General features: G+C 43.1%; 56 protein-coding genes, 4 pseudogenes and 1 riboswitch (1 of these 61 cut by a window edge). Of the genes and pseudogenes, 36 read left to right on the plus strand and 24 right to left on the minus strand.

Annotated features, from left to right (window positions below; genetic code table 11):
• Positions 1-118: the 5' end (the start) of a DEAD/DEAH box helicase gene (locus QV280_RS15430; protein WP_039970513.1), read on the minus strand. 1784 nt of this gene lie to the left of the window's left edge; 118 of the gene's 1902 nt are visible here — the first part of the coding sequence; its start codon is at positions 116-118; the stop codon falls past the left edge of the window.
• A gap of 300 nt (positions 119-418) precedes the next feature.
• Entirely contained in the window at positions 419-556 is a 138-nt protein-coding gene (locus tag QV280_RS15435; protein WP_156916965.1) for a hypothetical protein, read from the minus strand.
• A gap of 464 nt (positions 557-1020) precedes the next feature.
• Here QV280_RS15435 and rnb point away from each other — a divergent pair, with 464 nt between their 5' ends.
• From rnb to QV280_RS15465, 6 genes are all read left to right on the plus strand, one after another.
• Entirely contained in the window at positions 1021-3018 is a 1998-nt protein-coding gene (rnb, locus tag QV280_RS15440; protein WP_152822665.1) for an exoribonuclease II, read from the plus strand.
• 164 nt (positions 3019-3182) lie between these two features.
• Entirely contained in the window at positions 3183-4058 is an 876-nt protein-coding gene (locus tag QV280_RS15445; RefSeq protein ID WP_261824477.1) for an AraC family transcriptional regulator, read from the plus strand.
• Positions 4059-4176: 118 nt separating this feature from the next.
• Positions 4177-5325: an iron-containing alcohol dehydrogenase gene (locus QV280_RS15450; protein WP_152822664.1), complete on the plus strand. Its 1149-nt coding sequence runs from the start codon at positions 4177-4179 to the stop codon at positions 5323-5325.
• A gap of 1018 nt (positions 5326-6343) precedes the next feature.
• On the plus strand, positions 6344-7081 hold the full coding sequence (locus tag QV280_RS15455; RefSeq protein WP_023404007.1) for a transporter substrate-binding domain-containing protein: 738 nt from the start codon (positions 6344-6346) through the stop codon (positions 7079-7081).
• 176 nt (positions 7082-7257) lie between these two features.
• The gene (locus tag QV280_RS15460) at positions 7258-7905 is read left to right on the plus strand and encodes an amino acid ABC transporter permease (RefSeq protein ID WP_023404006.1); all 648 of its coding nucleotides are present in this window, start codon (positions 7258-7260) and stop codon (positions 7903-7905) included.
• A complete protein-coding gene (locus tag QV280_RS15465; RefSeq protein ID WP_152822662.1) occupies positions 7898-8623 on the plus strand; it encodes an amino acid ABC transporter ATP-binding protein in 726 nt (241 codons plus the stop codon). The genes QV280_RS15460 and QV280_RS15465 overlap by 8 nt, the downstream gene beginning before the upstream one ends.
• A 401-nt stretch (positions 8624-9024) precedes the next feature.
• On the opposite strand, the pseudogene QV280_RS15470 reads toward QV280_RS15465, so the two are convergent.
• The 3 genes and pseudogenes from QV280_RS15470 to QV280_RS15480 form a co-directional block, all read right to left on the minus strand.
• Positions 9025-9268, minus strand: a pseudogene (locus QV280_RS15470) (RNA-binding S4 domain-containing protein); the annotation flags it as partial.
• Between the two features lie 56 nt (positions 9269-9324).
• Positions 9325-9936, minus strand: coding sequence for a glutathione S-transferase family protein (locus QV280_RS15475; protein WP_152822659.1), 612 nt, complete (start codon positions 9934-9936; stop codon positions 9325-9327).
• 87 nt (positions 9937-10023) lie between these two features.
• Entirely contained in the window at positions 10024-11454 is a 1431-nt protein-coding gene (locus QV280_RS15480) for a coniferyl aldehyde dehydrogenase (protein ID WP_152822657.1), read from the minus strand.
• Between the two features lie 257 nt (positions 11455-11711).
• Here QV280_RS15480 and QV280_RS15485 point away from each other — a divergent pair, with 257 nt between their 5' ends.
• The gene (locus QV280_RS15485; RefSeq protein ID WP_152822655.1) at positions 11712-12431 is read left to right on the plus strand and encodes an SDR family NAD(P)-dependent oxidoreductase; all 720 of its coding nucleotides are present in this window, start codon (positions 11712-11714) and stop codon (positions 12429-12431) included.
• Positions 12432-12502: 71 nt separating this feature from the next.
• Here the strand turns inward: QV280_RS15485 and QV280_RS15490 are convergent, their stop codons facing one another.
• The 4 genes from QV280_RS15490 to QV280_RS15505 form a co-directional block, all read right to left on the minus strand.
• A complete protein-coding gene (locus tag QV280_RS15490) occupies positions 12503-12718 on the minus strand; it encodes a TIGR02450 family Trp-rich protein (protein WP_152822653.1) in 216 nt (71 codons plus the stop codon).
• Between the two features lie 199 nt (positions 12719-12917).
• Complete coding sequence (locus QV280_RS15495; RefSeq protein ID WP_023403999.1) at positions 12918-13196, minus strand: hypothetical protein; 279 nt, start codon at positions 13194-13196, stop codon at positions 12918-12920.
• A gap of 386 nt (positions 13197-13582) precedes the next feature.
• On the minus strand, positions 13583-14155 hold the full coding sequence (locus tag QV280_RS15500; RefSeq protein WP_152822650.1) for a DJ-1/PfpI family protein: 573 nt from the start codon (positions 14153-14155) through the stop codon (positions 13583-13585).
• 77 nt (positions 14156-14232) lie between these two features.
• A protein-coding gene (locus QV280_RS15505; protein WP_152822635.1) for an IS3 family transposase occupies positions 14233-15410 on the minus strand; the annotation gives its coding sequence in 2 pieces (ribosomal slippage) (positions 14233-15143 and positions 15143-15410; 1179 coding nt in all).
• A gap of 253 nt (positions 15411-15663) precedes the next feature.
• On the opposite strand from QV280_RS15505, the gene QV280_RS15510 reads away from it, so the two are divergent.
• From QV280_RS15510 to QV280_RS15550, 9 genes and pseudogenes are all read left to right on the plus strand, one after another.
• Positions 15664-16179, plus strand: a complete 516-nt coding sequence (locus QV280_RS15510) for a TetR/AcrR family transcriptional regulator (RefSeq protein WP_152822632.1) — start codon at positions 15664-15666, stop codon at positions 16177-16179.
• Positions 16180-16190: 11 nt separating this feature from the next.
• Positions 16191-17000, plus strand: a pseudogene (locus QV280_RS15515) (alcohol dehydrogenase catalytic domain-containing protein); the annotation flags it as partial.
• Positions 17001-17055: 55 nt separating this feature from the next.
• Positions 17056-18091 (plus strand): IS630 family transposase gene (locus QV280_RS15520; RefSeq protein WP_447026254.1). Its coding sequence is split into 2 segments (ribosomal slippage): positions 17056-17514 and positions 17516-18091, totalling 1035 coding nucleotides; the frame shifts between segments, so codons are not numbered across the junction.
• 4 nt (positions 18092-18095) lie between these two features.
• A pseudogene (locus QV280_RS15525) lies at positions 18096-18362 on the plus strand (zinc-binding dehydrogenase); the annotation flags it as partial.
• Between the two features lie 626 nt (positions 18363-18988).
• Entirely contained in the window at positions 18989-19894 is a 906-nt protein-coding gene (locus tag QV280_RS15530) for an SDR family oxidoreductase (protein WP_172972789.1), read from the plus strand.
• A gap of 41 nt (positions 19895-19935) precedes the next feature.
• Positions 19936-20679 carry an SDR family oxidoreductase gene (locus QV280_RS15535; RefSeq protein WP_152819973.1) on the plus strand — a complete coding sequence of 248 codons (744 nt, stop codon included), beginning with the start codon at positions 19936-19938 and terminating at the stop codon, positions 20677-20679.
• Positions 20680-21058: 379 nt separating this feature from the next.
• Positions 21059-21490 carry a hypothetical protein gene (locus tag QV280_RS15540; protein ID WP_152819974.1) on the plus strand — a complete coding sequence of 144 codons (432 nt, stop codon included), beginning with the start codon at positions 21059-21061 and terminating at the stop codon, positions 21488-21490.
• 97 nt (positions 21491-21587) lie between these two features.
• Entirely contained in the window at positions 21588-21944 is a 357-nt protein-coding gene (locus tag QV280_RS15545) for a DUF6516 family protein (protein WP_216643768.1), read from the plus strand.
• Position 21945: 1 nt separating this feature from the next.
• Positions 21946-22347: an HVO_A0114 family putative DNA-binding protein gene (locus QV280_RS15550; RefSeq protein WP_152819975.1), complete on the plus strand. Its 402-nt coding sequence runs from the start codon at positions 21946-21948 to the stop codon at positions 22345-22347.
• A 323-nt stretch (positions 22348-22670) separates the two neighbouring features.
• Here QV280_RS15550 and QV280_RS15555 read toward each other — a convergent pair whose 3' ends face one another.
• On the minus strand, positions 22671-23222 hold the full coding sequence (locus QV280_RS15555) for a TetR/AcrR family transcriptional regulator (RefSeq protein WP_216643769.1): 552 nt from the start codon (positions 23220-23222) through the stop codon (positions 22671-22673).
• A 183-nt stretch (positions 23223-23405) separates the two neighbouring features.
• Here QV280_RS15555 and QV280_RS15560 point away from each other — a divergent pair, with 183 nt between their 5' ends.
• A complete protein-coding gene (locus tag QV280_RS15560) occupies positions 23406-23594 on the plus strand; it encodes a hypothetical protein (RefSeq protein WP_152819977.1) in 189 nt (62 codons plus the stop codon).
• 110 nt (positions 23595-23704) lie between these two features.
• Here QV280_RS15560 and QV280_RS15565 read toward each other — a convergent pair whose 3' ends face one another.
• The gene (locus QV280_RS15565; RefSeq protein WP_023403996.1) at positions 23705-25303 is read right to left on the minus strand and encodes an isocitrate lyase; all 1599 of its coding nucleotides are present in this window, start codon (positions 25301-25303) and stop codon (positions 23705-23707) included.
• A 39-nt stretch (positions 25304-25342) separates the two neighbouring features.
• Entirely contained in the window at positions 25343-27511 is a 2169-nt protein-coding gene (locus QV280_RS15570) for a malate synthase G (protein WP_152819978.1), read from the minus strand.
• Positions 27512-27721: 210 nt separating this feature from the next.
• On the opposite strand from QV280_RS15570, the gene QV280_RS15575 reads away from it, so the two are divergent.
• Positions 27722-29272 carry a DUF3612 domain-containing protein gene (locus tag QV280_RS15575; RefSeq protein WP_152819979.1) on the plus strand — a complete coding sequence of 517 codons (1551 nt, stop codon included), beginning with the start codon at positions 27722-27724 and terminating at the stop codon, positions 29270-29272.
• A 106-nt stretch (positions 29273-29378) separates the two neighbouring features.
• Here QV280_RS15575 and thiE read toward each other — a convergent pair whose 3' ends face one another.
• From thiE to QV280_RS15620, 9 genes and pseudogenes are all read right to left on the minus strand, one after another.
• Complete coding sequence (thiE, locus tag QV280_RS15580; protein ID WP_152819980.1) at positions 29379-30002, minus strand: thiamine phosphate synthase; 624 nt, start codon at positions 30000-30002, stop codon at positions 29379-29381.
• A gap of 9 nt (positions 30003-30011) precedes the next feature.
• Entirely contained in the window at positions 30012-30803 is a 792-nt protein-coding gene (thiM, locus tag QV280_RS15585) for a hydroxyethylthiazole kinase (protein WP_152819981.1), read from the minus strand.
• Between the two features lie 33 nt (positions 30804-30836).
• Entirely contained in the window at positions 30837-31502 is a 666-nt protein-coding gene (gene tenA / locus QV280_RS15590) for a thiaminase II (RefSeq protein ID WP_152819982.1), read from the minus strand.
• A gap of 9 nt (positions 31503-31511) precedes the next feature.
• On the minus strand, positions 31512-32483 hold the full coding sequence (locus QV280_RS15595) for an ABC transporter substrate-binding protein (protein WP_152819983.1): 972 nt from the start codon (positions 32481-32483) through the stop codon (positions 31512-31514).
• Positions 32484-32534: 51 nt separating this feature from the next.
• Positions 32535-33488, minus strand: a complete 954-nt coding sequence (locus QV280_RS15600; RefSeq protein ID WP_152819984.1) for an ABC transporter substrate-binding protein — start codon at positions 33486-33488, stop codon at positions 32535-32537.
• Positions 33489-33519: 31 nt separating this feature from the next.
• A pseudogene (locus tag QV280_RS15605) lies at positions 33520-34245 on the minus strand (ABC transporter permease); the annotation flags it as partial.
• 61 nt (positions 34246-34306) lie between these two features.
• Positions 34307-35110, minus strand: a complete 804-nt coding sequence (locus tag QV280_RS15610; protein WP_152819985.1) for an ABC transporter ATP-binding protein — start codon at positions 35108-35110, stop codon at positions 34307-34309.
• Positions 35111-35117: 7 nt separating this feature from the next.
• The gene (gene thiD / locus QV280_RS15615; protein ID WP_367869544.1) at positions 35118-35939 is read right to left on the minus strand and encodes a bifunctional hydroxymethylpyrimidine kinase/phosphomethylpyrimidine kinase; all 822 of its coding nucleotides are present in this window, start codon (positions 35937-35939) and stop codon (positions 35118-35120) included.
• 69 nt (positions 35940-36008) lie between these two features.
• A riboswitch (TPP riboswitch) is annotated at positions 36009-36106 on the minus strand.
• A gap of 53 nt (positions 36107-36159) precedes the next feature.
• A complete protein-coding gene (locus tag QV280_RS15620; protein WP_023403985.1) occupies positions 36160-36816 on the minus strand; it encodes a cupin domain-containing protein in 657 nt (218 codons plus the stop codon).
• Between the two features lie 254 nt (positions 36817-37070).
• On the opposite strand from QV280_RS15620, the gene hypE reads away from it, so the two are divergent.
• The 14 genes from hypE to hypD all read left to right on the plus strand — a co-directional run bounded on the left by hypE (position 37071) and on the right by hypD (position 50660).
• A complete protein-coding gene (gene hypE, locus QV280_RS15625) occupies positions 37071-38087 on the plus strand; it encodes a hydrogenase expression/formation protein HypE (protein WP_152819986.1) in 1017 nt (338 codons plus the stop codon).
• Positions 38088-38117: 30 nt separating this feature from the next.
• Complete coding sequence (locus QV280_RS15630; RefSeq protein WP_023403983.1) at positions 38118-38270, plus strand: hypothetical protein; 153 nt, start codon at positions 38118-38120, stop codon at positions 38268-38270.
• A 16-nt stretch (positions 38271-38286) separates the two neighbouring features.
• Positions 38287-39432 carry a hydrogenase small subunit gene (locus tag QV280_RS15635; RefSeq protein ID WP_023403982.1) on the plus strand — a complete coding sequence of 382 codons (1146 nt, stop codon included), beginning with the start codon at positions 38287-38289 and terminating at the stop codon, positions 39430-39432.
• Positions 39432-41135 (plus strand): nickel-dependent hydrogenase large subunit, encoded by a 1704-nt coding sequence (locus tag QV280_RS15640; protein ID WP_023403981.1) that lies wholly within the window; start codon positions 39432-39434, stop codon positions 41133-41135. The genes QV280_RS15635 and QV280_RS15640 overlap by 1 nt, the downstream gene beginning before the upstream one ends.
• Before the next feature lie 13 nt (positions 41136-41148).
• Positions 41149-41853, plus strand: coding sequence for a Ni/Fe-hydrogenase, b-type cytochrome subunit (gene cybH, locus QV280_RS15645; protein WP_023403980.1), 705 nt, complete (start codon positions 41149-41151; stop codon positions 41851-41853).
• A complete protein-coding gene (locus tag QV280_RS15650; RefSeq protein ID WP_367869545.1) occupies positions 41850-42374 on the plus strand; it encodes a HyaD/HybD family hydrogenase maturation endopeptidase in 525 nt (174 codons plus the stop codon). Before cybH ends, QV280_RS15650 begins: the two co-directional genes overlap by 4 nt.
• A gap of 66 nt (positions 42375-42440) precedes the next feature.
• Positions 42441-44183, plus strand: a complete 1743-nt coding sequence (locus QV280_RS15655; RefSeq protein ID WP_152819987.1) for a Kae1-like domain-containing protein — start codon at positions 42441-42443, stop codon at positions 44181-44183.
• Positions 44184-44195: 12 nt separating this feature from the next.
• Positions 44196-44438 (plus strand): HypC/HybG/HupF family hydrogenase formation chaperone, encoded by a 243-nt coding sequence (locus QV280_RS15660; protein WP_023403977.1) that lies wholly within the window; start codon positions 44196-44198, stop codon positions 44436-44438.
• Between the two features lie 3 nt (positions 44439-44441).
• Entirely contained in the window at positions 44442-46814 is a 2373-nt protein-coding gene (gene hypF / locus QV280_RS15665; RefSeq protein ID WP_152819988.1) for a carbamoyltransferase HypF, read from the plus strand.
• Entirely contained in the window at positions 46814-47845 is a 1032-nt protein-coding gene (locus tag QV280_RS15670) for a hypothetical protein (protein ID WP_152819989.1), read from the plus strand. The genes hypF and QV280_RS15670 overlap by 1 nt, the downstream gene beginning before the upstream one ends.
• Entirely contained in the window at positions 47835-48185 is a 351-nt protein-coding gene (hypA, locus tag QV280_RS15675) for a hydrogenase maturation nickel metallochaperone HypA (RefSeq protein ID WP_205530089.1), read from the plus strand. Before QV280_RS15670 ends, hypA begins: the two co-directional genes overlap by 11 nt.
• A gap of 1 nt (position 48186) precedes the next feature.
• Positions 48187-49296 (plus strand): hydrogenase nickel incorporation protein HypB, encoded by a 1110-nt coding sequence (hypB, locus tag QV280_RS15680; RefSeq protein WP_152819990.1) that lies wholly within the window; start codon positions 48187-48189, stop codon positions 49294-49296.
• Position 49297: 1 nt separating this feature from the next.
• Positions 49298-49546, plus strand: a complete 249-nt coding sequence (gene hypC, locus QV280_RS15685; protein WP_023403972.1) for a HypC/HybG/HupF family hydrogenase formation chaperone — start codon at positions 49298-49300, stop codon at positions 49544-49546.
• Positions 49533-50660, plus strand: coding sequence for a hydrogenase formation protein HypD (gene hypD, locus QV280_RS15690; RefSeq protein WP_152819991.1), 1128 nt, complete (start codon positions 49533-49535; stop codon positions 50658-50660). The genes hypC and hypD overlap by 14 nt, the downstream gene beginning before the upstream one ends.
• A gap of 252 nt (positions 50661-50912) precedes the next feature.
• Here the strand turns inward: hypD and QV280_RS15695 are convergent, their stop codons facing one another.
• Complete coding sequence (locus QV280_RS15695) at positions 50913-51479, minus strand: HupE/UreJ family protein (RefSeq protein WP_152819992.1); 567 nt, start codon at positions 51477-51479, stop codon at positions 50913-50915.
• A gap of 411 nt (positions 51480-51890) precedes the next feature.
• On the opposite strand from QV280_RS15695, the gene QV280_RS15700 reads away from it, so the two are divergent.
• From QV280_RS15700 to QV280_RS15715, 4 genes are all read left to right on the plus strand, one after another.
• Positions 51891-52388, plus strand: coding sequence for a TadE/TadG family type IV pilus assembly protein (locus tag QV280_RS15700; protein ID WP_240432772.1), 498 nt, complete (start codon positions 51891-51893; stop codon positions 52386-52388).
• 3 nt (positions 52389-52391) lie between these two features.
• On the plus strand, positions 52392-53009 hold the full coding sequence (locus QV280_RS15705) for a TadE/TadG family type IV pilus assembly protein (protein ID WP_152819993.1): 618 nt from the start codon (positions 52392-52394) through the stop codon (positions 53007-53009).
• Between the two features lie 14 nt (positions 53010-53023).
• Positions 53024-54436, plus strand: a complete 1413-nt coding sequence (locus tag QV280_RS15710) for a TadE/TadG family type IV pilus assembly protein (protein ID WP_172972790.1) — start codon at positions 53024-53026, stop codon at positions 54434-54436.
• Between the two features lie 126 nt (positions 54437-54562).
• Positions 54563-55375 carry a LysR family transcriptional regulator gene (locus tag QV280_RS15715; protein ID WP_152819995.1) on the plus strand — a complete coding sequence of 271 codons (813 nt, stop codon included), beginning with the start codon at positions 54563-54565 and terminating at the stop codon, positions 55373-55375.
• A gap of 285 nt (positions 55376-55660) precedes the next feature.
• On the opposite strand, the gene QV280_RS15720 is transcribed toward QV280_RS15715, so the two are convergent.
• Entirely contained in the window at positions 55661-56668 is a 1008-nt protein-coding gene (locus QV280_RS15720) for a hypothetical protein (protein ID WP_152819996.1), read from the minus strand.
• A gap of 388 nt (positions 56669-57056) precedes the next feature.
• Positions 57057-57509, minus strand: a complete 453-nt coding sequence (locus QV280_RS15725) for a GNAT family N-acetyltransferase (RefSeq protein WP_023403964.1) — start codon at positions 57507-57509, stop codon at positions 57057-57059.
• Positions 57510-57671: the final 162 nt, after the last annotated feature.

Here is a 57671-nt window from a genome sequence, read left to right on the forward strand (position 1 = left end):
GGAAAGGAATTGACGCTGATTGGATTGGTGTTGGAGAAACAAAACCCATTTCATCAAGGGCAGAAAGGATTTGTTGGTTTAGTTCTAAATCGCTGAATTTAATTTCAGATTCTTGCATCGGGATCCCACTATAAGTCAGTGTGTTCATTAATACGGTCCCAGGTGCTCTCTAAATTCATACACCGATCCAGCAATACACACTAAATCCATTCGGAAGGAAAAGTATATAAAACGCATCAAGCCGCTAGGGACAAAATAAGGTGGCGAATTCTGCCCTAAAAATCAGACAATTACAAGAAAATATTGAAATAGATCACAAATTCAAGCAAATCCGCCCCTCAAAGGTCTTCCAAAGCACGCTTTAATCCCCTATTCTGGGCTGTGCATTTTCTCATCAGCACACTATTTAAAACACTGATTACCCTTTACGTCCCTGCATATCTGAGTGGGTGTATTTGACTAAATTTTGTCGGTCCTCTTGCGACATATTATCAGACCCAGAATGAGCACAACCTGCAACAAAACCCACGCACAGCATAATGATTACGTATTTCATGACGTTTCCTCTTCATCTGTTTCCACACAACTTTTGTTATGTTGAATACGTTTACGAGCAAACTCAGAATATGGATCGAATATCGTCGATTTTATATACAATTTTCTCGCTGAATTTCGATGAAATAAAAAATTCACATCCCCCGTTTTTATAAACGACTCTACCTATCATAGCCATTGAATGATCAGTAATAGCTTAGCGGAAACGTCTGAAAACAAGGCTTAATTCTAAAATTAATCATGTAATTAGGTCAGTATTTTACAATCAAAAATAATCAGGCGCTTATCAAACATTTTGACAAGCTAGCCTGACCCGAAAATTGCCACGATTGATATTATACATTTGTAGTAAGAGTCGGTAAGATGGCGCGTAAATCACTGCCTTTCGTGTCTGTCTTGCCCAAGGATTACGACAATAAAGGCATAAATTAGCCCCCACAATTGTCAAAGATTATAAAGTATTCAATGTTTGCAGATAACCCGTTGCTTGCTCAACTAAAACAGCAAATTAAAGAAAAGATCCCTACTAAAGAAGGGACAATTAAAGCGACAGATAAAAAGTTTGGTTTTCTAGAAGTAGACAACAAAACCAGTTACTTCATTCCGCCTCCTTATATGAAAAAGTGTATGCACGGCGACCGAGTTGTAGCATTGATTCGCACTGAAAACGACAAAGAACTGGCCGAGCCAGATCAACTTGTCGAACAAGCCGTGACCCGTTTTATTGGCCGAATCAAACTGTTTAAAGGACGCTTAAATGTTGTTCCAGATCAGCCACAGTTGCGCAATCTTTCTCTGAAAGCCAAAACGGCGAAAGGCCTCAAACACGATATGTTCGCTGAAGGCGATTGGGTTGTTGCGCAGGTTATTCAACACCCTCTAAAAGGTGATGCAGGCTTCATGGTCGAAATCACCGAGAAAATCACCGACGCCAATGACAAAATTGCACCTTGGTGGGTAACACTGGCAGAAAACGACCTGCCAAAAACCGAACCTGCTGGCATTGACCATTGGCAGTTGCATGACGATGCCGATCTTATCCGAGAAGATCTTACCCATATTCCTTTTGTCACCATTGATGGTGAATCAACAAAAGATATGGACGATGCGCTGTACGCTCGTAAAACAGAAAATGGCCAGTTTGAACTGACTATCGCTATTGCTGATCCTACCGCGTACATCACGCCGGATGATGAGATGGACAAAGTGGCTCGTGAACGTGGATTTACTATCTACTTGCCGGGTCGCAACATCCCAATGTTGCCTAGAGATTTAGCTGACAATCTTTGTTCGTTAATTCAAGACCAACAGCGACCTGCACTGTGCTGTACGGTAACCATAGATAGCGATGGCACCATACAAGATGATATTCGCTTCTTTGCCGCTAATATCCAATCTCACGCACGTCTTGCGTACAATCATGTTTCAGACTATTTAGAAACGGGCTCTTGCGAACACTGGACACCGAGCAGTGAAATCGCCACCGTCGTCAATGCGCTGGCGGATATGGCAAAAGCACGCAGTGAGTGGAGAGAAAGCAACGCGGTTATCTTCCCTGATCGCCCAGACTACCGTTTTGAACTAAGCGAAGATAACGACGTGATTGCGATTCATGCCGATATGCGCAGAACAGCAAATAAATTGGTTGAAGAAGCCATGATTACCGCCAACATCTGTGCCGGTCGTGTTCTTAGCCATAAATTAGGCATGGGCATCTTTAATACCCATTCGGGTTTAAAAGAAGACAAAGTCAATAACGTTATCGACTTAGTGACTGAATACGGCGCACAAGACTTTGATGCACAAAACGTCACCACTCTTGAAGGCTTCACCGCGCTACGTCGTTGGTTGAACAATCAACCGACCCAGTATTTAGACAATCGCATCCGCAAACACCAAAGCTATGGCGAAATGGGTAACACCCCTGCTCCACACTTTGCAATGGGATTAGATATCTACGCTACTTGGACATCACCGATTCGTAAATACAGCGATATGGTCAACCATCGCCTGCTTAAAGCGATCATTCTAGATAAAGCGTCAGTACAAACCCCTGATGACGAAGTGGGTGACGAATTGGCTTTGCATCGTAAACATCACCGAATGGCGGAACGTAAAGTCAGTGATTGGCTGTACGCTCGTACTCTGAAGAAAGACGTTGCAGCGCAAACTAAATTTAAAGCCGAGATTTTTGATATTGGCCGTGGCGGTATGCGCGTACGTTTAATTGAAAACGGCGCGGCGGCATTTGTGCCAAACTCTTTGATTATGGATAACAAAGAGCGCATCGAATCGAGCACTGAGCAAGGCACAATTTCTATCGATAAAGAGCAAGTGTATAAACTCAGCGATACCGTTGAAATAGTCCTAACGGATGTTGATATCGAGAAACGTAATATAGTGGGTAAACCTACTGACGTTTTTGCAGATCTTCCTGCTGAAGAAGATCAAAAGCAAGATTAGACACAAACGTTAAGCTTTAAAATGACCACCCTGCAGAATGCTGATAAAGCTCTGCAGGGTTTTTTATTCTTTTTAGAATGTACATAGCAAAATCTACACAATCATTGCTTCACTTAACTGAGCAGTTAGATAAGATAATAACACTCACTTAAAAAGGCTTTCTTGTGTCGCCGTTAGTATACTTATCGCTGTCTCACCTACCTTCTGCACAGCAGCATGACTCGTTGGCAATGCCACTGGCATTTGTGCGTGTGCACAACGGCACGACAACGCCTCATATCAAAGACGCACCACCAGCGGCAAACTCTATTCAACTACACTGTTGCCTAACTAAAGATCTCAGTCACTTTTTATCCTCAAATAGGCAAAAGGATGTAGCAATAGACGCTGTGCTATTGGAATTTGCCAGCTTAGAAGCATTTCTTGAGTCTCCTTATTTACTAGAGCACGATTCATCTCAATATCTGCAATTAGAAGATAATGAAAAACAGGGCCCTGACATAAAGCCCAGTGCACTTGCTAGGATGGAAACATCAATTGAATGTGATGTACTGGAACAACAATTGTTTGATGCTTTAGTGACTTGCGCACAAAGCTCTGATTATCTAGCACAAGTGCAATGTGGGTTATTAAACAGTTTTTTGCTGCAAGTTGCGCACCGCAATCCCAGAGTTATCGACACTATAAAAGAGGCAACAGGGACTTACCTTTCAGAAAGTGCCCGTTTTTCCGAAAAAGTGTCCTTCTTTCTTGATATGAGATTGGATAAAGAGATAAGCCTGCCTATGCTTGCACAACACTTGAAGCTTTCTATTTCAAGCGTGAAACGAAAACTGGCCGATGAAGGACTCTCTTTTTCACAAATGCTTAAACAGAAAAGAACTTACAAAGGTGCCACTATTTTACGCGCTGGGCGTACTAATATAAATGCTATAGCAAGCCTGTGCGGCTTCAATAGCGCCACCCAATTTACTAATGCCTTTAAAAGTGTTTATGGCTGTACGCCAAAAGTATTTCGTAAAGAGCGCAGAACACCATAACGATACGATCTCGACCCAGTACCTAAGCAACTAAGTAACTAAGTAACTAAGCAAATTCAAACATGGACGCTACCGACACCTTGCGCACATGACGACAGCAACGAAAAGGAACGATGACATGCAGTTTAGCTATTCAAATCCAACCAATATCTATTTTGGACAGTCTCAAATCGCCGCCATTACTCGCGCTATCCCAAGTGATAGCAAAGTATTGGTGATTTACGGTGGTGGCTCTATTAAAAAGAACGGCGTGTACGATCAAGTTGCCAACGCCCTATCTGATCACCAGTGGCAAGAATTTTCTGGCGTAGAGCCAAATCCTTCCGTCGAAACCTTAAACAAAGCCGTCGAAATTGCCAAAAAAGACAACATTACCTATTTACTGGCCGTGGGCGGCGGTTCGGTAATTGACGGCACTAAATACGTGGCCGCCGCTTCACATTATGAGGGTGACGGTTGGGATATTCTCACCGGCAAGCACAAAGTTAAAAGTGCTATTCCACTTGGCGCTGTATTAACACTTCCTGCAACCGGTTCTGAATCGAACAAAGGTGCAGTCGTCACCAGAAAATCCACTCAGGATAAATTGAGCTTCTTATCTCCTCATGTACAACCCAAATTTGCTGTCCTTGATCCTGATGCAATGAAAACACTGCCGCAACGTCAAATGATCAACGGTCTTGTGGATGCATGGGTACACGTGTGTGAGCAGTACATTACTAAACCGGCTGAAGGTATGGTGCAAGATGGATTTGCGGAAGCGATTCTTAAAAACCTCAAAGCACTGGGTGAAGACTTTGCCAATCACGACAGCAATGCGTGGCGCGCCAATTTAATGTGGAATGCTAACCAAGCATTAAATGGTCTTATTGGCGCAGGTGTACCACAAGATTGGGCAACGCATATGATTGGGCATGAGCTTACCGCCTTGTACGGCGTTGATCATGCTCGCTCATTAGCTATCATCCAACCTTCATTGCTGCGCAATCAAATAGAGTTTAAACGTGCTAAGTTGGAGCAAATGGGACAAAACGTGTTTGGTCTAGCGCAAGGGGCCGATCTTGCTGAGCGCACTATCGACCAAATCGAGAGCTTTTATCTCAGCTTGCAGGTTGCCACGCAACTTACCGAACATGGCACAGATAAACCAGCGGCAGTGCAAGCCATCCTAAATCAATTGCAAGCCCATAACATGGTGACGTTAGGAGAAAATCAGTCCATTACGCTAAAAGAGGTTGAACAAATCTTACAAGGAGCGATTGCGTAAACTGAGCGCTTTCTTCTTTCATTAAGCACTCTGTTATTAAGAACGTTTTCATTCAGTGCTTTTTCATCAAGTGCTTTCGATGAGAACCGAGATACTGAGGAGACAAACACGTCTCCTCAGATTAATGATTTAAGAGAAACTAACGCCTTTAAAGACGTCATTTAAAAGCGATAATAAGAAAACGCCCCCTGTCAAGGCTATATACCTAACAGTAAATGCCGCCAAAAGTTATGAAGCACGTCACAGTTTCAAATAAAACCTTTAAGCTAACTGCACATAATTATCTTTTAGTTACTTAACCATTAGACATAAAAGTTAATAAATCACAGTAATAACACCAAACACAAAACATACACACAACATTCCAATCAAAGCAAATAACAATAAAATACAAAATAACACAATAAATGTATTTTAATTAATATAATGCCTTGTTAGATAAATAGTGATACTAGAAATAAATATGTAATTCATATGTAGATTAAACTCAACCTAAACGAAAGAAAAATACGCATTTAACTGAAATAATTAATCATAATAGAAAATATTTTACCTTACGAACCGAATAATATTCATAAGCTGAATTTGTCACTTAAAAAAGCGTTCAATATTTACTCAACTAACAAGAAAAGTGACAGCTCACACAGAAAAACAACTGCAAGCCTTTGTTTTTAAAGAACTTAAAAAGCCAGCCTTCACCTATGCTGAGGCTATTTTTCTGCGAGCAATAAATTGAAGTACTGTAAATCAATGATATAAGAGTGTAGATTAATTAATTAATAGAAAATTAATGCTTAAATATTAATCCATAATAGCATTTTGCACATACGCCACAGCGTGCATAAAAATCGGTTAACTTTTGTAAAATTTTGGATTAATAAACATAAATTATCGGCATAAATGCATATATAAATAGCGCCATTTTTCCGCATTACTTGATCTTTTGGTCTATTGCCTTTATTTTCGAACCTTGCTTTCGTCTCTTCATTGAGACTTAAAAATAAGGAAACTCGCAAACATGAAAAAGATTTCAATTACATTTGCAATGCTTTTGGCTGCTCTGACAACCACTACAGCATTTGCAAAAGACAAAGTTTATAAGATCGCGACTGATGCAGCTTACGCTCCTTTCTCGTTCAAAATAGATGGTGCATATACTGGTATCGATGTTGAAGTACTAGACGCTATCGCAAAAATCGAAGGCTTCGAATACCAACTAAGCCCAATGAACTTCAATGGCATTATCCCAGGCGTAGTATCTGGTCAACTTGATGGTGCTATCGCTGGTATGACAATCACAGAGAAGCGCGCAAACGTTTTAGACTTCTCTAACGGTTACTACGAATCTGGTGTTATCCCTGTTGTGACTGTTGATAGCAAAATTGCATCAATCGCTGACTTCAAAAACAAACGTTTTGCAGTTAAGAAAGGTACAACTTCTGCGGATTGGGCAAGTGCTAACCGTAAAGACCTAAATTCTAGCATCCGTTACTTTGACGATTCTGCATCTATGTTCCAAGAAGTGATGAACGGCAACGCTGATATCGCTTTCGAAGACTACCCTGTTATTGCATACAAAATTTCTCTAGATAAAGCACCAACTCTAAAACTTGTTGGCGATAAATTGAATACTGCTGAATTCGGTTTTGGTGTTAAGAAAGGTCAAAATGCTGAGCTTCTTCAGAAGTTCAACGAAGGTCTAGCAAAAATCAAAGCAAACGGTACTTACGAGAAGATTCTTAACAAATACCAGTAAAACCTAACGTCAAAACTTGGTTTTAGAAACATTGCTTTAAAATAAAAATATTTACTCAGGAAGGAGTTTATTGCATAAGCTCCTTCTTTCTTTTCTAAATAGCCTCTTAGATGAGCGCCTTATTTTGAGGTTAACATCTTCGCGACGAGGTTAAGTAGTTTTAAAAGGAAATTCGTATGTTTGAGCTATTCATGGATAGCCTACCTGCCTTTATCGAAGGGATGAGAATCACCCTGATCATAACGGTATGTTCGCTGTTCTTGGCAACTGGCATTGGTCTAGTATTAGGCCTTATTAATATTGGCAAAAACAAGATTTTACGCGCGATTGCCAAAATTTATATCGATATAGTCCGTGGTACACCTCTTATCGTTCAAGCCTTCTTCTTATACTTTGGCATGACAGGTTACCTTGGCTTTCATATGACAGCTGAAGTTGCAGGTACCATTGTTATCAGTATTAACGCTGGTGCTTACATGGCTGAAATCTTCCGTGGCGGTATTCAAGCCATTGATAAAGGTCAAATGGAAGCGGCACGTAGCCTTGGTTTATCATCGACTCAAGCAATGCTGAAAGTGGTACTTCCACAAGCTTTCCGTCATATGATTCCTGCCATTTTGAACCAGTTTATTATTTCATTGAAAGATACATCAATCCTTACCGTTATTGGTGTTAGTGAATTGACACAATCAGGTCAAATCATCATTTCTTCAACGTATCGTTCGTTTGAAGTGTGGACAATGGTCGGCATTTTGTATTTTGTTCTTATCTATATTTTGAGCACTATCTTTAGACAAATTGAGGCGCGTTTGAACAATGATTAAAGTATCAAAACTAGTAAAAGCTTATGGCGATAACGTTGTTCTAAATGGTATCGACTTCAATGTTGGCGAAAATGAAGTAGTTTCTCTTATCGGCCCTTCAGGCTCAGGTAAATCTACCCTACTCCGCTGCCTAAATGGTTTGGAAGAACTTAATGGTGGTCACGTCATTATTGATGGTGATGACCTAGCGAATAAAGATTTGGACATCAACAAGTTCCGTGAACATGTTGGCATGGTATTCCAATCTTTCAACTTGTTCCCGCACCTAACGGTAATGGAAAATATTACGCTTGCGCCATTAACGCTGAAAAAAGCCAACAAAGCAGAAGCACAAGCGACTGCCTTTGAATTGTTGGATAAAGTAGGCCTACGTGATAAAGCGGATGCGTACCCGAAAAGCTTATCCGGCGGTCAAAAGCAGCGTATTGCAATTGCCCGCGCACTGGCAATGAACCCAGATATCTTGCTTTTTGATGAGCCAACTTCGGCACTTGACCCAGAAATGGTCGGCGAAGTTCTGCAAGTAATGCAAGATCTTGCCAATTCACACGGCATGACGATGGTTGTTGTAACTCACGAAATGGGCTTTGCTCGTGAAGTGTGTGATCGCGTTGTCTTTATGGCTGACGGTAAAATCGTTGAACAAGGTAAGCCTTGTGAAATCTTCGATAATCCGAAAAACGAACGTACTCAAGACTTCTTATCTAAAGTTTTGTAAGCGTTTTCGCTTTACCCGTTATCCATCTAAAAGTTTGGGAGCTGATTTTAATCAGTTCCCATTTTTTTATCTGGAGCTAGTGACATTAGTTTTGGGCAATAAAAAAGGACCTAAATGCTATTTAGGTCCTTAATCAATCGTTAATTTTACGACTTATCTTTTTCGAAATTATCGCCGAAATTAGAAGAAGTTGATAGATTTACGCCCTGTTTTAGCGTTTTTATCACTGTTATCAACTTCATTGTTGTCTGTTACTTGACTCTGCACTTTAGAGCGAGAGTAGGTATCGGCAACATGCTCTTCAACATATTCAGGCTCATCATCATAACCTTGATCGCCAGCATCGTAATCCGTTGCCACGCTGTCGTCTGCATAATCTGCTTCAACAACGTCAGCAGGATCAACATAGATCACTAGGTAGAATTCTTCATTAAATTGAACCAAATCACCGTCAACCAATTTACGACGTTTACGGGTTTCAATTTCACCATTTACGGCGACAAAGCCTTGGCTGATCGCTTGTTTCGCTTCACCGCCACCACTAACTGCATCAGCAATCTTTAGTACCTTGTAAAGTTCAACCGGTTGAGTTGAGACCTCAACACCAATTGCTTCAATTTCGATTTCTTCTTCTAAGTGATCCACTGCATTTCCAACTTAAGTTTTCGAGCTATGCTCGTTAATTGGCGACATTCTAACTGCTATTGGAACTCAGGCATAGCACCAAGTTTATTGTGCCAAACTTGGATATGGGAGTATTGCTCGTCAATGTCGACTTTAAACGCGCCTTTCATTAGATTGATGAACAAGAATCCGGTGATATCAGCAACCGATAGCTCATCACCAGCAAGATAGGTCGAATGGGCTAATCGGTTATCAAGTTTTGTGAGAAATGCCACTGCACGACCTTTTGACTCCTCGCCCCACTCACTTACGCAATTTTCTCGGTCGGAATAAAAGCCCGTGATGTTTCTAAATGCTTGGAAGCCTGCGATAAGCCCTTGAAACTCAACAATGCGGTGCCACATTTCAACTTGCGCACTCTGCAAGCCTGGCGCGCCAAATAGATTCGCTTGATTAGGCACAATATGATCAAAGTAACGACAAATCGCGACAGACTCACTGATGTAAGTACCATCGTCTAACTCCAATGCAGGCACTGTGCCGCTAGCGCTCTTATTTTGGAATTCAGGGGTAATATTTTCACCGCCCTTCAAATCCACTTGAACACGCTCAACCTCAGCCCCAATCAGCTTGAGAAAAATCGAAACACGTCTACAGCTTGGCGTTGCCGCCGACTCATACAATTTCATTTCATATTTCCTTATTAAAATTTCGCTTTAAAGCGCTTTCGAATCAGTCCGATAAGGCGTCGCAATTTTAGGTAATGTATCCATCAATTACCTGACAAACCACTTCCTCATAACAGACAATACAAACTTTCGATATTTCAAAATTAACCGAGCTCTAGGTAAATAGCTCGGCGTATACAACACTGTTTTGGCATGACTAAAGGTTCTAAACCCTTCTTCACCATGATAACGCCCCATTCCCGAATGCCCTATTCCGCCAAACGGTGCATCTTCGGCTGCCACATGAAAAATGGTGTCATTGACCGCTACTCCTCCAGAATGAGTATTTGCCAAAATATAGTCAACTGTCGGTTGTTCATTACTCATAACATATAGCGCTAAGGGGCGCTCACGAGCATTCACATACTCAATCGCTTCTTCAACTTTTTGATAGGTGATGATGGGTAAAATAGGACCAAAGATTTCTTCCTTCATTACTGCTAAATCATCGCTTGGATTAAAAATAAGATGTGGCAATAATTGATTTTGTTCTGTGGTGCTATTACCGGCAGTGACTTCTATTACACGTACGCCATCAGTCGCTTTAGCTTGCTCTATATACTGCTGTAAACGTTGGTATTGATGGCTATTGATTATATGACTGAACTGGCTAAGATCTTTGGCGAAATAGCGGTTAAAACGCTGGGCAAATAGTTCGGCAAATTCATCGGCTCTGTTTTGATCAATCAACACATAATCTGGAGCCACACAAATTTGACCTGCGTTGACACATTTGCCAAATACAATTGAATCAACAATTTTCTCTAACTGCGCGTCAGGCGCGATAATTACTGGCGATTTACCACCTAATTCCAGCGTGACCGGAGTTAAATTTTTGGCCGCTGCTTGCGCGACCATACGCCCAACCGATGTTGAGCCAGTAAACAGCAAATGGTCAAAAGGCAACGCACTAAAATTCGCGGCGATAGTCGCTCCGCCTTGTATCACTACCACTTCTTCATCTAAAACCGACAAGATGTTAGTGAGTACCTCATTGGTCGCAGGAGTAAATTCACTCAGCTTTAGCATCACTTTATTTCCCGCGGCAATGGCAGTTGCTACCGGCGGTAGGCTCAGCATTACCGGGAAGTTCCACGGCGAAATTATTCCCACTACCCCAAGAGGCTGATACTCAACTTTTACTTTTGAAGGAAACAGCATTAATCCTGCATGGCGCTTCGACGGTTTTGCCCATCGATTGAGGTTTTTTAAAGTGTATTTGATGTGATTGATGGTTGGAATAATATCGGACAGAACAGAATCAAACTCTGAGCGATTGCCAAAGTCTTTTGCCAATGCCGACACCAGTTGCGCCTGCTGCTCTAATATTGACTGCTTAAGTAACAATAAGCGCTGTTTTCGTTGCTCTAAACTTGGGTTTGGTGCATCGGCGTAACTCTTTTTTAAAGCCACTAATTTCAAGCCTAAATCTTCACTTTGTTTTAAAGTGTCACTTGAAACCAAATTAAGTCGCGCCATTACTGCCTCTCATCAAAACTTTTACTGTCATCAGGATTGTTACTGTGCAATCGATTGTAGGTGATGAAAAGCATTACACCTAACTCTGTCATACAAAAGTTTTACCTGTAGCAAAAACAAGGCTCATTAAGGCAAAAAATACTAGTTAATAATAGACATACGTCATGCTTACTTGCACACAAAATTACGCATAATGGCTACCGAGTTGTCATTTTTTGACTATTCTCTAATGATCACAATGCATAGAGAGCAAGCCATTGAACATTCTCATTATTGGGGCTTCTGGAGGTATAGGAACAGCGATTATTAAACAAGCACAGCGCGCATTCCCTACAGCAAATTTGTACGCAACTTACCGCTCTTCAAAACCTCAAATACAAATTGAAGCGCCACTCAATAATATTATTTGGTTTAAGGTAGATGCCTCATTAGACGAGGACATAAAGCACTTATCTGAAGAAATAGAGCATCTGGATATTCTGATCAATGCCGTCGGTTTTTTACATGCGCCGGGCCAAAGACCTGAAAAATCAATCTCTGAATTTACGGTCGAGCAATTTAACCGCAATCTTACTTCAAACACCTTGCCAACATTGTTACTTGGCAAACATTTTTCGACTCACCTAAAAGGCAAAAAAAATACGTATTTCGTTGCCCTATCAGCGAGAATTGGAAGCATAGAAGACAACCACATAGGAGGATGGGTAAGCTACCGTTGTTCAAAAGCAGCGCTGAATATGGCGATAAAAACCATCAGCATAGAATGGCAAGTAAAACTTCCTAACTGTTGCGTTTTTGCTTTTCATCCAGGAACAACCAATACCCCGCTATCACAACCATTTCAGAAAAACGTGCCGCAAGATAAGCTGTTCACTACAGATTACGTGAGCCAACAATTATTTAAGTTAATCAATACGGTGCAAGCCAAAGATACAGGTAAATTTTATAGTTTTACCGGTGATGAAATCCCTTGGTAACATGCGTTAGTCAATGCGTTCAATGTCTCTATGTTTAAATGTTTAAATGTTTAAATGTTTCAAGCGAGTTATTATGTCCAACCTTGAATCCATTTTTGTGTACGTTTCAATTCGTTCCAATCTATTAAGTACTCATTTTTAGATAACACCGCTTCCAATTTACACAAAGCAACAGCGCCATCCTCATCAAACTTAACCTCCGACACTAAAAAATGCTTCTCGCGATTCATCGGCGCTACTGCAGTCCATTTGCTATGGTATAATTTGGCTGGGTTTATTCGATTCATGCTGTCTCCATATCTGACTCGTCAAATTGATACACTTGTCATTTTACGAAGATGGACCGCTTTAAGTTCAGCGATCGTTTGTATTATTAGCAGTGGCGTATTACGAAGAGATGTGACAACGTCAAAGGTTCGAGAACTGCATTCATTTTCAAGTATTACTGGGTTAAGCCTTGCCTACACAACGCTTAACCCATATTTATTACATGATATTTCTACGACGAGCTTCTTTCTTATAACTGGACTCGCGATAAAGCCAAAGCAACCCATTTGCAATAATCATTAGTGCGGCAAACAATACATAGTTCACCCACTGGCTCTTCACAAATGATGCAATACCCTGCTCACCGATAGAAGAATATTGAAAAGCGATACTAAACACTAAATAGAAAGCAAAAGAGCCAAGAGTGCTCTTAGAAAGCCAATTCAAGAAACCTTGCTCTCGTTTCTGATGCCAAATTTGAAACACTTTATCGTTCATATATTTACCTAACTTGATTATTTCTGTACTTAATTCAGTGCGTTTCACTTGTGTCGTTTCACACTAAATAAAGAAGCAAGCAACGCTTGCCATAATACTAAACCTTTTTACTATAAACTCGAACCCCAACGAAGAACGGGTAATACAAAAAGCTTACGAAAATTTGCGATACACACTAACAAAGAGCGACATTATCTCACGATGTGCGTCTAACTGAATACACAAAGCTGGCATTTGAGGGATTTAACCTAACAAAACAGCTTTTGGTGGGCGGCAAACCGTAAATTAGACTAACGAAGATCGTGAAGCATGAATCACTAGTGACGAAAAAGCTTAGGTATGGAGAGCCTAAGTACGACCTAACTTTCGCAACAAAAGTGATTACGTTATTCTTGCCAGTTGTATTCCATTTGCTTGGCTACTGTCTTGGCAAACGATAGGCCGCAATGTTTTGATAGCAAATGTAAACTCATATCGATACCAGCCGAAATACCACCGGAAGTAGTAAATTTTCCAGATGTGACCCACCGTTGATCTGTGATTACATTTAGATTTGGAAACTGCGAGATTAAATCCGGAATATCCTCCCAGTGTGTCGTCACTGTTTCTTCCTTAATGACACCCGCTTCTGCAAGAAGAAATGCACCAGTACACACTGACACCACTTCATTTATATTTTTAGCTTTGGAAGCAAGCCAACTTAAAATATGGGGCTTGCACATTTCATCGATATGAACGCCCCCGACTACAATGAATAAATCAATATTAGGGTGGTCATATATGGTGTAGTCAGGCAATACTTTAAAACCGCCACGGGCAATAACAGGTTCAGAGCTCTCAGCAACTAAAAACACATTTAAATGCTTAGCCCCTAGCCTTTTCGCTGTACTAAACACTTCATATGGGCCCGAAAAATCAAGGACTTCCGCTTGGTCGTAAATATAAATACCTATGTTCATCTTCCCTCCTTGGATAGTGTTCAAAACACTCGCAAAACGCTTCGAATCCGTCACTTTTACACATTGATATGTAGTGGTCAAGTTAAATTGGCCACGATTTTATAAGTTTGCCAGTAGAGTCGTTCCGACTCATTTGGCGTGAGACCGCCATTGTACTGATGCGGCCTGATTTGGCTGTAATATCTAATGATGTAGCCAATAATACTGTTCCAAGCCTCTGTTAAATTCTGATAGCCACCGACTGGCACCCATTCTGTTTTTAAGCTTCTGAAGAAGCGTTCCATAGGGCTGTTATCCCAGCAGTTTCCTCTGCGCGATAAGCTTTGTTTTATCTGATAACGCCATAAGGTCTGACGGAACTTTCGGCTAGTGTAATGCGTTCCTTGATCACTGTGGAACATCACACCTTTAGGCTTGCCACGGCTTTCATAAGCCATTTTTAAGGCTTTGCTTGTCAACTGGCTATCGGGCGAGAACGACATAGCCCAACCAATTGGTTTACGAGCAAACAAGTCCAACACAACGGCTAGGTAAGCCCAGCGGTTTCCTGTCCAGACATAAGTCACGTCACCTACCCACACTTGGTTTGGGGCCGTAACAGCGAACTGTCGCTCAAGGTGGTTCGGGATCTCCACATGCTCAAGCGCCTGTTTCCTATATTTGTGCTTCGGTAGCTGCCGACTAACTAACCCGAGATTTTTCATGAGCTTAGTTGCTCGATAGCGACTCAATTTAACGCCAGCATTAGTTACTATGCCTGCGATTGTTCGAGCTCCTGCGGAGCCATTGCTGGCACTATGGGCCTCTTTTACAAGCACTCGAGTTTGAACTTCTAATGCAGGAATGGTTCTTGGTCGTCGCTTCCAATACTTGTAACTACTTCGATGAATGCCGAAGACGTTGCATAGCGTAGTGATGCTATAGCTCTGTTTGAGTCGGTCGATTATCTTGAATTTTTCAGAGAGTCTGACATCAACAGAGCTGTAGCCTTTTTTATGATTTCGTTGTGCTCTTCAAGCTCTGCGATCCGTTTTTTTAGTTCTCTGATTTCAATTTGTTCTGGCGTCAACGGTGAGGCCTTTGGCGTAATGCCTTTTCGTTCTTGTTTGAGCTGCCTTACCCACTTGTCCATGGCTGACCTGCTCACATTCATGGCCTTAGCAGCCTCATCGACTGAGTAACCTTGATCGACAACTAGTTGCGCTGATTCAAGTTTGAATTCTGGGCTGAAAGTTCTTCTCGTACGTTTTGTCATAGTTCCACCTGTTGTGTACGAGGTGCATCTTAACACCTCTAATTAGGTGGCCAAATTCACTATGCCACTACAATACAAGAACCATAACGTACAACAAATCTCTATCACCTATCGACAAGAAGTCGAGACCAGTATCAATGAAATCATCTATAAATATCATTGAGTCAGTAGTCTATGGTTTCTCGATTGACAAAGGTAGAACAAACGCTCTACTATAACGGTAGAGCATTCATTCTACCCAATGAGATACATTATGCTAAAAGAGCAAATCGCAGCCAGCCTAGAGCGAGAATTTAGTGAGTTTGGCTTTGCCGAGCCCAGTGTCGCACAACTCAAAGTAGCTTGTGGTGTCAGCCTAAGAACTTTATACAAACACTACCCTTCAAAAGAAGAGATGATTGTAGGTGCTTTACAACACCGTCACCAACGTTACCTAGCGTTCTTATTGGCTGACGTTCCTGAGACAGGTATTCACTCTCTAAAACATATTTTCACTAAGTTGGGTGTATGGATGAAAGAATATGCACCGCACGGCTGTATGTCTATGAATGCACTAGCAGCATTTCCTGAAAATGACTTCATTTACCAAGCAGTCAAATCCCACAAGAAAGACGTGCAAAGATTTCTAGGTGAACAAAGTGTCCGCCCAGATTTATCAACACAGCTATTTTTGCTTCATGAAGGCGTGTCGAGTGCTTGGCCGGTTATTGGGGAGCAAGCTCTCGATGCCGCCCAACACACAATTATAAAATTATTATCTGAGAACTAATCATGACAACAATACCAACCGCTATACCGGACACAATGAAAGCGATACTACTTAATGGTCATGGTGGACCTGATATGTTGGAATATCGCCAAGATATTCCTGTCCCAACGCCAAAAGATCACGAGGTGTTGATTCGTGTATCAGCCGCTGCTGTAAACAACACCGATATTAACACCCGTATTGGTTGGTACTCGAAAAGTGACCACAGTAAAGACGATGCTAGTTGGGGTGGAAATGCATTAAATTTGCCCAGAATCCAAGGCGCTGATGTCTGTGGAGAGATCGTTGCGGTAGGCGATTGCGTTGATAACATTCGTATTGGAGAACGAGTGTTAGTTGAACCCTGTTTAAGTGACGTGAACGGTGAAAGTGTTTCCCCTGCATGGTATTTAGGTTCGGAGTGCGATGGTGGTTTTGCTGAGTATACCGTGGTGTCTGCAAAGCACGCTTATAAGATCGACTCAGATCTCACTGACATCGAACTGGCTTCTTTCCCATGCTCCTACTCTACCGCAGAAAACCTGTTAACGCGCGCTCAAGTCGTTAAAGGTGATCGCGTCTTAATATCTGGAGCATCTGGAGGCGTGGGTTCTGCAGCCATTCAGCTTGCAAAAGCACGTGGCGCAACGGTTATAGCGATCACAAGTGCTAGTAAACATGATTTGGTATTAGGGCTTGGCGCAAATACTGTGGTTAATCGAAATGAAAACCTCGGTGAGACTCTAGGCACAAACAGTGTAGATGTTGTTATTGATCTTGTGGCGGGTGAACAATGGCCTCAATTTTTTGACGTGTTGCGGCCTAAAGGTCGTTATACCATTCTAAGTAAAAATATGATCTAATTAGGCTTGCTACTTTTACAAGAGAATGGACGCAATGGACAGCCTAAATGACATTGATTTTAAAAAGCTTGCTAGTAAACAAAAATCTATACAAATGAAAATGCGATTACTCGCACTGGCTCATTTTAAGGATGGTCATTCTCGTACCCAAATAGCTAAGTTCCTTAAAGTTAGTAGGACTAGTGTAAATAAGTGGGTTCAAACATTCCTAGAGGAAGGCCTTGAAGGGCTACAAGAAAAACCAAGGACAGGTCGCCCTGCATTTCTTAACGTTGAGCAGCGTGAACAGTTGAGCCAGTTTATTAAGAGTCGAGCAGCGGATTCATCTGGAGGAAGGTTAACCGGTGCTGATATTCATGCTTATATAGTGCAAGAGTTTGATAAACACTATCACCCCGATTCCATTTATTATTTGCTCAACCATATGGGCTTCTCTTGGATAACTTCACGATCTAAGCATCCTCATCAATCCCAACAAATCCAAGACGATTTTAAAAAAATTCAAAATTGAAACGATCCTCAAGATCCCAGGCCATATAGGCTTTGAAAGCGTTGATGTATGGTTTCAAGACGAGGCAAGATTTGGTCAGCAAAATAGCACAACTAGACTTTGGGCTGAGCGTGGTTCAAGACCGAGAGCGGTAAAACAACAACAGTTTGAGTATGCGTATTTGTTTGGCTCAGTCTGTCCTTCGAAAGGTATTGGAGAAGCCATGGTTGTTCCTTGGGTAAACAAGGACATCATGATCGAACACCTTAAGCAGATATCTGAAGTAACCGAGAAAGGTCGTCACGCAGTGGTTATTATGGATGGTGCAGGATGGCACACCAATGATATTGCAGAGAGATTTAGTAATGTCAGTATTATCAAACTCCCGCCCTATTCACCAGAGCTAAACCCTATAGAACAAGTTTGGAGTTGGCTCCGACAACACTATCTTTCTAACCAGAGCTTCACTGACTACAACGATATAGTGGGAAAGGTATGTTCAGCATGGAATCAGTTTCTGAAAAGCACTAGTAGAGTCGCTCAAATGTGCACAAGGGACTGGATTGACCTGACCAGTTAATTTTCCAGATTGGTATTATGCCGTTTCCGGTGCAATCGGCGGAGCATTAGTTGAGCTTGATGTACGCACACTCTACTTAAAGGATTTAAGCTTCTTTGGTTGTACTGTTCTAGAACCGGAGGTTTTTTGCAACTTAGTGAGCCTCATTGAACAAGGTAAGATAAAACCACTCGTGGCCAAAACTTTTCCTCTTGAAGCAATTTCACAAGCCCAGACTGAGTTTCAAGAGAAGAAACATGTCGGAAAAATAGTGCTGACAGTCACAGAATAAAAATAACTTGCTCAGCACTACATAAGTGCAAGTAAATCACATTCAAAAAATCAAGATACAAAGCCCAACGATGGTATGAAAGATGCTAAATGTTGGGTAGCGCCATGTTATTGATTATGGGCGTACTGCAATGTCTTAGTATAAAAACGCTTTGTTCTGGTAACAGGTTCTGGAATTCCGCAGCGTATTAGGTATTAAGTTAAAATTTTGAAGTATTGCCCAAATTAGCAGCCAACTTTCTTGTAAGTGGAGCAGCTAAGCTCAAAACTCCCTGTCAAAACCCCGTTAAACAAAGATACCAAGGCTACACACAATAACGGGTTCAGAACTCTCAACAACTAATAACACATTCAAATGCAGTCCCTTCGTCTTTTTGCTGTGCTAAAAACTGCAAATAAATCTAAGAAACCAAGGACATGTACTTAGCCATCTCATTACCTTTTAACTTTCTGACAAAGCAAAGCACGTTTATTTTTTATCGATCACTAAAAAATATATGACGTTTGCTATTGACAATGTTTAGCGATCAATACAGAATGCGCGCATCCAATTCAGTAGCGAACACTACAGAATATTAATCAAACAAGTTCTCTTACTAAGATCGACAGAATATGCAGGAAATAACAATGACTAAAGAAACCGCAATCCAAACACGTAGCAACATGAAAACAGTCGTAATTACAGGCAGCAGCAGTGGCTTTGGTAAAATGGCAGCAAAACAATTTGCCGATAAAGGACACAAAGTTTACGCCGCGATGCGCAACGCAGACGGCAAGAATCAAGCAGTGAAAAATGAACTAGAATCATACTCAGAAAACATTGTTGTAGTTGAGATGGACGTTCTTAGTGATGAGTCTGTAAACACAGCGATTGCACAAATCATGCAAAAAGAGAGTGCGATTGATGTACTGATCAACAACGCGGGCATCATGCACATGGGTATAACTGAAGCATTCAGTGTTGAGCAAGCACAACAACTAATGGATACCAACTTCTACGGTGTTATCCGCTCAGTTCAAGCCGTTGCGCCACATATGCGTAAAGCAGGTAAAGGCCTAATCATCAATACGACCTCTGTTATTGGTCGCGTTTCATGGCCATTTACTGGCACCTACAGCGCAAGTAAAGCAGCGGTAGAAGCTTACTCTCAGAGCCTAAAATTTGAATTAGCTCCAAGTGGTATTGAGGTGGTAATTGTTGAGCCAGGCCCATCATCAACTAATTTGGGCGGCTCATTTAAACCAGAAGCACACACTCAAGTGGTCGCTGAAAACCCACAGCTTAAAGCCACCATCGACAACATGATTAACTCTGTTGGCCAAGGCTTAGAAGATCCAAAAACCGATCCGCAAAATGTGGTAGATGTGTATCTAAACTTGGTGGATATGGAACACGGCACACGCCCAACACGCACAGCGATTGGTCTGGTGAACAACGTGGATAAAATCAACGATTTCTTCCAACCACTTCAAGACCAAGTGATCTCAGATTTCCAACTCGATTTCATGCTAGAAACTAAAGTTAACGACTAATTACTTCGCTATCTCAACGTAATAAAACAAGGTAAAAGCTTATGTCATTCAACATTTCAAATAAAGTTGTGTTCATCACTGGTGCAAACCGAGGTATTGGTAAGTGTATTACTGAGCACTTTATTGATCAAGGCGCGAAGAAAGTGTACTTAGCAGTTCGCAATCCAAATTCAACTAAGGCTTTAGAAGAGCGATACGGCGAAAAAGTAGAGACAATTCAAGTCGATATTACCGATGAAGCATCTATTCTGGAAGCGGCAAAAAAAGCAACGGACGTTGACGTTGTCATTAATAACGCAGGAATTATTTCAACAGTGGCTCCTCTGGACGACAATGCGCTCGATACCTTGAAAGAAGAGATGGAAGTAAATGTCTACGGACTAATGCGCGTTGCCAAAGCATTTGAAGCGGCCTTGATTGCCAATCAGGGTTCATTAGTGCAATTAAACTCAGTCGCTTCAATCAAAAACTATGTGAATATGACCACATACTGCACATCAAAAGCGGCATCTTATTCTGTCACGCAAGGTTTGCGTGATCATTTTAAACCTCATAACGTTAGCGTTCTGAGTGTTCACCCTGGCGTGGTTGCAACCGATATGGCGGATCTTACGGGTCTTAGTGATATCGCATCGTCACCACAAATCGTACCAATCGAAATTCTTTCTGCATTGGATAAAGGCGAGTTCCACGTATTTCCCGATGCCATTGCAAAACAAAGAGAAGCTGGATTTAAATCTTACGCCGACAACGTCATCATGAAAGACTTTGCAGAAGAACGATAATAACGTATCTCTTGATTCATAAATTACCTTTTTAAGGGATATAGAAGCCAAATAGTTTCTATATCCCTTAAAAATACAACCTATACCGCCATTAACCAAACCAAATATCATGAAAAAGGGCCTATTGGCGCATCGACAATACTAACTTTTAGACATGAACACATTATTATCAATAGCTCGTAATATATAAAAGTGCTATGCATACCTCGTAAACACTTATGCATCTTTTTCATCTGCTAAATCGTCATATTTAACCTGTGTTTTTATTATAAAATGCATTTACAACAAGCACTTACAAGTGATATTTTGACGACGTGACTTACAAGAAAGCAGGAGGTTATCCTGCTGCTAATTAATAAGCTGTTATGTATAAATGATAATGCCAGAATTCGAGCTAGGAACTTTTTCTATAGGAACGTTAATTGGGCTTTTACTCGGGGCTTATGTTGGCCATGCATTAGCTATTCGTAGAGGTAAAATACAGTCTAGGCACAATGCTGCCATAGAGCTTAAAAAGGCATTTAGCCGTTGCGCCTTACAAATAGAAAATGGCGAGAATCCAACAATTATGGTTTCCGCTGAATACCATAAGCAGCATGAAGCAGCTATGGATTACTCAGCAACGCTCAATGGCAGAGCTTTAAAAAACTTTAATCGTGCGGTTAACGAATACACTGAGTGGTTTAAAGTGGTCTGTAATCGTACGGCTGCTCAAACTCTTTATGAAGAAGATGATCCTGAGTATCTAAAAATAAAAAATAAAGACCCCTTGGCACTAATCAATGGCATGCTTAAATATGCAAACACATAACAAACCCGCTTACCAAGACGTTATAAATCACTCAAGTTTCGTACCATAGAAAATTGGTGTTATACTCTGGTCATAACATCAGTTCGAGGTTAGAAATGTGGATGAGATTGACGTCCTATTAAGTATGCATGGCGAACAAGTTCATCGCGATGACGGGTATTGGTGGAAAATTGAGGCTTGGACTGTTCCACCAACGAAAGAGCGACCTCACGGTATTCGTTATAATCTAACTTTACATAATAAGTTTAATAAACGTATTTTTGGGCATGATAACGCTCATGCTGTAAAACCACCGAAAGGTAAAAAATTCAGTGGTAAACGTTATGAATATGATCATTTGCACAAATCAGCAATTGATCAAGGGACACTTTATGAATTCTCGGATTGTTACACATTACTTCAGGATTTCTTTGAAGGTATAGATAGAACCATTGCTGCAATAGAAGGTAAATAATATGAAAGCAAGAATCGGAATTATGTCTGAAAAGCTCATTCGTATGAGGTTGCTGGCTATGGCGCAAGGCAAGTACACACCTCAAAAGAATGAACCTAAGGTTTGGTATACATCAATTAACGCGATCTCACAGATTCTTTGTCCGGAGAATATCGAGTTATTACGTTTAATGGACTCGGAACGACCTGAAAGTTTGACTCAATTATCAGAATTAACCGGTCGTGCGAAGTCAAATCTTTCCAATACATTGAAGACATTAAGTGAAAAAGGTTTCGTGCGTTTAGAACAAGGTAGCGGTAAATCAGTAAAACCGGTTGCTCTATTTACAGACTTTGAAATTGTTACAAACTCTGAACTTGAACATTACTTATTACAGTTATCAATAGGTCAATCTGCAGCCTGATTTATAACAAATAAGGATAGATGTCGCCCATCTGATATCTATCCTGGTTGTTGAACAAGCACAGCGCGACTTTATTATGTAAATTGTACGATAGATTTTTAAGTGGACTTCACCTTGGCACTGCTCTTAAGGTAAGCGCAACAATCGGCATTTCGTAGCTTAGTGGTATGCCAACTTAACGTATTCACGATCAAACTTAATTGCCCACCTACCCCATCATCAAGAACAACGTTATCTTGAATCATAAGATACAAAAAAGGGGGTAAACCCACTATGGACACCCCGCTTTTTCGTATAGTGCTTATACAGCTTGTTAGCCTGTGCTACTGACCGCTGCGAGTCGGTATCGTATTGAGCGCATAGTCCATGACTGATTCTGCAACCTGTTGTGACTCTCCCGCGCGAACCTGAGTAGAGAGGCCATAAACAACTGATAACAAGTATTTTGCTTGCAGTTCTGCGGTCGCAGACTCAGTGATTACACCCTCAGATTCAATCAAGGTTGTGAGCAAGTTTTTGGTTTTCAATCCAAATTGTTTAATGTACACCGTGGCTTCCTCAGGAAAGGCAACACTGTCAGACTCATTCACGCTTTTTACTAATAAGCATCCTAACGGAGTATCAGCATCCGAAAACTTTTGAATCAGCTCATAGAAACACGCTCGTAGTTTTTCTATAAAATGTGCATCAGAGGGTTCAGTGATATGGCGATAACACGGCTCACTGTATTGTTTGATGTAATGTGCAACCACTTCTTTGAATAGCTGCTCTTTATTGCCAAAAGCGGCATATAAGCTAGGCGTATTGATGCCAAGTTCTGAGGTTAGATTCGCAACAGATGTAGCGGCATAACCGTTGTTCCAAAATATGCGCATTGCCTTATCGAGTGCTATATCTCTGTCAAATGATCTCTTTCTTCCGGCCATTGCCTATGGTGCTCCTACCTAAAATAGCGTACTGATACATATTTTGTAGCATTCACTAAAAAATGTCAATTTCATTGTCGACTTTACTTATCGATCGGTACAGAATGTACTCATGAATTCCAACTGATGCAAATGATGACGCCGTTAGATACGGCCTGTCTACTATCAAGTTCTGACCGAAACACTTGGGGAGGCGACAGCTTTATGGCGATAGAAATGGAGGATTCAGTACTAGGCGAACCGGCGATGATGGCGCTAAGAAATGTTATTAAAGGCTGTCCCGAGCAAATGAAAATAGCCGAAGCAGGACACGTTTGTTAGCACATGAGTGCCGTGATTCTTTTTAACCTTGTAATAGATATTAAGTTAGAAGCTCTGTTGTGAGCAGAGCTTCTAATCTTTCGTTACATGTGCGTCATTATTTTTCGACACTAAGCAAACTGATTCATGGTGTTGTTTTCACCCGATGCTTTCAGTGCTTGGTCACCAGAGAAGTATTCTTTGTGATCATCACCTATATTCGAGCCAGACATGTCTTGGTGTTTCACCGAAGCAAGCCCTTGACGGATCTCTTTACGTTGTACCCCTTTAACGTACGCTAACATGCCCATTTCACCGAAGTAATCTTTAGCTAGATTGTCCGTAGACAGTGCCGCTGTGTGATAAGTTGGCAGGGTGATCAAGTGATGGAAGATACCTGCATCTCGGGCTGCGTCTTGTTGGAAGTTTTGGATTTTGATGTCCGCTTCTCTTGCCAACTCCGACTCGTCGTAGACGCTGTTCATCAGTTTTTCACGCTCATAAGCGGTCACATCCATGCCCTGCTCTTGCCACATATCAAACACTTGCTGGCGGAAGTTTAGCGTCCAGTTAAACGATGGGCTGTTGTTGTACACCAGTTTGGCATTCGGAATCACTTCCCGAATTCGGTTAACCATGCCTGCAATTTGTTGAACGTGCGGTTTTTCTGTTTCAATCCATAATAGATCGGCGCCATTTTGTAGCGAGGTAATGCAATCTAACACTACGCGATCTTCGCCTGTATTGGGTTTAAAGCGCACTAGACCATTCGGTAGACGTGTTGGCTTGATGTACTTGTCGCCTTGCTTGATCACCATCTCACCACTGGCTAGCTCTTCAAGTTTAGTCACTTCTTCGCCATCAATGAATGAGTTGTACACATCGGCAAGATCACCTTCGCTCTGACTCACAGGGATTTTCTGAGTTAAGCCTGCGCCAAGAGAATCTGTTCTGGCAACGATAACGCCATCATCTACACCAAGTTCCAAGAATGCATATCGAACTGCATTGATTTTCGCTAAAAAGTCTTCATGTGGAACCGTAACTTTGCCATCTTGGTGACCACATTGTTTGGCATCAGACACCTGATTTTCAATCTGAATACAACATGCACCAGCCTCAATCATTTTCTTCGCTAGCAAATAGGTTGCTTCTTCGTTACCGAAGCCTGCATCAATATCCGCAATAATGGGCACAACATGAGTTTCAAAGTTATCGATTTGATTTTGCACTGACTGAGCCGTGACAGCGTCACCTTCTGCACGTGCTTTGTCGAGCGCTTTATAAAGGTGGTTAAGCTCGCGAGCATCAGCTTGCTTTAAAAAGGTATACAGCTCTTCGATTAGCATTGGCACTGAGGTTTTCTCGTGCATCGATTGATCTGGCAGTGGACCTAGCTCAGAGCGCATGGCCGCCACCATCCAACCGGATAGGTATAAATAACGACCGCGAGTGGTCTCGAAATGCTTTTTCACTGAGATCATTTTTTGTTGACCAATGAAGCCATGCCAGCAGCCCAAAGATTGGGTGTAATTAGCATTATTTTCATCGTAAGCTTGCATGTCTTCACGCATGATTTTGGCGGTAAAGCGTGCGATATCCAACCCACAGGTAAAGCGATTTTGTAGCCTCATGCGCGCGACATATTCAGGATTGATTGCCGCCCACGTTTGCCCTTGCTGCTCAATGGTGCCTTTTGCTGTCTCTATTACTGATTTGTAATTATCCATAATGGTTCTCTCCAGTTATTCAGTTGGCTGTGTGTTGAATTATCGTTTTGCTTGTAGGCGGTACTCATGAAGTAGTGGTTCTGTGTAGCCATTTGGCTGCTCAGCACCTTGAAAAATTAAAGCTTTCGCACATTGAAATGCATAGCTAGTGTCTGTATTTGGCGTCATTGGTAAGTACCCCGGTGTACCTTGGTTTTGCGCATCGACGGTGGTCGCCATCTGCTCAAGCACATCGTTAACTTGATTTGAAGTACAAATGCCATGTTTTAACCAGTTAGCGATATGTTGACTGGAAATTCTTAAAGTCGCTCTGTCTTCCATTAACGCCGTGTTATTAATATCCGGCACTTTAGAACAGCCCACGCCCATCTCTATCCAGCGCACGACATAACCAAGAATGCCTTGAATGTTGTTCTCTAGCTCTCGAATCACGTCTTGTTCGGTTAGTTCGTTTTCTTGCGCCATAAGGGGAATGTTTAACATGCCACGCTGGTAGTCTTCGCTATTGGCAGACAAACGTTGCTGCTGCTGTTTTACGTCTATTTCCAAATAGTGCAAAGCGTGCAAAGTGGCGGCCGTTGGTGATGGCACCCAAGCGGTAGTTGCGCCCGCTTCAAGGTGAGCAGTTTTTTGCTCCATCATTTGCGCCATTTCATCAGGCATTGCCCACATGCCTTTACCAATTTGCGCTTTACCCGCAAACCCGGTATTTAAACCGGTAGAGACATTGTTTTTCTCGTAAGCGTCAATCCAAGTTTGATGTTTAAGCTCTTGCTTAGGTAAGAATGGGCCGGCTTGCATGCTGGTATGAATTTCATCCCCAGTGCGGTCTAAAAAGCCAGTGTTGATAAAGAACACGCGTGATTTTGCAGCGCGAATACACTCTTTTAAGTTCAATGACGTACGACGCTCTTCATCCATAATGCCGATTTTGATGGTGTTTGGCTCAAGCCCCAACATGCGCTCAACGCGATCAAATAACTCACAAGAAAACGCCACTTCTTCTGGGCCATGCATTTTCGGTTTTACGATATAAATGCTTCCAGTGCGGCTGTTTTTCATACGGCACTGCGAAGGATTTTTGATTTCGATAGCGCCTATCATGGCCGTTACTACCGCATCGATAATGCCTTCCGGCGCTTGCTCACCATTGGCTAGGGTGATTAAGTCACTGGTCATCAAGTGCCCTACGTTGCGAATCAGCAGTAGCGAGCGACCGTGCAGGTTGTAATCTTCACCGCTGCGGCCGTTATAGCTTTTATCCCCTTCTAAGCGGCGGATTTGTGTTACGCCGTTTTTCTCAAAAGATGCACTCAATGAACCTGTCATCAAACCTAACCAATTACGATAGGCATCGATTTTGTCCTCGCCATCCACCGCGGCAATCGAGTCTTCCAAATCCATGATGGTGGAGATCGCTGATTCGATGTTGATATCATCAATGTGTGCTAAATCGTGCTTACCGATTTTCCCTTGACGGTTAATGATAATTTCAACGTGCAAGCCATTGTTTTTAAGTAGAATTGAGGTTGGCTCTCTTTCTGGATCACTGGCACCTACAAACTGACATGGCTGTTTAAGTCCGGTGTGTGTCCCATCAGGGAAATGTGCGAGCAAGCTATTGAAATAGATGGTGTAGCTTTCCACATCGTGATGCGATCCTTGGTCTAACGTAAACACTCTGTCTAGAAAATCTTTAGCGTATGCAATCACGTGTTTGCCACGTGCAGGGTTGTATTTTTTGCCCGCTTTCATTCCTGGCTCTGTTTGTGCAATCACATCTGTGCCATACAGCGCATCGTATAAACTCCCCCAGCGCGCATTAGCAGCATTTAGTGCAAAGCGTGCGTTTTTAATAGGCACTACCAGTTGCGGGCCTGAGATGCTGGCAATTTCTTGGTCTACGTTGGTAGTTTCGATAGAAAAATCATCACCCTCAGGTTTTAAGTAACCTATTTGAGTAAGAAAGTTTCGATATTGCTCAGCGTTAAACGAACGATGCTCGGCATGGAAAGTGTCGATTTGTTGTTGCATCTGCGTGCGAGTGTTTAGTAATGCTTGATTGATGGGCGTTAGCTCAGTCACCAGTTGTGTAAAATCATCCCAAAACTGTTCGACATTCAAACCCACAAGTGGCAGCACTTCAGTATTAACAAATTGGCAAAAGCTTTGTTGTATCTGGCATTCCTTCGTCATTGGTAGATTCATGGCTCTATTCCTCGTGATCATTATTGAAGTGCTTTTTTCACTCAACGTTGTTTCTATAACTTCGCTTTGAAGCGCTTTTTTCGTGCTGCTGTTGCAAACTAAACATTCAATCTGTTACTGAAGTCGAATATTTACTCTACACATTTTTACTTTAACCAATGTTTCACTAAAATTTCACAATAGAAATTACACAGTGTAAATTTTACAAAAATGAAGAGTAAAACCAGTTTGTTCAGACAGTCGCATTTTCTCGGTACGAAAATCCGTAATCTGCGTAAAAGAAACCACCTCACCCTTGAAGATCTTTCCTCACGGTGCGTCAAATTAAATCCAGAATCTGCCCCTTCGGTGTCGTATCTTTCGATGATAGAAAGAGGCAAACGTGTTCCGAGCGAGGACATGCTTGAAGTGGTGGCGGATGTGTTTCAAAAGCCAATAAATTGGTTTTTAGATGATGCTAACGAACAAAGTGAACTGGTTCCCGAAAAAGGCACGAGAGGCGGCGTAACAGGCATGGCGCTTGAGCCTAGCTTTTTGTTTTCTCATGAGATTTTACAAATTGCCATCCCAGAAATGTTAGCGCAAACAGGCACGACGGGGCGGCAATTTGCCCATCTATTGATTCGCGCACACCAAGAGCACAATCAAAATCACTTTCCTGATTTAGAGCGCGCCGCTGAAGAAATTGGGCAAAAGAAAATGCCTCTATCTGTGGACGATCTTCTTGAAATCTGCACTGGTGTTGGACTTAACGTAAAGTGGTTTAAAGAACTGCCGCAAAGCGTGATTGAAGAGAGCGGCGACAAAAAGCAGCGAGTGGTTCGCTCCTATTTTGAAGCGCCCAACATTGTGCATGTAAATAGCATTTTGAAGAAAGATCCCATCCGCCTTAAATACGATCTAGCGGTAAATATTGGGCATAAAGTGCTCCACCAAGGGGATGGAGAAAAGAGTAAGCTCATGTCTGATAGCAAGCCAAGCTACGGCGTAAGAGATGAAAATCAGCCTACCAGTTCCGCTGAATTGGACTCCACCAAAATTTTACACGCATGGCGCGACTTTGAATGTTCTTTCTTTGCCGGTGCATTGCTTTGCCCTAGAGTGCCTTTTCGCCAACTGCTTGATAGAAACGGCTACGACATCAGCGTTTGCAAGCTCGCAGGCGTTTCCGAATCTATTGCAATGCGACGCATGACTGCGGTCTCACCCTACCCTCACTGGCATTATTTCGACGCTTATTATCCGGGGACACTTAAAGCAGTGTATCGCGGAAATGGAATACCTCTGCCTTGGGGAAACATGAAGATGGTCGAAGATCCGTGTCAGCACTGGGCGGTTTTTCGCATGACCACTAAGGACACCGACTTTAATGTTAGCGTGGCGCAAATCTCCATTTTGATGCAAAACGATGTGCCGCATATTTATTGCTGTGAATCCGTTAAGGTCAAAGATTTTGCCGGCAACTCGCATGTATTATGCAGCGGCCTTGATTTAAACCCAGCCATCGCCGCACAAGGGTTTAACGCTATTGATGTTGCGCAAAGGCTTAAGCAATCTTGCATAGATAACGGCGGCACTGGGCCAATTCCGAAAGACATTAAAGAGTTGCTACTCACTGTGGGCAGAATTTTAAATATTAACTGGATTGAACGCGGCATAGATAACAGAGCAAGGCTCATCTGCTCAAGAGGCTCAGTCTGCCCTAGAGTGCCGCAATGCAAACGCCGTCAAAAAAAACCGATTAAAGTCGTACAAGAATAAACTCAATCGGACAAAAACAAAGAGGGTTGCCAAGTATAACTGGGCAACCCTCTTTTTTATTTTTCGTGAATAGCTTATTTTACGCCAGACTGCATTTTTATAGTGACTAAGATACTGAGCGCATCTTTGACAATAACTGCTGACTCGCCAAAGTAGGATCGCTAGCCGCCGAAATGGCCGACACAAGTGCGACACCATCAACACCTGTTTTTGCCACACTTTGGATATTGCTCTCATTAATGCCGCCAATAGCCACCAGCGGTTTGGTTGACGTTTCAACCGCGCTTTGTAGCCCTGCCAAGCCCCAGTGTTTAATGGTGTTGGTTTTAGTTGGCGTGGCAAAAATAGCGCTGACACCCAGATAATCAACAGGTAAAGACTGCGCTTCTAGCAGTTGCTGCTCGCTTTCCACCGATAAGCCCAACAACTTGTCTTTACCTAGCAAACGTCTGGCATATTCTACCGGCATATCAGACTGCCCCAAATGAACTCCGCAGGCATCAACCGCTAGTGCAACATCAACGCGATCATTGATAATAAGCGATACACCACTGCCTGCCATCACCTCTTTTACCGCGCGGGCACGCTCGATAAACGCACGCACATCGCCGTGTTTTTCACGAATTTGCACCATAGTGACGCCACCGGCAATAGCTTGCTTTACCACAGTGCACAGGGTGTCAAGATCTTGGTGATCGTCGGTCACAAAGTAGAGTTCATAAGGGTTCATGCTGCGTCCTTATACAATTTGCAGTTTTAAACGAGACAAAACCGTATCTGTGTCTAGCTGATACAAGGTATCTAACAAGTTCATTTGCAGTGAACCAGGACCGGCTGATTTCTCAGCGGCGATTTCACCTGCCACCCCTAAAATAGCGGTAGCGGCAACACCTGTCACTTCGCCAATGGCAGCAAATGCACCCGTGATCGCGGTGTGCGAACAGCCCATACCCGTTACATAAGGCATCATTTGATGACCATTATCGAGCTTATAAGTGGCTTGCTTAGTCACGACATAATCACTCGCGCCAGAGATCACCACGTTTGCGCCATAGTGCTCAACGCAGAACTTGGCGGCGTTGACCGCAGAGTCGCTGCTATCCAGTGCATCCACACCTTTTGATTGCGCTTGTTCACCGGCCAAAGCAATGATTTCTGAGGCGTTACCACGGATAATCAATTGGTCGGCTTGCTCGGCAATTTGACGCGACACTTCGGTGCGAAGCGTACTTGCGCCGCAACCGACAGGATCAAGAATGACCGTTTTACCGTTGATATTGGCTTGCTCTACTGCAAACAACATCCGTGGGATCCATACACTGTCTAGCGTACCAATATTGATCACTAAGCTGCCTGCAAAGCTCATCATTTCGGCCATTTCTTGCGCCGAATGCGCCATAATTGGCGAAGCACCAATAGACAACAAGGCGTTTGCGGTGTTGTTCATTACCACATAGTTGGTGATGTTTACCACTAGCGGTTTACTGTCACGCAGAGTTTGTAAACTGGCTGCTATTTGATTTTTATCCATTGTCTAATCACCTTATGTAATGGCGTTACAACCTTATTTAAGCACGTTGTAACCTTGCTCCCAAAACGCAATTTCCATACGAGTGGCCGTTCTAAATATCTCAATAAGCTCTTTGCCACGAGCACTATCAAGCTCAATATCTTTGATAAGATCATCAAGATTGGCCGTGCATTCTACCACTGATTGCTGAAACTCTTGGTCAGAATACATTTCCAGCCAACTGCGATACGGATTGCCTTCTAGTTTGGTGCTCTCGCGACCAATCAAGTTCTTGCCAATCACCCCGTAACCGATGGCACAAGGCGCTAACGCTGTGTACAAATCCGTCAGATCGCCGGCACTGCCTGTATCCAGTACGTAGCGAGTGTAAGCGACCGTACCGAAATCTTCGGTTTCCGCTTCCATCTCTTGCTCACTGATGCCCCATTTCGCACAAAAATCAACATGATGACCAATTTCAGCATCCAGCAGTGCATGCAAACTGGATAACGCACTGCGCATCTGAGTCAGATTTTTGGCTTTATAAATGGCGAGTGCATACGCTCTTGAGTATTGGATTAAAAACAAAAAGTCTTGCTTTAAATAGTGTAAAAATACTTCATGCTCAAGAGTGCCGTCAGCAAGCTGATGTACAAAATCATGCTCAATATAACCTTGCCACTCTTGCTGACAAGCTTGAATTAGTTGCTCTGTATTCATTGGACTGCCTTAAAAACTAGGTAGGTAGTTGGCACTGTTTGGCACGCTACCAATAATTTTATTGTCAAACATAAACTGTGCGTAGTTGTCATAACGCTGGCGATCGACCGCTGCTGGACGCAGAGCAAATCGAGTTAAAGTGTCTTCCCATGCGCGGCGGTTAAGCTCGTTGTTTAGCGTATCTGGTTTGTACGCAACAAACTCTTTCCATGCTTGCTCTGGGTGATTGACAATATATTGTGTCGCCAGTTCAATTGCGTGGTTAAAACGTTTTAACGCATCTGCGTCATAGCTATTGGCATTAGCCACAAAAACCAATTCATCATAAGCCGGTACGCCATGCTCTTCAGGGAAGAACGCTTTCGCTTTATAGCCTTCAATAGCCAATTGGTTGGTTTCAAAGTTTCTAAATCCGCCCCAAATAGCGTCTACTTTTCCAGAAGCTACCGACGACGACAGCGCCCAACCTACGTTTACAATTTCAACGTCTGAGAATTTCAAACCCGCTGAACGTAACATAGTGCCGATGCTCGCCTCTTCGTTGCCAGCAATGGCAATACCCACTTTTTTACCTTTCAGATCTTTGAGTGAGTTAATTTTACCGTTGTCGATCACCATCATGGTGTTTAGTGGCGTTGAAACCAAAGTACCGCTGCGAATCAAAGGCAGTCCTGCCGCCACATCAATGGTCAGCGTTGGCTGATAAGATACCGCAAGATCGATTTTGTTTGCCGCCACCAATTTAGCTGGAACGCTAGGATCAGCCGGCTCTTGAATATTCACTTTTAAGCCTTGCGCTTTAAACAAACCGCGCTCTTGGGCGATAACAATTGGGCCATGGTTCGGGTTCACAAACCAATCTAACATTAGCGTAAGTTCTTTGTCTTTGGCTTTTGCGCTGTCACTTGCAAGTGATAATGGGCTAAACAAAATAGAAGTCGTTGCAAGTAACGCAAACAGCGTCGAGATAAATCGTTTCATTAGGGTTCCTTTTCCTTGAAATAACATAGTCATGGGTAATAAAGTTATTAATTAAAAATCAATTAGATAAGTATCACTATCTGGAATAGTTTTTATAATGTTTAAATCATGCATAAAGTGGCTATAGTCGTCATAACGCTGCTGGTTTATAGCCGAGGGACGCAACGCAAAGCGCGTTAACGTATCCAACCAGGCTCTGTGATTTAGTTCGTTGTCTAAGGTGTCAGGGTTGTAAGCCACAAACTCTTTCCACGCTTGCTCTGGGTGGTTCACAATATATTGAGTGGCTAACTCAAGGGCTTTATTGAAACGAGCAATAGCGTCTTTATCATAGTGCTTAGCATTGGCTACAAACATCAGTTCATCGTAGGGAGGAATGCCATGTTCTTCTGGATAAAAACTTTTTGATTTAAACCCTTCAAGCTCTAGCTGATGGGATTCAAAGTTACGCATTCCGCCCCAAATAGCGTCAACGCGCCCCGAAGCCAACGATGAAGAAAGTGCCCAACCAACATTCACAATTTTGATGTCAGAAAAATCCACGCCTTCATTTTTTAGCATGCGACCAATAATGGCCTCATCAGAACCCGATACTGACACACCCACAGTTTTTCCTTTTAGATCCGCCAGCGTTTTGATTTTGCCATTATCTAATACCGTCAACGTATTTAGAGGCGTTGCCAGTAAAGTGCCACTCCATACTAGAGGCAGTCCTGAAGCCACATCGATTAAGAACGAAGGCTGATAGGAAATGGCGAGATCGACTTGATTCGCTGCCACCAACTTTGACGGTACACTTGGGTCAGCCGGCTCTTGAATGGTGACCTTAAGTCCTTCTTTAGCAAACAACCCTTTTTGCTGAGCAATCACAATAGGCCCGTGATTGGGATTTACGAACCAATCTAGCATTAATGTAAGGGGTTTATCTTTAGCAAAAACTGCACTGCTAAATAAAAGTGCCACGCCGGCTAATGCGACGCGAAACTGAGTTTTAAATGAAATCATGTCTGTTCCTTACTGACATAAATACAAGCAGTTAATCAAACTGCCATGGAATGAATTTGTTGAGCAATCTGTCGGTGATGAAATACAAGATGACCGAGATCAATGCCAAAATAAACAGCGCGGCAAACATCTCATCTATCATCATTCGAGCGTTGGCTTGTAGCATTAAATAGCCCAAACCTGCGCTAGAGCCTACCCACTCACCCACTACGGCACCGATGGGTGCAACGACTACGGCGACTCGAATGCCAGACGCTAATGCCGGCATTGCCGCAGGCAATCTCACTTGAGTCAGTTGTTGCCAGCGAGAGGCGCCCATAGTTTTGCTTAGATCGAGATACCCTTTTGGCGTATTACGCAATCCGTCGTAACAACAGGTAGTCACAGGGAAAAAGATAATCAGCGCCGCCATCACCACTTTTGAGGCGATGCCATAGCCAAACCACAGCATCAAAATAGGCGCAATGGCAAATACAGGAATGGCTTGTGAGGCAATCAAAATAGGTAATAACCAGCGGCGCAAAGGTTCAAACAGCAACATTTGCAGCGCAAACATTAGCCCCATACTTAACCCTAAAATCAAACCTAAGATGATTTCTTGGGAAGTAATAATCGTGTGTTGCCACAATACATCACTGCGCGTACCTAGGCGGTTAAACACTGCCGCAGGCTCTGGCAAAATAAAACTAGGTAAATCAAAAAACGTTACCACGGCTTGCCAAATGCCCAGCACTACTAAGCACGAAACCACCAAGCGAAACACCATAGACGAATTGGCTTTCACGCGACTGGTTAAGCCTTGTTGAACCACGACAGGTTTACTCACCTCGGCCTCCTAATTGCTCAATAATGCTTTGTTGCAGTTGCGCCATTTCCGCGCTAATAAGACGAGGGGCATCCCCGGCAGGCACGGCTACGGTTTCTACATTTTCAGAGGATTGCATCAAATAAATGCGGTCGCTTAAACGAAGCGCTTCTTGAGGATCGTGAGTGATCAACACTACGGTTTTTCCCGCTAACATTTCGCAGGCCAGATCTTGCAAGCGATAGCGCGTTACCGCATCTAGCGCCGAAAATGGTTCGTCCATCAAAACGATGGGCTTGTCTTGCATTAGTGTGCGCGCAAGGGCCACGCGCTGCTTCATGCCGCCGGATAGCTGCCTTGGGTATACTTGCTCTTGTCCCGACAAACCCAGCTTATCTAGCAAAGCACTGGCTTGCTGTTTTCGTTGTGCCTGTTGTGGTTTGGTCAGTTTTGTAGAAGCGAATCGGTCACTAAAGCAGACGTTATCTATTACCGTCAGCCACGGCATTAACAAGTCTTGTTGCGCCATATAAGCGATGGACTCTGACAACGGATTGGCAAAACTGCTGTGGATCGTACCGCTCCAATGCACGTTGTCAGGTAACAATCCCGCCATAAGGCGCAATAGACTGGTTTTGCCACAGCCACTTTTACCTAACACACTGCTCCAACTGCCTTGTTTAAAGGTCAAATTGAGCTGGCTAAATAACGGAGCATCGGCATCAGCAAACTGCAAACTGCCGTTATTAATCACTATGCCTTGCGCGTTCGGTTCAACAACCGGATGAACACTATCTTGAGAAGAATGACTTTGCATGAGTCGATTACTTGGTGCTTAGTGCGTAGAAGTGATGTACAGGACCGTGTCCTTTACCAATATGAAGTTCATCGGCATGCGCAATTGCGTTAGAAATATATTCTTTCCCTAACGAAACCGACTCAATTAAATCCCCTGTTTGCGCCAAATACGAAGCGATCGCCGATGATAAAGTGCAGCCCGTGCCGTGAGTGTTTTGTGTGTTAATGCGCTCTACGGTAAAGGTTTCAACTTTATCAGCGCTGATGAGTAGATCAGTACTGGTTGATTCACTTTCTAAGTGGCCGCCTTTAAGCAACACTGCTTTGCAATCTAACGCGCGCAGATCTTCTATCATCGCCTTCATTTGCAATTCAGTCGTCGGTAACTCTTGATTTAACAAGGTGGCCGCTTCGGGTAAATTAGGCGTAATCACATCAGCAAGTGGCAGTAGCTGAGTCTTTAGAGTTGCAATGGCCGATTGTTGCAGTAATAAATCGCCACTCGTCGCCACCATCACAGGATCAACTACGAGGTATTTAGGTTGGTATTGTTTTAGCTTTTTCACCACAGCTTCAATCAGCGCCGCTTCGGCTAACATGCCTACTTTTACCGCCACCACGTCTAAATCGGTGAATACCGCATCCAGTTGTTGTTCAATAAACTCGGCAGAAATCGGCAAGATACCACTCACACCTTGGGTGTTTTGCGCAGTTAACGCGGTAATCACCGAACAAGCATAACTTCCTGTGGCAGAGATGGCTTTAATATCGGCTTGAATACCTGCACCGCCACCGCTGTCAGAGCCAGCAATAGTAAGGACGATAGGTGTTTTATTTGTTTGAGGCACGAAGACATTTCCTTTTCGTTAGACGAACGAAACCAATGCCTACTGCGCTAGAAAAGTTGAGATCTATAGCTAGAGTGGCGATTAGTTCCCTACGTCAGCACTAACTGAATCAGGTTCAACGGGTTCGCTATTGCGATCTCAGCCTATTGGCTCCCCGACTAATACGATGCAGCGATACTATCAGAGTCCCTATGGTGAGGGAACCCGAAATAAAAGAAATTCAGAGCCTTGACAGTAAATGCCCTGTCTTGACATAAATGATGGTCTCTTGTTCGACGTACGGAAAGTGTTGGCTCATGTGCGGACTGCGCATCCAAGTGAGTTTTGGATAATGACCAAACTCATCTCTAAACTCTCCACTGAGCACCAAAATCTCTTCACCACCAAAATGAGAATGTGGTTGGAACCGCTCACCCTTGGGCCATTTGACCAATGCTATATGTTCGTGTTCAAAATCATGTAAAGGCATCACTTGCAATCCGCCTACTCCGGCATGCCACTGCGCATTGTGGGTATCAATGCGCACTGTAAGCCTATCTCGAGCATCAAACTGATTGAGCTTTACCAATAATACGCATCCTTCTTTACTAAAAGGGGCATGTTGACTTGCAGGAGGATTGCGAAGATAGGTGCCTTGCGGATAATCACCAAATTCATCAGAAAATACCCCCTCGAGTACCAAAATTTCTTCACCCAAGGGATGTCGATGCGTAGCAAAATGCGATCCTGGCTCATATTTGACGATGGAGGTAACGTGCCCAGACTCTTTTGCTTCGCGCTCTAACGGCTTTCGGCTAACGCCTAGCGCCGGACTACTCACCCATGCCATGTTTTCGGTATTTATTACCACTGTTTGGCTAACATCCATATTCAACATAATCAATATTCTCGTGTTAATAGACAAGGCTATTGTAAGAATAGTTGGCAACTCGTTATTAGATAGTTGATAAGTTCGTGCTATACGACCTCAAAGTAATGAAAAATGAGTTTTAATTACACCTTTCATGTTTTAGCTCAACAAAATCATTACGATAGCGACTTGCTATTTTTAAAATCTATATTCCCAACCATTGTCATCATGCTTGTAATTTGATGTTATCCAGACCAATCTAATAGCCCCGCGTGATAAAAATGTTAAACCTAATAACCCTAGAACATGGTAGCGGTGGAAAAAAAATGCAGTCTCTTATCCATGAGCTGTTTCTACACCACTTCGATAATGAGCAGCTTAACTCTCAAGAAGATCAGGCCAGAATTCCATTCGATACCCTTATTGCGCAAGGCGATCGTTTAGCCTTTACCACCGACAGTTTTGTGATTGACCCTATTTTCTTTCCCGGTGGCAATATTGGCAAACTCGCCGTATGCGGCACGGTGAACGATCTCGCCGTTGGTGGCGCCATTCCCAAATACCTGAGTGTCGGCTTTATTCTTGAAGAAGGACTCCCTATTCAAGACTTAGAACAGATCGTCATCGCAATGGCACAAACCGCGAAAGAAGCAGGAGTCACCATAGTAACTGGTGACACTAAAGTGGTCGCTAAAGGCGCTTGCGATAAAATCTTTATTAACACCAGCGGTATCGGTGTTATTCCAAAACCTCTGCAAATTGGTGCTCGCCAAATAAAAGCCGGTGACAAAATCATCGTCAACGGCACCTTAGGCGATCACGCTGTCGCTATCTTACAAGCGAGAAATGAACTGGCTTTGTCTGGTTCTATCAAAAGCGATTGCGCGCCACTGAATTTATTAACCCAACCTTTGCTGGCTCAACCTGGTGTACACGCTATGCGTGATGCCACCCGTGGCGGCGTAGCGGCGGTATGTAATGAAATCGCCGACATGACCAAACTGGGCATGCTCATCAAAGAAACGGCATTACCCCTGCACCCAGAAGTGACTGCAGTGTCTGAAATATTAGGGTTAGACCCATTATTAATGGCGAATGAAGGAAAGGCCGTCATTTTTGTAGAGAGAGCAGAAGCCGACGCTCTATTGGCACACCTGCGCACCCTACCGTATAGCGACAACGCCGCCATTATCGGTGAGGTTGTCGATTCTGTTGAAGGGGTGTTCATTGAAAGTCTTTATGGCGCACGCAAAAAACTATTAATGCCCACTGGCGAGCAACTTCCTCGCATCTGTTAATTTTTCTCACTTTTCAAGGATCTAAATGTAATGAAAAAACTACTTGTTAGCCTGATGTTGTTACCTATCACCTCTTTCGCGCACGATACAGGATTTATCCATAGCCACACTACAGGCCCTATGAGCTTCTCGACCATCGCTCTTGCCGCGCTGCTTTTCTGCTTCTTATACAAAAAACTGTAATCATTCGGAGAGCGAGATGTTTAATTATCAAGCGCTAATGGATTTATGTAAAAAAAGATTAGATAAACTGTCAAAAATGCCGGCTTTAAAATCCACGCCTCTGGTGGACAATATCGAGCAATCTGGCATTAATCGCCGTGAGTTTATGAAATGGTCATCCCTCACCGCCGCCGCTCTCGCCTTACCTATGGAATTTACTCCAATGGTGGCAAAAGCGGCTGAGCTTGCAGACCGTGTGCCTTTGGTTTGGTTACATTTAGCCGAATGTACCGGATGTTCAGAATCACTACTGCGCGCCGATACTCCAAGCCTCGACACCCTTATTTTTGAACACCTATCCCTTGAGTATCACGAAACCATTATGGCGGCGGCGGGCTGGCAAGCAGAAGAAAACCTTGAGCACGCTTTAGAAACCTACAAAGGTCAATATCTATTGGCTGTAGAAGGCGCTGTGCCAACCGCAAATAACGGCACATTCCTTACCGTTGGCGCAAAAGGCAAAACCGGTATGGCTATCTTAAAAGAAGCCGCTGATGGTGCCGCTGGCATAGTCGCAGTCGGAACTTGTTCATCATTTGGCGGAGTACAAGCCGCCGCTCCTAACCCAACGGGAGCAAAAGGCATTCATAAAGTGATTGATAAGCCCGTGGTGAACCTTGGCGGGTGCCCACCTAGTGAGCGCAATATTGTTGGCACATTGATGTATTTCATCATGTTCGGCAAATTGCCACCCCTTGATATTTACAACCGTCCTCGCTGGGCCTATGGCGCTCGTGTACACGATAACTGTGAACGTCGTGGACACTTTGACGCAGGTGAATTTGTCGAAGAATTTGGCGATGAAGGCGCAAAAAATGGCTATTGCTTATTTAAAGTAGGCTGTAAAGGACCTTACACCTACAACAACTGCCCAACGCAACGTTTTAACAGTGGCACCAGTTGGCCTGTATTAGCAGGTCACGGCTGTATTGGTTGTTCTGAGCCCGATTTTTGGGACTCTATGTCAGAGTTTGAAAAACCCCTTGGTCGCCGAGACATTACATCAAGCCTTGATAAAACATCAGATTATATCGGTACCGCTGTGTTAGGTATTTCGGCCGTGGGTATTACCGCGCACGCCGTTGCCAGTGTATTTGCAAAAAAATTGGATGAGGAAGAGTAATGAGTAAACGTGTCGTTATAGACCCAATCACTCGCATTGAAGGTCACTTACGTATTGAAGTCGAGGTTGACGAAAACAACGTGGTGCAAAAAGCGTACTCTTCTTCTTCGCTATGGCGTGGAATCGAAGTTATCTTAAAAGACCGCTCGGTATTTGATGTTGGTTTACTGGTACAACGTATTTGTGGGGTATGTACTTATTCTCACTACCGCGCTGGCACTGAGGCTGTAGAGAACGCTTTAGGCTTAACCATCCCCAAAAATGCCAAATATATCCGCAGTTTGATTCATGCATCACTCAACATCCATGACCATATCGTGCATTTTTATCATCTGCATGCACTGGATTGGGTTGATGTGGTAGCCGCGCTATCAGCCAGCCCAGAAAAAGCGGCTCAAGTGGCGATGCAATATTCTGACGTACCTATTGCGGCGGGCGCCGGCGATCTTCGCGCTACTCAGCAAAAAGTGCAAAAGTTGGTGGATACCGGAAAATTAGGCCCATTTGCTAACGCTTACTGGGGAAATAAAACGTATAAGTTTACTCCTGAACAAAACCTAATTGCACTATCACACTATTTAAAAGCCTTAGAAATCCAACGTATTGTAGCTGAGTTAATGGCCATTTTTGGTGGTAAAAGCCCTCACCCACAATCTCTTGTAGTCGGCGGTATTACATCAGTACGTGACGTACTAAACCCTGCGCGCTTGCAAGAATGGAAAGCTAAGCTAACCACAGTGCAAGACTTTATTGAACGTGCTTACTACCCCGATATTTTGATGGCGGCTGACGCCTATAAAACCGAACCTTCGGTATTAGGCGATGTGGGCGTACCTAACTTCTTAACCACTTCCGAGTTTTTCACTAAAGGTGAAACGCATCTCTTTCAAAGCGGCGTAATTAAGAATAAAGATCTCAGCCAAGTGTTTGATCTTGACCCAATGCTAATAAAAGAAGATGTCACCCACTCTTGGTACAAAGGTGAACAACCACTGCATCCGTTTGATGGCGAAACTGAGCCAAACTACACCGGAATGAAAGAGCGCGATACCGTTTACGGCAAGCTCCCTACCCTAGACCAAGACGGTAAATACAGCTGGGTTAAATCACCACGTTATGACGGTCAACCGTTTGAAGTGGGTCCATTGGCTTCTATGGTAGTGAACTACGCCCGAGGCAATCAAGTCGTTGTCGACTCTGTTAACGATTTCCTTAATGTTACCGGACTGCCTGTAACAGCGCTGTTTACCACATTAGGACGCACTGCCGCACGTATGTTGCAAACTCGCATCGTAGCCGATAGCGCTTTTGAAACTCTGCAAGCTTTGATTGATAACATCATTGTCGATGAAGAGACCTATCGTAAACCTGACCTTAGCAAAATACCGAGTGAGAGCGAAGGCTACGCCATGCTTGAAGCGCCGCGCGGCATGCTCAGTCACTGGATTCGCATCAAAGACGGCAAAGTCGCTAATTATCAAGCGGTGGTACCTTCGACATGGAACTCAGGTCCGGTTGACGCCAATGGCAATGTTGGTCCTTACGAAGCCGATCTTATTGGTTTGAAACTTGAAGATCCGAAGAAACCACTTGAGGTCATTCGCGTGATCCACTCATTTGATCCTTGTATGGCTTGTGCAGTACACGTGATGGATTTCAATGGCAATGAATTGAGCCAATTTGAAGTCAAACCAACAATTTAAGTGGGGCAATAACATGGCTAATAACAAAGTACAGTATGCGCGAGAGGTCACTTTTAGTGCCGCTATCCGCATTTGTCACTGGTTACGCGTAGTCTCAATTGGCACATTGGCAATTACGGGTTTCTATATCTCTTGGCCTTTTTTAGTATCGCTAGGAAGCTCAGATTTGCTTGTACAAGGCTGGGTGCGTTTTGTGCATCAGGTATTCGGTTTTATCTTAGTCTCTATCACTATGATCAGAACCTACTTGTTCTTCTTTAGTCGCAACGATATAGAGCGCCGCTCCTTTTTTGACTTATTTAAGATAAAGGCGTGGATTTCGGTCATTAAAGCCTACACCTATCAAGGACCAAAAGAGAAAAACGGTGCCTACAATGTATTGCAGTTTGTCACTTATTTCTTCCTAACGCTGTTGATTATTTTAATGTGTATAACGGGGCTGATTTTATACGCCAACGTCTATCACGATAATCTTGGTGGGCTTATTGCCCCTGCTGCTAATTGGGTATTGAGCCTATTGGCCGATGTCGGTGGCCTGGCGTTTATTCGCACCTTGCATCACGAGCTTACTTGGGTATTTTTGGTCTTCATTATCGTGCACATCTACATGGTAATTTTCACTGCTGTTCGCTTTAAAGTCAGTGCTATTGATCCGATGATTTCAGGTGTTGATTACTATCATCCCGATCACCATGAGCATGGGGATTTTAATAAGTGAGCAAAATCCTAATCCTTGGAATAGGTAACATTCTTTACGCCGATGAAGGTATCGGCGTAAGGTTTGCAGGCCTTATAGAGAAGAAATATCGCTTAGAAAGTGATGTGCATAGCATTGATATTGTTGATGGCGGCACCTTAGCGCATGGCTTGATCCCTTTGCTCAGTCGTTATGATCACGTGGTGGTGGTAGATACCATCAACTCCTCTGAACAACAAACCGGAAAAGTCTATTTTTTCGATTTTGATGCTGTGCCAAATCATATTGATTTTCAAGGCAGTGCTCACGAAGTCGAAATGCTCGCCACCCTAAACATGATGGATATTGTCGGTGACCGACCAAAAACCTTTGTACTTGGCGTGAGCCCTACGGTACTTGAATCAATGAGCTTTGAATTGTCTGAACAAGTACAAGCCGCGGTTCCTGTTATGGAACAAGCTCTGCTTTCGCATTTACAACAACATCAAGTCAATGTCACTCAGGTGAATAACCTTACCATTACTGATATTGCGACCTTGTAGTTGCAGCCATGATGCAAACATTTAACCACACTATGATGTATTTCTTTTATCTAGCAAAGGTTTGGCATGATTATTCGATTTAGCTTCTTTACCACTAAAGACATTGCGCTGTATGCCAAGCAATGCAATGCCCTATTGCAACGCAATCTGGTGCATTCTGTGTACCGCGATAAACGGGGCTATCACCTTGAGGCTGTGGGCAAACAAGAACACATCACTGAACTTGCGAGCATGATTGGTGAATCTTTCCCGCTCTCTTGTTGGTTAACTGGCACTGACATTGTGGCGGTTGACGAGTTTAAGGGTAGCCAAGCGCCCTTGAAGATCCCAAGCTCGTCAAAGGCACGTCATTACTGCGAACATTGTAAAGATGAATTAACTCAACCTTGTGAAATATGTGATGCTCAAGTGATAACAGAGCTTGTGATCAATAAACGTCATGTAAGCCTTAGCTCTAAGTGTGACGCTCAACTTGAGAATGAATTGAAACCTGAAATCGACCTGTTTATCGATAATGGGCAGATGCATATAGAACATGATGGTATTACGCAAGCATGGTCAAGGTTAAACGCCATCCGCTTGCAAGATGAACGCTTAGTTTTTGCCAACATAGCGCATCTGCAACAAGCCTGCGTAGTCAATGAGCGCGATCTACAGCTACTGCTTAGTCTTGAAAAACCAAGTTTACGCCTCGCCATAAAGCCTGAATTTATACAGCAGTACAACTTACCTCTGGCTAGCTATGTGGTTTCTTTACCCACCAGCAAATGTGACTACGTACTGGCACAAGCTTGCGCTAAACAAGGTGTTTTCGCGTTTGCCTTACAATGTGGTGATCAGGCTGCGCAATTGCTTAAATTTGGCCAACAAGTCTTATTACATGCCAATGCACCTGAGCCACAGCCACTGATTAGTCACCCTGCTGTGCAATCCTCAATCACCGCCTTGGGTCTCTCTGCCAGTTGGGAAAAAGGGAAACTGTTCATCAAACGCGATCACAATTCCTTGCCCCTACCTCGCCCTTGGCTTAGCGCAGCTTATGCACTAGAAAACATCCGTCAACGTGACCGATTCAGTAAAAAGTGTGCGGTGCTGTTTTTAGACAATCAACAGCCGTCAGGGTTATTACAACGTGCCAACGATACCTCGTCTAATCACTATCAATGGTTATTTGAAGTGCCTCGCCCTCCGCAAGGGTTGAGCTTGACTCAACTGCTCAATGACATCACCGGCAATGATCCAAGCAGTCAGTTATTGGTGGACGACTTTATCTCGTCTAACCCTGAGCTAATAAAAAACGCGCCAGTTACCAATGCTAGCTTGAGCGATATGCTTGGATTGCTGGCAATGATACTGGGCCTAACTGACAGCCAATCTACCTTGCAACAAGGGTGCAATCGCGCCATTGCTCACGTAATGAGCCACCGCTTTGCCACCTTCCCTCGCATTCAATTCGAGTTAGCTTCCGAAGGTGATGCGCTGAGTATAGATTGGTCAAAAGCGTTCCAATCTGTGCTCAGTTATCGCGCTGCTATGAGTGACGATAACACCGTAATCATCGCAGGATTTTTAGACAGCCTTGCCGATTACCTTTGTCAATGGATTGAAAAACTCGACCAACACATTGGCTTTGAAAAAGTCACCCTAGCGGGCAATGAATTTGATAACCCTATTTTTACTGAGATGCTGCGCTTACGTCTGAGTAAAAACGTGGCGTTAGTGCACGAGAACGACTCAGACTTGAAAGAGATGAACCTTGTATTTGGCGCAATGTATGTCGCCGAAAATGCGCAATTGATTAGAGATTAATAAGGGGGATTTATGTGCTTTTCTATTCCGTCAAAAATCACCACTTTGGATGAAACCAATCAACGTGCCGTGGTGGATACGTTAGGTACTGCCAGAGAAGTGGATACCCACTTGATCAGCGAGCCGATTGCCGTTGGCGATTATGTGTTGATTCAATCCGGTCGCGCTGTACAAACCATGCCCGAACAAGCTGCGTTAGAGAGCTTGGAGCTGTATCAAATTATTTTCGATAAGATGCAGAGCGGAGAGATATAACCCATGTCCGGCGTTGGAATTCAATTAACGATTACAGGCCAAGTGCAAGGGGTCGGCTTTCGGCCGTTCATTTGGCAATTGGCAAACGAATTTCAGCTGTGTGGTGAAGTGTATAATAATGCGCAAGGTGTCGTAATTAAGGTGCATAAAACCCACCAAATGAGCGCATTTATTGAGGCCATTCAAGAACGTGCTCCGCAACTGGCGTATATCTCAGATATCAGTCAAAAAACCATTACCACGGCGAATTATCACACATTTACAATTGCCCATTCCTGCTTAGGGGAAATGCACACACAAATTCCGGCCGATGTAGCAACCTGCCAAGACTGTTTAACTGAGTTAAATACGCCAACGGATCGCCGTTATCATTATGCATTGAACAACTGTATTCACTGCGGGCCACGCTACTCAATTATTGAGCGTATGCCCTATGACAGATCCGCGACCACAATGGCCGACTTTGCTATGTGCGAGCCATGTGCCATACAATACCGTGATCCGCAAAATAGACGCTTTCACGCGCAACCTATCGCTTGTAATAAGTGTGGTCCGACGCTCTCTCTATTAAATAATTCCGGAGAAATCATCACTCAAGATGCACAAGCTTGCATTGATGAATGCGTCACGCAGCTAAAACAGGGCAAGATTGTCGCGATAAAAGGCGTCGGTGGATTTCATCTTGCCGTGGACGCCACAAACACTGAAGCAGTGAATCGATTGCGATTAAAAAAACATCGACCACACAAGCCTTTCGCGATTATGGCGCGTGACATAAACGCAATACAAGGCATCGCGTTTGCTGATGAAACAGAGCGAGCACAACTGCAAAGCCCTGCAGCTCCCATTGTTCTATTGCGCCAAAACAAAAATCAATCCAACACCGAACTTGCTCATAATATTGCTCATAACATTGCCCATAACATAACCTTAGACATGCCATTTATCGGCGTAATGTTGGCCAATACGCCCATGCAACACTTGCTTGCCAGTCGTATGCACTCGCCTTTAGTGATGACATCGGCCAATTTAAGCGGCTGTTCGCCTGTTATTGACAACGTGCAGGCTATTGAGCAATTGGGTTCTATTTGCGATTGTATCTTAACTCACCACCGCTCAATTTTACGTCGTTTAGATGACAGCTTAGTGCAGGTCATTGACGGTAAACCCAGCATTATGCGCCGCGCCCGAGGCTATGTGCCACATATGCTTGATTTGCCCAAAGGCTTTGAGCTTTGTGACAGCGTCACCGCATTTGGCGCGGATATTAAAAATGCGCCGTGTTTTATCAAGCAAGGTAAAGCTTTGCTTCTGCCTCACCTTGGCGATGTATCTAACCCTGCTATTTTGGATGAACTGTCACGTAGCCTTACTGACAATCAACAGCTGTTTGCGCACCAGAATCAGCTAATTGTTGCCGATAAACATGCAGGCTATGTGACTCATCAACAAGCTAAGATACTGGCAAATAGCGAAAACTTGCAGTTAGTGAATCATCATCATGCGCATATCGCAGCTTGTTTAGCCGACAATGGCATTGCTAGAGAACACCCGCCAGTACTGGCTTTAGTGCTTGATGGTTTAGGTTGGCACGATGGCAGTCACTCTCAGGCAACGCATTCATTGTTTGGCGGTGAGCTATTTATTGCCGATTATCAGCACTGCCAACACCTTCGCGGTTTGCCTGCTACCCCGCTAATTGGTGGTGATAAAGCGGCCACTCAGCCGTGGCGAAATCTATTTGCTCAGTTAGAGTGTCATGTGGATGATTGGCAGGCTCAGGCTCAAGAAAATCGCCAAGGCAAACCATGTGCGCTATCGCAGTTGCAACAGCAGCCTATAGCGTTATTAAAAAGCGCAATACAAAACAACCTCAACACTCCCCTTGCCAGTAGCACAGGCCGCCTTTTTGATGCGGTTTCAGCGCTCGTTAGCGACTGTTTTGCCGAACAAAGTTTTGAGGGGCAAGCGGCAATGAAACTGGAAGCCTTAGCATGGCACGACTTCACCGAAAATAGCCTTGATCTGAGTGATTTTAAACGGAGTTACCCGAGCCCCAATATTAAGCAGATGTGGCAACAAATCATGTCACTTTATGCGCACCAGACGCCCTCTGCAATTGCATTGTTTTTCCATCGCTATTTAGCGCACCTGCTGTTGTTTTGGCTGCGTCAAGCTCAGGTTCAAGTGCGCAGTAACAAAGTGGTATTAAGTGGCGGCGTGATGCAAAACGCATTATTAACGCGCTTGCTTGTACATGGGTTACAGCAACAACAGCAAGTGCCATTGTGCCATCACAAAGTTCCATGTAACGATGGCGGTATTAGCTTAGGTCAAGCCTTGGTGGCATGGGCGCAGCTTCAGGAGCGCACATAATGCCAAGCGCAACACTAAAATTACAGCATGTAAATGGCATCATTACCCACTGCGAGCCTAAGATAAACTACCCCAATATTGACGCTATTTTGCGCCAACAAAGCGCAAACATGGTACAAAAGCGGCTAAACCTTATCTATCAGCAATGTGGACAAGCACACAATAGCGCTTTCTTTCATGCGCAAGGATACCGTGCATCCATCATGCAGCAGCAGGCGCAAAATCAAGCTTTGGCATTGGAAAAAATCCAAGAGTTGAGCTGGCAGTTGTGGCGTATCCATCAACATTTTTTTGGTCTACAACTTGTTAACCACAAGTCTGTGATGATAAGCGCAACGCAAGCGCAAGATAATGCACTTTTAAGCCAATGCCGCACGCAAATCATGAGCTTTAAATCTCAAATGGCAACCGATTGTTGGCACGATAACAGCCAAGCCAAGCCTATCGCGATTGATTGGCCTATTGAGCAATTAACGTTATGGGACAAACACATTTATCAGCCATTACGCAATGCGTTAACGACGCAAGCATGGGCAAGTTTGTTATGTACACCACAGTTGATTCTAACGCAGTTTGAAAGTGGCCCTAGCGTGCGCCAAGGGCAGCAAAACCCCAACCTTATTGACCGAATTGATGCGTTATGGCTTGAATTACAACAGGCCCGCTTAGAGCTCAATACACCCACCGCATATGCCCCCACTCAACACAAAGACGGCACGGTAGATGCAGTGCGCGGCGCCTTACGTCATCACATAACTTGGCAACAAGATAAAGTGGAACAATACCAAATCGAAGTGCCTACAGTTGGCATTATCCATAGTTTTAGTCGCAGTGTTATTGGGCTTAATTTATCGACTATCGGTAAGGATTTATCCATTTTGTCCTTGTGGGTCCTGAGCCATTTCCCTTGCATGGAGGTGAGTTTGGAATTGTCAGAGGCCCAGTCTAACTGCACTACGAAGGCGCACACACCCTTAAACAAAGTGGCTCATTCATCTAGCCACTGTAACAAGAAATTTAGTGGTAAATAATTCCATGCATGAAATGTCGATTGCGCAAAATATTGTCCAGATAGCACTTGAGCACACCCAAGCGGGTGAGCGTATAGAACAAGTGGTGATCAGCGTCGGTGAGTTATCTGGCATCGAAATTGACGCATTACAATTTGGCTTTAGCGCAGTGACCAACAACACCGCCGCTCAAGGCGCAATATTAACTATAGAAACCGTGCCCGGCAGCATCTTTTGCATGAACTGTCTGGCGCAATTTGATTACCATTCACGCACAGATCCCTGTCCAAAATGCCGACAGCATCAATACGTGGTCATTGAAGGTAATGAAATGAAAGTAAAACATATCGAGGTAAACTAACATGTGTACAGTCTGCGGTTGCGGTACAGAACAAATTGAGGGTCATCAACATGACCACCATTCACATTCGCACGATCATAACCATGATCATGCGCATCCACACGATCATAATCATGGCCACAGCCACAATAACGACAGTGGCGCACAACCTGTCTCTGTAGTTCACCACCACTACCACAATAGTGGCGATGTGCACTTACATATTTATCATGCGCCAAATGCTGTGGGTTCAGAGCAAATAACGCCAAACTCAAATGCGAGTCAACCTACTCACAGTCATGCACATGAGCACCACAGTGCTCCTGCTCATCATTCACACGAGCATCATTCACACCAAAACGCCGAACATCACCATCACCATCACCATGAACATGAACATAGCCATGAGCACACCCCACATCATGCAGGTCATACCTTAGATTATGGTGTTGGCGATGCACATGTGCATGTACCCGGCTTGTCTCAGCAACGAATCATCGAGATCGAGCAAGATATCTTAGGCAAAAACAACCACATTGCGGCGCATAACCGCAGCCACTTTACTGCTGACAACCTAACGGTATTAAACCTAGTGTCTAGCCCAGGTTCAGGTAAAACAACGTTACTCACTGAAACCATTAAACAGATGCAACACGCACACAATATTGCGGTGATTGAAGGTGACCAACAAACGGCCAATGATGCTGAGCGTATCCGCGCGACGGGTGTGCAAGCCATTCAAGTGAATACGGGCAAAGGCTGCCATCTTGATGCCAGCATGGTCGATAAAGCTTATCACCAACTGCAACTGGCGAACGACTCTATCTTGTTTATTGAAAATGTCGGCAATTTGGTTTGCCCTGCTGATTTTGATTTGGGTGAACAAGCCAAAGTTGCCATTTTATCGGTGACAGAGGGTGAAGAAAAACCGCTCAAATACCCAAATATGTTTGCGGCGGCCAAAGTTATGATCATCAATAAAACCGATTTATTACCTTATGTGAATTTTGACTTAGCTCAGTGCATCGAAAACGCACGTAAAGTAAATCCAGAGATTGAAGTGATCTGCCTGTCAGCCACAACTGGCGAGGGAATGGAACGCTGGATCAACTGGATCCTAGGGGATAAATAACATGTGTTTAGGCGTACCTGCACAAATCATTGCCATTGCTGATGCAGAGCAACAACTGGTGACAGTTTCCTTAAACGGCCTTAAACGTGACGTCAATGCGGCCTGTGTGTGGACTGAAACTCCTGAAACCTTACTCGAGCAATGGGTGCTAGTGCATGTCGGTTTTGCTCTAGCAATTGTCAGTGAGCAAGAAGCTAATGAAACCCTTGAACTGATACAACAAATGGGATGCAACGATGAAATTCATTAGTGAATATCGCCAACCTGAAAAAGTCATGGCGCTGGTGAGCACTATCAATGACAAACTCGATAAGCTCGCTCCTACTCGACCACTGCAAATCATGGAAGTGTGTGGCGGTCATACGCATACTATTTTCCGTTTTGGTTTAGATAAGTTGATCAATAAAGGCATTGAGTTTGTGCATGGACCCGGCTGCCCTGTATGTGTATTGCCTCGTCAACGCATCAATGAAGCGATTGAAATTGCCGAGCAAGAAGATGTGATTTTTTGTAGCTATGGCGATGCCATTCGCGTACCCGGAGAAAACGGTAACTTATTGGCGGCTAAAGCGCGCGGCGCCGATATTCGCATTGTGTACTCACCACTAGATGCACTTGAGTTGGCCAAACAGAACCCACAAAAAAACATAGTGTTTTTTGCTATCGGCTTTGAAACGACCACTCCCCCAACTGCACTGACTTTGCAACAAGCCAAACGCCAAAACATCAGCAATTTTTCGGTACTCTGCCATCATATTTTGCTTGAGCCAGCACTGCGTTCTGTATTAGATGACGAAAATGTTCGTCTAGATGGTCTTGTTGCGCCGGGACACGTTTCTATTGTGACTGGGCAACAGCATTATCAGTTTTGTAATGATGAGTATCAGTTGCCAGTGGCAACGGCCGGATTTGAACCGCTGGACTTTTTAATGGCGTTGGAATCTATCGTTGACCAAGTGAGTAATCATCAAGTTAAGGTGGTTAATTGCTACCAACGCGCCGTTTCCGAAACGGGCAATAAAATCGCTCAGCAAGCAATTAATGATGTGTTCACTCTTTCAGAATCAAGCGATTGGCGCGGATTGGGTAATATAGAACACTCAGGGCTGAGTCTAAAACTGGCTTATCAGAGCTTTGATGCATCACTGCGATACCAATTAAACCCCAACCGCATTGCAGAGCCTGAAGGATGTCGCTGTGCCAACGTCATTAAAGGCTTAGCCAAACCGACCGATTGCCCGCTATTTGCCAAAGGTTGTACGCCGGAAAATCCTGTGGGTGCGCTGATGGTGTCTAGCGAAGGTGCTTGCTCAGCTTACTATCAATACAACGTTGAAGCTAAACCAATCACACTAAGTAAGTGATCAGAACTAGCGCAGGAAAAATACTCGAGAACAAGGCAGAATTTTTCGATAAGTAGTTATTCTATAATCAAAAATTCTAACGCCGTTATCGAGCATTTAACAAGCTAGAATGGCTAGTTATTTAGTACGATTGCTATTACCGCATAACCACAGGCACAGGCACAGGCACAGGCACACGCTACGATTAAACCGTATTGATAACCCTAGAGCGGGGTTATCAATACTTAACATCATTATCAATGCTTAAAATCACTACAGCAAAAACACGCCATAGACCGCTACCGCAATAAAGGCTGATTTTGCCGCATGTTGCGCCCACACTTTTGTGGTTGGAATACAGCCAATCCCTACCCCAACTATATGAATAATGATTGAAGCGAGTAAAAACCCTTGCTGAAATAACCAAGGATTATTCAGACCGCCAATCTCACTGCCGTGAGCAAAACCATGCGCCAACGCAAAAAGCGTAATAGGTAAGGCAATGTACCCCAGACGCAAAGGTTTGTTTGGTACCAAAAGTAAACCAAAGAACACTAAAGATAAGCCAATCAAAGATTCAAAATAAGGAAACGGCAGTTGTGTTCTGCCAAGCATAAAACCGACCATCATCAATACAATAAAATACAGAGGTACTCGCCAAAGAGCCTTACCCCCTAAACGAGAACTGGTAATACCGACACATAACATGGCAAATAAATGATCAAGCCCAAACAGCGGATGCAAAAAGCCTGCCTTAAAGCCACTACTCGCGACCAGATGCCCAGTATGAGCGTATGCAGGTACACTCAAACACAATAGAAACAAAACGAATGCGCGCATATATCGCTAACCTATACACAAATGAAAAATGAGGGTCATTGAAGAAGCAATTATCTTTATCAATGAAACGCAGACATGTTATAGCAGATTTTATCGCCCTAGCACGACAGGGATAAGTCGTTGTATCTGTTATGCCGTGGCGACTGCTCAATAACAAGGCAATTCCACACCACTGATTGCACAAACTCCCGCCAGATTGAGTGAAATAGCTTAACCCCATATCGCATTTGCCACCGCTTAGTGAGCCTTATCACACATTCAGCAAATGAATAGAAACTCACTAGTAATACAAAATACAATTTGTTACCGTTTTTGCATTAAACCTTACATATATTAACAAATCCACAAATTTAACCCTTTAATTATTAAGGGTTTGCAGTATTTTGTCCCAACATGGAAGTTTGGTACATTTTGAAATTATCAACAGTTTCACCCTGCATAATAAAGATACGCCATAAGCAACGTGGGATCTCCCTTGTCGAATTTTCTATCGTCTTTAGCTTATTTTTCCTACTGCTATTTACTATTGTCGATTTTGCTCTGTTTGGTTACGTCAAACTCACCATGCAACATGCGGTTCGTGAAGGAGCTCGTTATGCCATTACGGGTCGAATAGATTCCGATCCTGACCAAGAAAATCCTTTGCGAGAAAACGCAGTCCTTACTGTCATAGAACACTCATCCATTGGCATATTAGAAAAAGTGATGGATATCAAAGATATTCGCGTTGAAGACGTTAATGGGCAAAGTGTTTCTGGTTTTGGCTCTCCGGGACAGTTGGTGTCTATCCATCTCGACTGTGAGTGGCACAGCCTTAGTCCCCTCATTATCCCTATTCTGACTGACGGTAAATACAAGTTTACGGTCAGTGCCACTATGAAAAACGAAGAATTTAACGAGCAAGTATAAAGCATGCAGATACGATTCTTTAAAAAGCAGTCCGGTTTAGCCGCCGTTGAAATGACCTTAGTCACCCCTGTGTTGTTGTTACTATTGATGGCAATTTTTGAGTTCACACTCATTTTGCAAGCTAAGAATATTATTCTTAACTTGAGTCGAGAGGGGGCAAGCCTTATCTCACGCGCCAGCAGTTACACCGAAGAAACCGTCATGGACATTATTGCCAACAGCGCCACCCCACTGAATATGCCCCAAGATGGCACCATTATTATCAATCAAGTATCTAGACGTGATAACAATGACGGCGAATTTATCTATATATCGAGACAAGTAAAATGGATGGATTCGGCCATTTCGGCCACCAGCGCAGTCTGGGGCAATTGTCCCTCGTGGAGTGACGTCAATATTGATGACGATAACGAAAATGATGTGCAAGAGTGCAATCTTCCCGATAGTGACGCTCAGATCAAAATTGATGACTTTCCTACCGTCACCATTGATAAGGCACAAACCTCAGTCATCCAAGATGGCGAGTCCACCTATATTGTCGAGGTGTATTACCGTTATACCCCTATTTCTAGTTTTTTACTGAGTAACGATTTCATCATCAGTGAGCGTACATACTTATAATGCAAGGAAGCAAAATGCATAAGCGTTGGATAAAGACCTTAACTCATCAAAAAGGCGCCATCTCATTATTTATGGTTATCTCGCTTCCTTTTATGATAATTTTGGCCGCTTTCACTATAGACACTGGTCGTGCTTATATTGCGAAAACGAAACTGTTTGCTGCAGTTGACGCGGCTGGAATTGCCGCCGCCAGAGTATCCTCGTTAGGTGAAGCCGCCGCAAAAAACGCCGCTCAACGCTATTTTCAGGTCAATTTCCCCAGTGATTATCTAGATACTTCCGCTTTTATTAAAACATGGAGTTTTAGTGTTGATGAATGGGGAAAAGTCACCGTTGATCTTACCGGTCAAGCCAATATGCCCACTATATTAGCCAAACTTGTGGGCATTGATACTTGGACGCTCACCGCTGAATCACAAACCACTCGTCGCACTGTTGATATCTCCTTGGTTGTGGATAATTCCAGTTCATTAAGTGGCGTATTTGATACAGTGAAAACCCGCTCTAAAGAGTTCCTGTCGCACTTTAACCCAACCTATGACCGAGTTGCAGTCACCAAATATGGTTATGGTGCACAAACCGTTGTCGCATTTGATCCTGACGTGCGCCAATACGATGCTGACGCGGTAGAAAAAGCCATCGATGACATGAGCTATAACAACAACTACACCAATACAGCCGAAGGTTTTTATCGAGGTTATGAGCAATTTAGCGTCACTGGCACGGCGTTACCCGCCAATTTAAAAGTGATTGTGCTGTTCACCGACGGTGCCCCCAATACCTTTAGCGCGAATTTTGATATAGATGGCGTAGATAATTTTGCTTCTATTTCCACAACAGGCTCAGCGGCGAAAGGCTTATGGAGTGCCAGCGAAATGGCCAGTCGTATTAGCTATAACATTTGGAACGATTACCAAAACAAATGGGTAACAAAAAGCGCAAGTAACAACTCTGAAGATATTTATCGCTATGTGAACATTTCATCTGATGACAGTTATGCCTCTTTTCCTCTATTAGGTGGACCTAGAGCAGGCAACCAGCCTTACGATGAAAATACACAAACAAGCAACTCTCACAAAAGCAAGTTTCAGCAATTAATTCGCGGTATCTCTCGGGATTTACCTGAAAAAATGGCGTATGCCGCGCGAGCTGATGACATCTATATTTTTACATTGGGACTGGGCAGCTCACTCACCAGTTCAATGGACATCAATGGCAGCAACGTTGGCACAGGTGAAGATATGCTCTACAGAATGGCTAATGATGCCCGAATGGGAGGCGCTAATGGCTATGATGCACAACTTTATCCGCAGCTGCATTTTCAAACCGATCAAACCCAAGGGCTGTATTGTTATGCAGAAGATGAACGCGATCTTGGGCCATGTTTTGACAAGATATTGGACTTTATTACTCGCCTGACTTTGTAATCTGAGAGCACAACAACAATTAGGATAAATTAGACAAGTTACACGTTATAAACTTATTGATTCTATTGCTTTTTTGCCTTTGTTTTTTTGCTATTCTTAATCCTAAAAGGAATTGATGGCGACAGGATGAGAATTACCGATCTAAATTCACTGAATGTGTTTTTAACTTTGATGCAAACACACTCAACGCAACGCGCAGCCAAGAAGTTGGGGCGTTCTCAATCGTATATATCAAAGGTACTGGCACAACTTCGCGAAGAGCTTGATGACCCCTTGTTCACGCGCAGTGCCGAAGGGCTTTCTCCCACCTCTTACGCATTAAGTATTCAACCCAAGTTGCATCGCGCTATTGAACAATTGTCGCAATCACTAGAGCCCGAAACCTTTTGCCCCACCCATATTGATCGCATTGTGATTCACGGCCTAGAGCCACTCTTAATTCAATTTGGTAAAGCTATCATTGAAGCCATTCGCCAAGAAACTGACGCGATCATTGAAATCCGTAATTGGACAAAGTTGTCTGAAGGGATGATCTTAGATGAAGAGGTCGATTTAGGGCTGCACGTTTTAACCGATAAGCCTCAAAGCTTATATCAGAAAAAGCTCTACACCAGTTCAGGCATAGTCACCGGCAATGAAGACGGCGAATACATCAAATATATTGCACCGGGTGTCAACGAATATGAAAACCGTTTTCAAAGAGTCTTACCTGACGTGGAAGCCACCATTTTTGTCGATAACCATATGTTAATGACAAGTTTAATGGAGATTGCCTACACCATGCGTCTTGACAGTTACAGCGAAGATTCTGACCTTCCTGAACTTGGCATCGACATTGCCCTCATCCAAAAAACCTCTAAAAGAAAGTCACCTAAAAATCTATGGCTGGAAAAACTCATCACACGCTGTGTTCGAGAGCAGAATAATCATGACAAGTAATGATGAATGCTAAATAATGCAGCTTAAAAATAGTGATATGTAACACGTTACAAAATTCATCGGCAGTGATGATGGTCTAATAGTTTCAGAAGTCAACTCATGGGCTTCTACCAGAACTGATGGATCGCTAAACGAGTTATTGCGATTTTCAATGTTGCAGTTCTTCTTGCTACAACATACTAAATGATAGCTAACGCCTACTTAAACTATAAGTGACGTGTACAATATTTAAGTGCTAGCTAGTTCGGCACGCGCCCACTCTCGCAACTCAGATTTAAAGCGTGATTATGTAACAACCTTTTCTCGGATTCTATTCAGTGAATCAGTTACATGGTCAGGGTAATTACCCGTAAAATACTCAAATATTAATGGATTGCCAATGTAAAAATGAGAGCAAAACTCAACCCAGAAATTTACAGAAAACTCACCATTAAACTTAAATAATTTAATATTTTTTGCTTTAAGTGAGTTTAATGACTTACTGTCAAAGTTAAAGTCCATGTCAATTCTCTGATGGTATTCGTTGGGCAAGAAATGCTGAACAGCGCCGTCGAAATGTCTAAATGCTTTTTTATTAAGATCATATTCTGCATGAATATACCGGACAGGATGATAGGTTACACCATCTAGTTCAACTGTTACGTCTTCGTGTTTAAACTCTAAAGCCTGAAAGGTTCGAATATTACCTTTGCTACTCCATTTAACATCGAGAGAATAAGCATCGTTAAATATACTATTATTTAGCACTCTTTCTATATCAAGTGGTGGCCTTAATTTAGATATGCCGTCGGGAATGTTTTCTATATTTCTATCGAAAGGAGCTCCAAACCATGTGTCAGCCTCCATATAGAAAAATGATTCAGTATTGACCCTAACGTTATCAAAATCTAGCGCAATATAAGCATCAATGTTGTCGTCCTCTACTCGCCAAAATAGCTCTACAAATAAAGGAGCCCAGTTGTTTAAAAGAAACATCCCTCTTCTAAAGTATGGGTGAACCATTACTACAAAGTCATTCAATCCAATATAACCCGCCATTTGGTTTGAGGACTGCAACTTATCTTTAATAAAATTCCAAGAGACTAGCCCATCTTTATCCACTGGTAGATCAGGGTATATATCTTTAAGAATGTTTTTCCGTCGCGCTACGACACCTATTGTTTGAATATAATCGAAATCATCTTTAAGGACTGATATGTTGTGCTGTTCACAGTATAGCGAAAACTCTTGTATTCTTTGTCTATGCCTATCCAACTCAAACTCTTTTTCTTTTTGGGGTTGCTGAGAATTCATTTCTTTTTAATAAATTTCCATATTGATTACCACATAGCGACGGTGTACGCATAATCACAAAACATTTCTTATTAATCGACTTTCTCGTTTTCCTTCTAGCCTAACTTTCATTCAAACTACCATAAATCATTAAAAGATCATGCGTATACATCACATTTTCCAATCATCATTTAGGTAAAAACGAGCCTGCATACAATCACTTTCAACCATGCTCATTATCTTAAGTTAATGTTGCATTTAATCTTATATTAACAATCACTTACTCGATATCTCATCGACCAAACGAGGTTGAATTCTAAACAAACTATCTCATTTTAAAACATAAACGAGATCGAACTATTAAACCAACAAGCACCTATCTGACTAGAAAAAGTATCTCGAAGCTTTACTATGCCTGTTCTACTTTCTGCGTAAAATGCTCAAAAGCCGTAATCTTTGAATAACCCTCAGAAATATATAGCTTTCTAGCCGTTTCATTATCAACAGCAGTTGCTAGTTTAACTGTTAGAGCATTTGTTTCTAAAGCATACCTTTTTACATGCTGTAATAGTGCTTTGCCCACCCCCTTTTTTCTTGCTGGTTCAGCAACAAATAGATCATTTAAATACCACATGCGCTTCATTGCGACTGAAGAAAAAGATGGATAAAGTTGAACAAAACCTAACAGTTTATCTTGATGATCGATTGCTAGGAAAATGACTGAATCTGAACAATTTATTCTTTCTTCTATAAAAGCTCTAGAACCAGATAAGTTAGGCTCTTGACCATAAAACTGACGATATAAATCAAATAGTTGAGCTATATCTTCAAAATAAGATTTATCTACTTTTTCTATTTTCAAAATGACACTCCTTATCAATTTGTGAGGAAAAACTATTACACTAAAACGACTAACAGCCGCTTTTCCTCTTACATAATGACGTCTTTCATTTACTAGTTCAACGCATAATCAATGACTTAGTCACTATGTAAAGTAATTAGATTGCTAAAATAAGCATGATTT

Source organism: Vibrio sp. B1Z05 (assembly GCF_052955985.1).

Excerpts from the sequence above, each read along its gene's own strand:
- QV280_RS15595 (WP_152819983.1), bottom strand. The coding sequence starts at position 32,483 with ATGAAACGATTTATCTCGACGCTGTTTGCGTTACTTGCAACGACTTCT.
- QV280_RS15455 (WP_023404007.1), top strand. The coding sequence starts at position 6,344 with ATGAAAAAGATTTCAATTACATTTGCAATGCTTTTGGCTGCTCTGACA.
- QV280_RS15575 (WP_152819979.1), top strand. The coding sequence starts at position 27,722 with ATGAAGAGTAAAACCAGTTTGTTCAGACAGTCGCATTTTCTCGGTACG.
- QV280_RS15570 (WP_152819978.1), bottom strand. The coding sequence starts at position 27,511 with ATGAATCTACCAATGACGAAGGAATGCCAGATACAACAAAGCTTTTGC.
- QV280_RS15600 (WP_152819984.1), bottom strand. The coding sequence starts at position 33,488 with ATGATTTCATTTAAAACTCAGTTTCGCGTCGCATTAGCCGGCGTGGCA.
- cybH (WP_023403980.1), top strand. The coding sequence starts at position 41,149 with ATGGCTAATAACAAAGTACAGTATGCGCGAGAGGTCACTTTTAGTGCC.
- QV280_RS15640 (WP_023403981.1), top strand. The coding sequence starts at position 39,432 with ATGAGTAAACGTGTCGTTATAGACCCAATCACTCGCATTGAAGGTCAC.
- QV280_RS15565 (WP_023403996.1), bottom strand. The coding sequence starts at position 25,303 with ATGGATAATTACAAATCAGTAATAGAGACAGCAAAAGGCACCATTGAG.
- QV280_RS15695 (WP_152819992.1), bottom strand. The coding sequence starts at position 51,479 with ATGCGCGCATTCGTTTTGTTTCTATTGTGTTTGAGTGTACCTGCATAC.
- QV280_RS15460 (WP_023404006.1), top strand. The coding sequence starts at position 7,258 with ATGTTTGAGCTATTCATGGATAGCCTACCTGCCTTTATCGAAGGGATG.
- hypD (WP_152819991.1), top strand. The coding sequence starts at position 49,533 with ATGAAATTCATTAGTGAATATCGCCAACCTGAAAAAGTCATGGCGCTG.
- QV280_RS15555 (WP_216643769.1), bottom strand. The coding sequence starts at position 23,222 with ATGCGCATATTTTGGAACAACGGTTATGCCGCTACATCTGTTGCGAAT.
- QV280_RS15465 (WP_152822662.1), top strand. The coding sequence starts at position 7,898 with ATGATTAAAGTATCAAAACTAGTAAAAGCTTATGGCGATAACGTTGTT.
- QV280_RS15540 (WP_152819974.1), top strand. The coding sequence starts at position 21,059 with ATGCCAGAATTCGAGCTAGGAACTTTTTCTATAGGAACGTTAATTGGG.
- QV280_RS15655 (WP_152819987.1), top strand. The coding sequence starts at position 42,441 with ATGATTATTCGATTTAGCTTCTTTACCACTAAAGACATTGCGCTGTAT.
- QV280_RS15550 (WP_152819975.1), top strand. The coding sequence starts at position 21,946 with ATGAAAGCAAGAATCGGAATTATGTCTGAAAAGCTCATTCGTATGAGG.
- QV280_RS15705 (WP_152819993.1), top strand. The coding sequence starts at position 52,392 with ATGCAGATACGATTCTTTAAAAAGCAGTCCGGTTTAGCCGCCGTTGAA.
- QV280_RS15500 (WP_152822650.1), bottom strand. The coding sequence starts at position 14,155 with ATGAACATAGGTATTTATATTTACGACCAAGCGGAAGTCCTTGATTTT.
- QV280_RS15630 (WP_023403983.1), top strand. The coding sequence starts at position 38,118 with ATGAAAAAACTACTTGTTAGCCTGATGTTGTTACCTATCACCTCTTTC.
- QV280_RS15435 (WP_156916965.1), bottom strand. The coding sequence starts at position 556 with ATGAAATACGTAATCATTATGCTGTGCGTGGGTTTTGTTGCAGGTTGT.
- QV280_RS15530 (WP_172972789.1), top strand. The coding sequence starts at position 18,989 with ATGACTAAAGAAACCGCAATCCAAACACGTAGCAACATGAAAACAGTC.
- tenA (WP_152819982.1), bottom strand. The coding sequence starts at position 31,502 with ATGAATACAGAGCAACTAATTCAAGCTTGTCAGCAAGAGTGGCAAGGT.
- QV280_RS15535 (WP_152819973.1), top strand. The coding sequence starts at position 19,936 with ATGTCATTCAACATTTCAAATAAAGTTGTGTTCATCACTGGTGCAAAC.
- hypC (WP_023403972.1), top strand. The coding sequence starts at position 49,298 with ATGTGTTTAGGCGTACCTGCACAAATCATTGCCATTGCTGATGCAGAG.
- QV280_RS15620 (WP_023403985.1), bottom strand. The coding sequence starts at position 36,816 with ATGTTGAATATGGATGTTAGCCAAACAGTGGTAATAAATACCGAAAAC.
- hypF (WP_152819988.1), top strand. The coding sequence starts at position 44,442 with ATGTCCGGCGTTGGAATTCAATTAACGATTACAGGCCAAGTGCAAGGG.
- QV280_RS15670 (WP_152819989.1), top strand. The coding sequence starts at position 46,814 with ATGCCAAGCGCAACACTAAAATTACAGCATGTAAATGGCATCATTACC.
- hypB (WP_152819990.1), top strand. The coding sequence starts at position 48,187 with ATGTGTACAGTCTGCGGTTGCGGTACAGAACAAATTGAGGGTCATCAA.
- QV280_RS15490 (WP_152822653.1), bottom strand. The coding sequence starts at position 12,718 with ATGAATCGAATAAACCCAGCCAAATTATACCATAGCAAATGGACTGCA.
- QV280_RS15660 (WP_023403977.1), top strand. The coding sequence starts at position 44,196 with ATGTGCTTTTCTATTCCGTCAAAAATCACCACTTTGGATGAAACCAAT.
- thiE (WP_152819980.1), bottom strand. The coding sequence starts at position 30,002 with ATGAACCCTTATGAACTCTACTTTGTGACCGACGATCACCAAGATCTT.
- QV280_RS15710 (WP_172972790.1), top strand. The coding sequence starts at position 53,024 with ATGCATAAGCGTTGGATAAAGACCTTAACTCATCAAAAAGGCGCCATC.
- QV280_RS15450 (WP_152822664.1), top strand. The coding sequence starts at position 4,177 with ATGCAGTTTAGCTATTCAAATCCAACCAATATCTATTTTGGACAGTCT.
- thiM (WP_152819981.1), bottom strand. The coding sequence starts at position 30,803 with ATGGATAAAAATCAAATAGCAGCCAGTTTACAAACTCTGCGTGACAGT.
- QV280_RS15475 (WP_152822659.1), bottom strand. The coding sequence starts at position 9,936 with ATGAAATTGTATGAGTCGGCGGCAACGCCAAGCTGTAGACGTGTTTCG.
- QV280_RS15560 (WP_152819977.1), top strand. The coding sequence starts at position 23,406 with ATGATGACGCCGTTAGATACGGCCTGTCTACTATCAAGTTCTGACCGA.
- QV280_RS15510 (WP_152822632.1), top strand. The coding sequence starts at position 15,664 with ATGCTAAAAGAGCAAATCGCAGCCAGCCTAGAGCGAGAATTTAGTGAG.
- hypE (WP_152819986.1), top strand. The coding sequence starts at position 37,071 with ATGTTAAACCTAATAACCCTAGAACATGGTAGCGGTGGAAAAAAAATG.
- QV280_RS15715 (WP_152819995.1), top strand. The coding sequence starts at position 54,563 with ATGAGAATTACCGATCTAAATTCACTGAATGTGTTTTTAACTTTGATG.
- QV280_RS15495 (WP_023403999.1), bottom strand. The coding sequence starts at position 13,196 with ATGAACGATAAAGTGTTTCAAATTTGGCATCAGAAACGAGAGCAAGGT.
- QV280_RS15480 (WP_152822657.1), bottom strand. The coding sequence starts at position 11,454 with ATGGCGCGACTTAATTTGGTTTCAAGTGACACTTTAAAACAAAGTGAA.
- QV280_RS15720 (WP_152819996.1), bottom strand. The coding sequence starts at position 56,668 with ATGAATTCTCAGCAACCCCAAAAAGAAAAAGAGTTTGAGTTGGATAGG.
- QV280_RS15610 (WP_152819985.1), bottom strand. The coding sequence starts at position 35,110 with ATGCAAAGTCATTCTTCTCAAGATAGTGTTCATCCGGTTGTTGAACCG.
- QV280_RS15635 (WP_023403982.1), top strand. The coding sequence starts at position 38,287 with ATGTTTAATTATCAAGCGCTAATGGATTTATGTAAAAAAAGATTAGAT.
- rnb (WP_152822665.1), top strand. The coding sequence starts at position 1,021 with ATGTTTGCAGATAACCCGTTGCTTGCTCAACTAAAACAGCAAATTAAA.